Here is a 55,646-nt window from a genome sequence, read left to right on the forward strand (position 1 = left end):
TGGCAACGCTGGCGCTCGACATGTGCCTGGACCAGGAAGGCTTCCATCGCCTGGCGCCGAACCTGATGCTTGCCCCAGGTCAGGGGTAGAGTGTCTACACTGTAAGACCGAGTCGCCTGCATCGTCGGCAAGCCGGCCCCCACAGGGGTACAGAAAACGCCTGTGGGGCCGGCTTGCCGGCGACAAAGGCCAGTACCGCAAACGGACCAGCCCAGGGTAGTACCGCATGTCCCTCAGCTTAGCCAGCGACACCCCACGCCTGCCTTCAATCGATACACTGCTGCGTCACCCCGCCTGCCACCCGCTGATCGACCGCCACGGCCGCGACGCCGTCCTGGCCACCTTGCGTCAACTGCTCGACGACCTGCGCGAGCCGGCCCGCGCTGGCGAACTCAGCGCCCCCGAGCTGGCTGGCGAAGTGCTGCTGGGCCGTGCCGGCGAGCGGCTGGCCATCCAGCAACGCAGCCAGGTTCGCCGGGTGTTCAACCTCACCGGCACTGTGCTGCACACCAACCTCGGCCGGGCGTTGCTGCCTGAAGAGGCCATCGAGGCCATGCACACCGCGGCGCGCTACCCGCTGAACCTGGAGTTCGACCTGGCCACTGGCAAGCGCGGCGACCGTGATGACCTGATCGAGGGGCTGGTGCGCGAGCTGACCGGTGCCGAAGCCGTCACCGTGGTCAACAACAACGCGGCGGCGGTCATGCTGGCCCTGAACAGCCTGGGCGCGCGCAAGGAAGGCATTATCTCCCGGGGTGAACTGATCGAGATTGGTGGCGCCTTCCGCATCCCCGACATCATGGCCCGTGCCGGGGTCAAGCTGCACGAAATCGGTACCACCAACCGTACCCACGCCCGCGACTACGAGGCCGCTATCGGCCCGCGTACCGGTTTGCTCATGCGCGTGCATTGCAGCAACTACAGTATCCAGGGCTTCACCCACCAGGTGCCCACCGCAGAGCTGGCGCGCATCGCCCGTCAGCACCAGTTGCCACTGCTCGAAGACCTGGGCAGCGGTAGCCTGCTGGACCTCACGCGCTGGGGCTTGCCAGCCGAGCCCACCGTTCGCCAGGCCCTGGCTGACGGCGCTGATATCGTTACCTTCAGTGGTGACAAACTGCTGGGTGGGCCACAAGCCGGCATTATCGTTGGCCGCAAGGACCTGATCGCTCGCATCAAGAAAAACCCGCTCAAGCGTGCTCTGCGCGTCGACAAGATCACCCTTGCCGCGCTCGAAGCAGTGCTGGCGCTGTACCGCAACCCCGACCGGTTGGCCGAACGCCTGCCCAGCCTGCAGTTGCTTACCCGTAGCCAGACGGATATCCAGGCGCAGGCCGAACGCCTGGCACCCGAGCTCAAGGCCCGCCTGGGTGAACAGTGGGCCGTGAGCGTGCAACCTGCCCTGGGCATGATCGGCAGTGGCAGCCAGCCTGTGGCACGGCTGCCCAGCGCCGCGTTGTGCGTGCGCCCGCTGGTGCCCAAGCGGTTGCGCGGGCGCAGCCTGCATGCGTTGGAGCGTGCACTGCGCGAGCTGCCAGTGCCGGTCATTGGCCGCATTGACGATGACGCCTTGTGGCTCGACCTGCGCCAACTGGACGACGAGCCCCAGTGGCTGGCGCAGTTGCCCGGCCTGCACGTGGGGCCGGTGCAGTGATCGTTGGCACAGCCGGCCACATCGACCATGGTAAGACTGCCTTGCTGCAGGCGCTCACCGGCCAGGCCGGCGACCATCGCCAGGAAGAACGGGCACGGGGCATGACCATCGACCTTGGCTACCGCTATGCGGCGCTGGTCGAGGGCGCGCCGCTGACGGGCTTTATCGACGTGCCGGGTCACGAGCGTTTCATCCACAACATGCTGGCCGGTGCCCACGGCATCGACCTGGTGCTGTTGGTGGTGGCGGCAGACGACGGGGTCATGCCGCAGACCCGCGAGCACCTGGCGATCATCCAGCTGCTGGGCATCCCCCAGGCCCTGGTGGTGATCAGCAAAAGTGACCGTGTTGAACCTGAGCGCCTGGCGCAGGTGCAGGTGCAGGTCAGCGAGCTGCTGGCGCCAGGGCCCTATGCCGGCGCGCAGCAGTTTGCAGTGTCGAGTATCACCGGGGCAGGGGTGGAGGCGCTGCGTCAGGCCTTGGTGATGGCGGGGCGTGATGTACAACGCCGCAGTGTGGCCGGCGGTTTTCGCCTGGCGGTAGACCGCGCCTTCGCCGTCACCGGTGCCGGTGTGGTGGTAACCGGTACCGCATTGGCCGGGCAGGTAAGGGCTGGCGATACGCTGTTGCTGGGCAAGGCCGGCAAACCGGTACGCGTGCGCGGGTTACACGCGCAGAACCAGCCAGCGCTGGTGGCAGAAGCGGGGCAGCGGGTGGCGCTGAATATCGCTGCCGAGCGCCTGGCGGTGGAGCACGTGCGCCGGGGCGACTGGCTGGTGCCCCAGTGGCTGCATGCGCCCAGCGTAAGGGTAGACATCGAGCTGCACTTGCTACCGGGCGAGGGGCGGGTATTCGAACATTTCAATGCTGTGCACGTGCACCTGGGCACTCAGGATGTAACTGCCAGGGTTGCCCTGCTGGAAGGGCCAAGCCTTGCCCCAGGCCAGCGCATGTTCGCCCAGTTGCTGCTGAACGCCCCCCTGCAGGCCGTGCACGGCGACCGCCTGGTGCTACGTGACCAGCGCGCCCAGCACACCCTGGGCGGGGGCAGGGTGCTCGACCCGTTCGCGCCCAGCCGGCAGCGCCGCAGTGAACAGCGCCTGCAACAGTTGCAAGTGCTGCGTGATGCGCCAGGGCTCGAGCAGGCGCTGCCAGGGCTGCTGGCCAGTGCCGCCGGTGGCATCGACCCCCAGCGCCTGGAGCGGCAATTCAATCGCCTGCGCAATACCTGGGCACTACCCGAGGATGTCCAGGTGATCGCCACACGGCAGGGGCAGTTGTTGTTCGCCAACGCCCAATGGCAGGCACTGCGGCAAGAACTGCTCAGTCAGCTGGCGCTGTTTCACGTACAGGAGCCCGACCAGCTTGGCCCCGACCGCGACCGGTTAAGGCGCTTTGCAGCCATGCCCCTTGAGCGCCCGGCCTTCGTCAGCCTGGTAGATGAGCTGTTGGCGCAGGGCGCCTTGGCCAGCAGCGGGGCCTGGCTGCACCTGCCGGATCACAAGGTTCAGCTGAGCGATGCAGACACGGCGTTATGGGCGCGCTTGCAGCCCCGGCTGCTGGCAGGGCTGTACGACCCGCCCTGGGTCAGGACACTGGCGAGTGAAGAAAACTGCGCCGAAGCTGACGTCCGCCTGCTGCTGCGCAAGCTGGCCCGGTTAGGGCTGGTGCACCAGGTAGTGCGTGACCTGTTCTACCCGCAAGCCACGCTGGAGCGCATGGCAGAGCTGTTGCAGAGCCACCTCGATGCCACGCCGGTAGTGCAGGTTGCGGCGTTTCGCGATATGTTGGGCATCGGTCGCAAGCGCAGTGTGCAGATTCTGGAGTATTTCGACCGTATCGGCCTGACCCGCAGGGTGGCCGACCAGCGCCACATTCGCGCTGACAGCGCCCTGGCCCAGCAGCAGGCCAGGCACTGACTCAAAGGAAGGCAATCGCGCCCGGTGGCGCGGCCGGGCTTCAAACCCGGTTGGGGACGGCATCCGTTCCCGGGCAGGTTCGACTCCCGCTGCCTTCCGCCACTTCTACCGCTCCCCGCACAGCTCCAGGGCAAACCACTGCTCGGCCTCGTCGACGTTCAGACCAGCGCCCAGCAGGGCGAACATCTTGGCCAGCGCAGCTTCGCGGGTCATGCCGCCGCCACTTACCAGCCCCGCACTACGCAGGCGATTGCCTGCGGCGTAGGTGTCGAACACTACATCGCCTTCCGGGCACTGGCTGATGGCTGCCAGCAGCACGCCGCGCTGGCGCGCTTCACGCAGGGTGTCCAGCAGTGCCTGGTCATCCGATGGCCCGGTGCCGCTGCCGTAGCATTCCAGCAGAACGCCTTGCACGCCGCTGGCCAGCAACCCCTGCACGTGAGCGGCCTGCAGGCCTGGGAACACCGGTACCACCGCCAGGTTGACCGGCTGGCGAGGGTGGCGATAGGTCAATGCAGCGGGCAGTTCTGCTGCGCGCTCGCTGTGGCGATGACGGGGCAGCGCGGCGAACGCATCGAAGGCCTCGCTGCGCAGCTTCGAGGCGTGGCAACCGTGCAGCAGGCGGCCATGGAAGTAGAGCTGTACGCCGGCTTCAAGGCCCTGTTCGAACTGTCGCAACGCACCGCACAGGTTACCCCAGGCATCACTGCCGGGTGCGCCTGCTGGCAGCATCGAGCCGGTCAGCAGCACCGGCACCGGCAGGCCCAGCAGCAGGAACGACAGCGCCGCAGCACTGTAGGCCAGGGTATCGGTGCCATGCAGCACCAGCACACCATCATGGCCGGCTACTTCCACCGCCTGCACGATGGCATCGCGCATGGCCAGCCAGTTATGTTGCTGCATGTTGGCGCTGTCGAGCAGCGGGTTCAGTTCCTGCAAGGTCCACTGGACCTTGGGCGCGTCGGCCATCAGGGCGAAGTGGTCACGCATGCGGGCATCGAAACCGCCAGCGGGGGCCAGGCCCTCGGGGGTTTCAAGCATGCCGATGGTGCCACCGGTGTAGAGCACGAGGAGGTTCTTGACTGCACGCATGGAGAGCATCCGTAGCGGTGAGCGGAGAAAGAAAAGCCGCCCGCGAACGGGGCGGCTTGGCACGGCAGGGTATCAGCGCTGCAGTTCGGCCTGGCCGACTGCTTTGTCAGAAGCTGTGTCCACCTGCGGGTTGGCAGGCCATGCGTTGCGGTCCAGGTCCAGGTCGGCGAACTTGGCCGAGTCGAACACTGGCTGCTTGATACCCGCCTTGCGCTGGGTATCGTAGTCGCGCATGACGCGCAGGCCGACCTTGAACAGCAGGGCCAGGGCCATCAGGTTGACGAAGGCCAGGCAGGTCATGGTGATGTCGGCGAAGGCAAACACGGTCGACAGGTCCTGCATCGAACCCCATACCACCAGGGCCAGTACCAGTACCCGGAACATCATCAGCACTGCGCGGTTGCGGCTCAGGAACTGCAGGCTGTTTTCGCCCAGGTAGTAGTTGTAGAGGATGCAGGTAAACACGAACAGCGACAGCGCCACGCTGACGAAGATGCGGCCCCAGTCACCGACCACGGCGGCCAGCGAGTTCTGGGTCAGCACGATACCGTCACCTTCGAAGCCCGGGGTGTAGAAGCCCGACAGCAGAATCAGCAGGGCGGTGCAGGTGCAGATCACGAAGGTATCGAGGAACACGCTGAACGCCTGTACCACGCCTTGCGCACCTGGGTGCTTAACGGCAGCCACAGCGGCCACGTTAGGCGCACTGCCCAGGCCCGCCTCGTTGGCGAACACGCCGCGCTTCACGCCCATGACGATGGCACTGCCCAGCAGGCCGCCAAAGGCAGGGTCGAGGCCGAAGGCGCTCTTGAAGATGGTTTCGAGCATGGCGGGCACGTGTTCGATCTGGGTGCCGATCACGTACAGGGTCACGCCGATGTAGGCCAGGGTCTTGATCGGTACCAGCAGGTCGGACACCGCCGCGATGCGCTTGATGCCACCGATGAAGGTGATGGCCAGCAGCACCGCCAGCACGATACCGGTGTGGCGCGGATCGAAGTTGAAGGCGTTCTGCAGCGAGTGGGTCACGGTGTACGACTGCAGCCCGATGAAGGCGAAGCCGTAGGTGACCAGCAGCAGGATCGAGAACACGATCGCCATGCCCTTGTATTTCAGGCCATGCTGGATGTAGTAGGCCGGGCCACCGCGGTACAGGCCATCGCCATCGGCGCGCTTGTACACCTGGGCCAGGGTACATTCGAAGAAGCTGCTGGACATGCCCACCAGCGCGGTCACCCACATCCAGAACACGGCACCAGGGCCGCCCAGGGTTACAGCGATACCAACACCTGCGATGTTACCGGCGCCAACGCGGCCGGCGAGGCTCAGCATCAGGGCCTGGAAGGAGCTCAGTTGGCCTGCCTGGCCACGCAGCGATTCCTTGAACACACCGAACATGTGTGCAAAGTGGCGGAACTGGACGAATCGGGAACGGATGGTGAAGTAGCTACCCAGCCCCACGATCAGCACGATGAGAAGTTTCCCCGAGAGGAAATCGTTGATTACTTCGAGCATTGGAAAATGACCTCGATTCTTATTCTTCGTGTGGAAAGACCAGCGGACGGCAGGCGCACCGCTATTCGTTGGGGCGCATGGTTGGCCATGACAAGAGTGGTTACAATTTCGCGGGTTGCTCACACTTGATGCGACTTGATGCTACAATTGCGCCATTCGCGTCATCCGGGTTTTGCACATGAGCGATCATTTCGCTACCAATTTGAAGCTGGCTTGCAGCCACTACCGCTCTATTTCCGAAGTTTGCCGGCAGCTGTCGATCAACCGGGCCCAGTTCAACAAATACCTGAGCGGGCAGAGCCGTCCGACGGCTTACAACCTCAAGCGCATCGGTGACTTCTTCGGGGTCGAGGATTACGAGCTCAACCTGCCTGCCGAGCAGTTCTCACGCCTGATCGGTGCGCGCGTCTCAACCCTCGCCGAGCAACCTGACGACCCGATCAGCGAGTTGTTCCGGCCGCTGCATGAACACGCTGGCAACCTGTCGCGCTATTGCGGTTACTACTTCGAGTATTCCAACTGCATGTCGGTGCCGGGCACCATCCTGGTGTCGTTGGTGCACCTGTGGGAGGAGCGCGGGCGCTTTCTGTTCGAACGCCAGGAACGCCAGGAGCGCTCCACCGCCACCGACCAGCACGCCGAAGTGCGCTGCCGCTACCTGGGCGCCGCGTTCCAGTTGCAGGACCGGGTGTTTCTCATCGACTACGAGTCGTTGACCTACAACGAGATGAGCCAGACTATCCTGATTCCCAGTTTCAAGAGCCGCATCACGCGCCTCAATGGGCTGAAGTCGGGCGTGTCCAGCGGAGACCGCCGCAACCCTGCGTGTACGCGGGTGGTGTGGGAGTACCTGGGGCAGGAGATCAATCGCATCAACGCCTATCGCCAGGTCAAACTGTACCGCCCGGACGACCCGCGCATAGATGACGATGTTCGGGAACGGCTGAGTGTCGGCCCTCTGCGTAACAGTCTGTTTGAAATCGAGTAAACGGCCATCTGTACTGAGCGCTTGGTAGTGGCGCGTACAGCGGCCTAATGCTTGACCGAGCCTGTGGTTGGACTTCCCAGCCCGGAAACCGCAAAATGGCCGCTTTCCTTTACTAACCTCTCCGGATCTGCTGACTCTATGCGTATGCGCCTGATGCTGTTGGGTGGTGGCAATGCCCTTGGGCAAGCGCTGATTCGTCTTGGGGCCGAGGAGGACATCGCTTTCCTGGCCCCACGCCCCCCCGAGGATGGCTGGGCGCCGGCCAGCCTCACTCAGCTGCTTGACGATCATCGCCCCGATGCGGTGATCAACCTGGCCTATTACTTCGACTGGTTCCAGGCCGAATCGGTCAGCGAATCGCGCCTGGCTCAGCAGGAGCGTGCCGTGGAGCGGCTGGCCGAATTGTGCCAGCACCATCAGATCACCCTGGTGCAGCCTTCGAGCTACCGGGTTTTCGATGGCTCAAGGGCTACCGCCTATAGCGAAAAGGACGAACCGCTGCCGCTGGGCCTGCGTGGCCAGGCACTCTGGCGCATCGAGCAAAGCGTGCGGGCGGCGTGCCCCCAGCACGTATTGCTGCGCTTCGGCTGGCTGCTCGATGAAACCCTCGAGGGCTCCCTGGGGCGTTTCCTGACCCGTGCCGAGCAGCCGCACGAGCTGCTGTTGGCTGACGACCGGCGCGGCAACCCAACGCCAGTAGACGATGCGGCCAGGGTCATACTGTCTGTGCTCAAGCAGCTGGACTGCAGTTCACCCCTGTGGGGCACCTATCACTACGCCGGCAACGAGGCGACCACGCCGCTGGCGTTGGGCCAGGCCATTCTTGCCGAGGCGGGCAAACACCGCCAGCTGGCCGTGCAGGCGCCTACCGCCCAGGCCCATGCCGCACGCCCGGATGCCAGCGAAGAGCCACAGAACGCGGTGCTGGCCTGCAAGAAAATCCTTCACACCTTCGGCATCAAGCCGCGGGCCTGGCGTGCCGGCCTGCCGGCCCTACTGGACCGGTTCTACCGTCATGTCTGATTCCCCAATCCTGATCACCGGCGGTGCCGGCTTCATTGGCTCGCACCTGTGCGATGCATTGCTGGATAAAGGCTATGCGGTACGCATTGTCGATGACCTGTCCACGGGCAAGCGCAACAACTTGCAACTGCAGCACCCCCGGCTCGAACTGATCGAGGGTGATATTGCTGATGCCGCACTTGTTCAGCGGGCGGTTGAAGGTTGCCAGGCGGTTGTGCACCTGGCTGCTGTGGCCTCGGTCCAGGCCTCGGTGGACGACCCGGTGCGCACGCACCAAAGCAACTTCATCGGCACCCTCAATGTGTGCGAGGCCATGCGAGTGCACGGCGTGCGCCGCGTGCTGTTCGCTTCCAGTGCTGCGGTGTACGGCAACAACGGCGAAGGCCAGGCAATTGCCGAGGATACCCCGAAGGCACCGCTGACACCCTATGCGGTCGACAAGCTGGCCAGCGAGCAGTACCTGGACTTCTACCGTCGCCAGCACGGCCTGGAGCCGGTGGTGTTCCGTTTCTTCAATATTTTCGGCCCGCGGCAAGACCCGTCCTCGCCCTATTCCGGCGTTATCAGCATTTTCAGCGAACGTGCGTTGCAGGGGTTGCCGATCACGGTGTTCGGCGATGGCGAGCAGACCCGTGACTTCCTCTATGTCGGCGACCTGGTGCGGGTGATGGTGCAGGCGCTTGAGCAAGCGCAGGTAGGGGAGGGCGCAGTGAACATCGGCCTGAACCAGGCGACTTCACTGAACCAGCTGCTGGCTGCGTTGCAGCAGGTGATAGGCAGCTTGCCGGCCATCAGCCATGCCGCGCCGCGTGCGGGTGACATTCGCCATTCCCGGGCGGATAACCAGCGCTTGCTGGCACGCTTCGAATTCCCCCAGGCCACTTCACTGACCGAAGGGTTGGCACAGCTGTTGAGCAATCCCGCTACATCTCGGTAGAAATAGGGGCTGCAATGAAACGGGGCCGCGATGCGGCCCCGGTAACGGGTTCGATCAGAACTTGTAGCCTAGGCCCACCATGTACACCCATGGGTCCACGTCCACATTGACCTTGGTCTTGCTGTAGCCCAATGCGCTTGGGCCGTTGACGCTCGCCTTGGTGTCGATGTCCACGTACCACACGGCGGCGTTGACCAGCAGGTTGTCGGTGAGCATGTAGTCCATGCCCAGCTGGCCGGCGAAGCCAATGGAGTCTTGCAGTTTCAGGTTGCTGAAGCCCTGTTGTTTACGGTTGCTGCTCAGGTCTTCGTCGAAGAACAGGGTGTAGTTGATACCCACGCCAGCGTAGGGCTGGAACTTCGACGCGGCATCCATCGGGTAGTACTGCAGCGACAGGGTCGGTGGCAGTTGCTTGATGTCTGCCAGTTTGCCGTCCAGGCCGCCACCCAGGCCTTTAACGCCCACGGTGTGCTGGAACGGGGTTGCAGCCAGCAACTCCAGGCCGACGTGGTCGGTGAGCATGTAGGCAAATGCCAGGCCCAGTTGAGTGTCGCTGTCCAGGGTCGCCTTGGTACCCGAAACCTTGTTGCCATCAAACTTCAGGTCGCTGCTGCTTTCATTGGGTGCGGTGGTGATGGCACCGGCACGGATGATGAAATCACCCGGTTGATAGGCGTGGGCGGCAGGGGCGGCGAGTGCCAGGGCCACGAGTGAGGCACCGAGCAAGGACTTGTTCATGGAAGCTCCCAGAGGACGTTAATAATCATGTAGTCCAATGGTACGGATGCAACTAAACAGAAAGTTTGACCCAGCTCAACGAAGCGTCTTCACCCCCTGCAAACGGCGTTTACTTGAGGTCATAGGCGTAAATTTTTTCGGCTTCCATCTGGTAACCCGCATCGGCAAGTTCACTGCTGGTGGCTTTTACCTGCATTCGGCCCTCGATCCAGTAGGGCTGATAAAGGTCCTCCACCCGCACGCCCATCTCGCTGAAGATATGCACGATCTGGTTCGAAGGCGGCGGCGGCACATGGATGCACGCGCCGTAATACGGAACCAGCAGAAACTCGGTGGTGCGGCCTTCCTCGCTCACTTCCAGCGGCACAATGTACCCGGGCAATTTGACCTGCTGCCCGTCCAGGCTCTGCACCACAGGGGCATCCGGCGCTTGCTGGCGGGCAGCGGGGGCCGACTCGGCAGAAAGCGCATTGCTGAGCTGCGACATGTCGTGCAGCGGGGCGAGCTGCGGCGGGATGACCGGGGCGCCCTCGGGAATCAGGGCAGGCCAGTCGAGCTCCTTGGGCTCGGCGGCCCATGCTGGCACCGCGGCGAGCATCAGCAGGGCCAGTAACCAGCGCAGTGCCGGCTTTTTCGCGGGCAAGCCCACACTGCTGTCAAGTAGCTGTCTGATCATTGAACACGCACTCAAAGGTGGATCGACAAACCATCGGCCAACGACTGCCGATACGCTCGCCACGCCGGTACGCTACCCATCAGCAACGCCGCGCCAAGGATGATAGCCAGCAACGTCCACTCGTGGGGGCTCGGCAGCGCCAACGGCAGGAACAAGCCGTAGTTGGCCTGCACATACCCTTGCGCCAGCGCTATGCCCGCATACAGCAAGCCCAGCCCGGCGACGATGCCGACACCTGCCAGCGCCAGCGCCTCCAGTATCAGCAGCCCTGCAATATGCCACGGCCTGGCGCCTACCGAACGCAAGATCGCCATCTCCCGTCGCCGCTCATTGAGGCTGGTCAGAATCGCCGTGAGCATGCCGATCAAACCGGTCAGCACCACGAACAGCGACACAACAAACAGGGCCTGCTCAGCGGTGCCCATCAGGCTCCACAGTTCCTGCAGGGCCACCCCAGGCAAGATCGCCAGCAGCGGCTCGCTGCGGTACTCGTTGATTTCACGCTGCAGGCTGAAGGTGGCGATCTTGCTGTTGAGCCCCAGCATGAAGGCGGTAATGGCGGTTGGCTGCAGGTCCATGGTGCGCGCCTGCTCAGCACTGATGCGCCCCGCCCCCCGGGCTGGCACCCCGTTGTGCCAGTCAATGTGGATGGCTTCCATGCCGCCCAGGCTGATATGCAGGGTGCGGTCTACCGGGGTGCCAGTGCGTTTGAGCACACCGACCACGGTAAACGGCTTGTCGTCGTGTTTCACCAGGCTGATGGCTGCCACCCCGTGGGCCAACACCAGCTTGTCGCCCAACGTGTAGTGCAGGGCTTCGGCCACTTCTGCCCCAAGCACCACCTCGAACGGGTCGGTGGCAAAGGCGCGGCCCTGGCTCAGCTCCAGGTGCTGACGCCGGCCATACTGGTAACGCTCGAAGTACTCGCCGGTGGTCCCCATCACCCGATAACCGCGGTGCGAGTCGCCCAGCGAGATGGGGATGGCCCATTTCACCCGCGGGTCCTTGGCGTAGTGTTCGTAGCTGTCCCACCGAATGTTGTTGGTGGCGTTGCCGATGCGAAACACGGAATACAGCAGCAGGTTGACCGAGCCGGAACGTGCGCCGACGATCAGGTCGGTGCCGCTGATGGTACTGGCGAAGCTGGCGCGGGCTTCGGTGCGCACGCGTTCCACGGCCAACAGCAGGCAGACCGACAGGGCAATGGCAAACGCGGTGAGAAAGGCGGTAAAGCGCCGGTTGGCCAGGCTGGCCAGAGCAAGGCGAAACAGGTACATCAGACCTCCCGGGGCTTGGCGGCGCGGTTGAGTTCGGCCAGGGAAAGGTGGCGGTCGAACAGGGGCGCCAGGCTCTGGTCGTGGCTCACGAACAGCAGGCTGGCACCCGCCGCGCGGCACTCGGCGAACAGCAGGCTGATGAACGCCTCGCGGGTATCGGCATCCAGGGCCGATGTCGGCTCGTCGGCGATCACCAGTTCGGGCTGGCCGATCAGCGCACGCGCAGCGGCAACCCGCTGCTGCTGGCCAATCGAAAGGCTGTCTGCGCGCCGGGCCTGCAATGCACTGTCATCCAGGCCCAGGTGGGCCAGCAAGGTTTGCGCCGCTTGGGCGACACTGCCGTGGCGCTGCTCGGCCCGCGTCTTGCGGCTGGCCGAGAAGCGGCACGGCAGTTCGACGTTTTCCCGTACCGACAGAAACGGCAGCAGGTTGAACTGCTGGAAGATATAGCCGGTGTGGTCCACCCGGAAGCGATCCCGGGCGCCTTGCCCCAGGCCGGCCAGGTCCTGACCCAGCAACCGAATGTGGCCCCGCTCGGGCACGGTCACGCCGCCAAGCAACCCCAGCAACGTGGTTTTGCCACTGCCGCTGGGGCCTTTGAGAAACACGGCCTCACCGGCATCCAGCTGGAATGCCGGCACATCCAGCAGCGGCGCCTGGCCAGGCCAGGCGAACACCAGGTCTTGCAGTTGTATCAGCGGCTGGCCCATTCAGAACGTAACCACGGCCTTGGCCGGTGTGGTTTCCAGCCCTTTCTGGCCGTTGGGGCCGATCAGTTGCACGTTGATTTTCTGGGTGGCCGGGAACGCCTTGAACAGCGGTGCCAGGTCTACTTGTGCGAGCTTGCCCGGGTTGCTGCAGGTGAGCTGGTAATGGGCGCCGATATCACTGTGCTGGTGGCTATGTTCATGGGCGTCACCGTCGTTGTCAGCCTTGGCGGCATCGCCGAACAAAGGGCTTTCCAGCGCTTGCTGGTCTTCCTTGCAGCCGGCGGCGGCAGCAAGGCCGAACAGCGTGAGGGGTTGTTCGAGCTGTTTGCGCACCGCCGCCACCTTGGCCTTGTCGGCATCGGTGCTGGCGGCGTGCTCGAAGCCCACCAGGTTCATCGCCGGGCTGTCCAGTTCCAGCTCCAGGCTGTTGCCATCGAGTACGGCGTTGAGCTTGGCCACCCCGTGTTCATGGGCGCCGAGTGTGCCATGGGCATGGTCGTGATCATGGTCATCGTCATCATGGGCGTGGGCCACGGCCAGTGGCAGCAAGGCGAAGGGCAGGGCGAGCAGCAGACGACGCATGGAATGCTCCAGAACAGGTTATGGATGTTGCGGTTATGTTATAACAAATTATCCGGCGGCTGCCAGCCTGTGTGGCGCAGGTTTCATGTTGCGGTAGCATGCAACGCATCAACCCGCTTCAAGGAATGCACTGTGAGAATACGTGGACAGATTGGCCAATGGCCTGTGGACCTGACAATCGAACTGGCCCCCGAAGAGTGGGCCCAGCTCGGCCGGCAGGCTGAGCCGCCGGTTGCCCCGCAGCTTGTCCAGCCCCCAGTCGCAGCGGCGCCCCGCCAGGACGACGGCCAGTGGGCTGCGGCCCGCGACGTGTTGCGCGTGGCGGGGCACATGAGCGGGCCGGAATTGCTCGACCGCCTGGAGGGCCTGGCCGGGAGCACTGCCGCAGGCAAGCGCCTGTTGGTGCGCTTGCGGCACTGCAGCGAGGTGAAGGTGGCAAGTGGCGAGGATGCGCCGGTGTATCACTGGGTAGGCTGAGAGGCCTCGAAGACAGGGGCCGGCTGGCGGCCCCGGAAAGGCTAGAACATGGCCGCCGACAGCTTGCGCCGGTAAACCCCCACCAGCGGGTGATCACTGCCCAGCAGCTCGAACACTTGCAGCAGGGCTTTTTGTGGCAGGCCGTTTTCGTAAGCGCGGTTACGCTGGAACAGCTTCAACAGGCCTTCCAGTGCAGCCTCGTACTGCTGGCGCGCCAGCTGCTGGATACTCAGCTGGTAGGCTGCCTCATCGTCTTCGGCGTTCTGCGCCAGCCGGCTTTTCAGGTCAGCCACTTCCGGCAGGCTCTCGGCCTGGCGCAGGAAGGTCAGTTGCGCCTTGGCACCGGCCAGTGCAGCCTTGTGTTCGTCACTTTTGACCGCATCCAGCACCACCTGGGCTTCACCCAGCTCCCCACGTTCGGCCAGGCAACGGGCGTAGAAGATCAGCGCTTCAGCGTTGCTGTTGTCCTCAGCCAGCAGTGCCTGCAACAGCGCCTCGGCTTCAGCGAAGCGGCTTTCGGCAAACAGCGCCTTGGCTTGTTCCAGCGGCGACGCAGCGGCCGGGGCGGGCATTTGCACATGGGGCTCAAGCAGGGCGCGGATTGCCGATTCAGGCTGGGCACCGGCAAAACCGTCCACCGGCTGGCCGTCCTTGAACAGCACCACCGTGGGCAGGCTGCGGATACCGAACTGGGCCACGACCTGCTGTTCAACGTCGCAGTTGACCTTGGCCAGCAACAGCTCGCCCTGATAGCCCTCGGCGATTTTTGCCAGCAGCGGCATCAGGGCCTTGCAGGGCGCGCACCACTCGGCCCAGAAATCTACCAGCACGGGCTTATGGAAGGAGTTCTCGATCACCAGCTGCTGGAAGTTGGCATCGGTGACGTCGAAAATGTAGGGCGTGTCTTGGGTCATCGCGACTCTCACAAACGGGTGTATGGCACCACTATAAGGGGTCGCGGCTGGCGTGGTACAGGCTGACCCGGCGGAATTCGTGCGGTTCGGCCAGGTCTGGCAGGGTCAGGGCGTCCAGTACCCCCAGTTGCCGGTACAGCGGGTGGCTGAAGTCGCGCACCCTGGAGTCTGCCACCAGCGCCTGGCGGCCGCGGCCGAGAAAGGCATCCAGCAGCGGCAGGTTGGCGCGGTCGTACAGCACGTCGGCTACCAGAATGAGGTCGAAGCGGTCGTCTTCGGCAAAAAAATCGCTGCTGTAACCCAGCGTCACGCCATTGAGCGCCGCATTCGCCTGGCATGCCTGCAAGGCCAGCGGGTCGAGGTCGCAGGCCACAACCTCCAGCGCCCCCGCCCGCGCGGCCGCAATACCGGCAATGCCGGAGCCTGCGCCAAAATCCAGCACTCGCTTGCCCGCTACCCATTGCGGGTGCTCTGCCAGAAAGTGCGCCATGGCCAGGCCGCTGGCCCAGCAGAAGCTCCAGTACGGCGGCTCTTCCAGGATGCGCCGGGTTTCATCACTGCTGAAGGCCCGGTCCATGTTCTGCTCGTCGATCAGCCACAGCCGCAGGTCGCAGCCGGGCAGGTCGCTGACGACCAGGCGGGCTTCACCGATCAGCGCGCCAAGCGCCTGCGTCAGGGCCAGCGGCGCCACTCAAGGCGCCTTTTCGAAGCGCAGCGGGCCAGTGGCCTGGGTTTGCGCCTGGGCGATGGCCACTGGCGGCAGGTGCAGGATCAACTGGCCGGAGCGGCTGGCGCGACCGCGCAACTCTACACGTGCGCCGGCCGGGAAGGCTTCGGGGTTGAAACGCAAGTGGTAGGGCAGCGCCTGGCCAGTACCGGTCAGGTTGCTGCTGGCCAGCAGCCGTTGCGGGCGGTTGCGCTCGTCGATCACCAGCAGGGCGAGTTCAACCTCGGCCCCGGCCGGCACCTCCAGCAAGGTACCGCTCAACTCGCGCTGGTAGGCGGGCAGCGGGCCCAGCACTTCGGTAGGCTTGGCTTTGGCAACCGGCGCAGGCGCAGGCGGGGTGTCGGTCTTCGGCCTGTCGCTGCCACACGCGGCGAGCAGGGCGGCGCAGCACAGCACAACGAGTGCTCGGTGGTGCATGGAGGAGTCCTTAGCGGGCAGATTTCCCTTGGATGTTAACCCCTTTGGCTTGTCTTGCCAGTGCAATGCGCTACCATGGCCCTCCCTTTTTTTGTTGCCTGCCACCATGCACTGTCCCTTTTGCGGTGCCAACGACACCAAGGTCATCGATTCTCGCCTCGTTGCCGAGGGCGAGCAGGTGCGCCGCCGCCGCGAGTGCGTGGCCTGCGGCGAGCGCTTCACCACCTTCGAAACCGCCGAACTGGTGCTGCCCCGGCTGATCAAGCAGGACGGTACACGCCAGCCCTTCGACGAAGACAAGCTGCGCGCCGGCATGCAGCGGGCCCTGGAAAAGCGCCCGGTGAGCGTCGAGCGCCTGGAAGCTGCGCTGGCGCACATCAAGAGCCGGCTGCGCGCCACCGGTGAGCGTGAAGTGAAATCCCTGGTGGTGGGTGAACTGGTCATGGGCGAGCTGCGCAAACTCGATGAAGTGGCCTACATCCGCTTTGCCTCGGTTTACCGCCGCTTCCAGGACCTGGACGAGTTCCGTGAAGAAATCGACCGCCTGGCCCGTGAGCCAGCCAAAGAGTGAACATGCAAAGCCCCTCTGCCGCCCTTGATGCCCACTACATGGCTCGCGCGCTCGAACTGGCGCGCAAGGGCCTGTACAGCACCCACCCCAACCCCCGCGTGGGTTGCGTCATCGTGCGCGATGGCCAGGTGGTGGGCGAGGGCTGGCACGTGCGCGCCGGCGAGCCCCATGCCGAGGTGCACGCGCTGCGCCAGGCCGGGGAGCAGGCCCGGGGCGCCTGTGCCTACGTGACCCTCGAACCCTGTAGCCACCATGGGCGCACACCACCGTGCGCCGAAGCCCTGGTCAAGGCCGGCGTGGCGCGGGTAGTCGCAGCCATGCAGGACCCGAACCCGCAAGTGGCAGGGCGTGGCTTGCGGCGCCTGGCCGACGCCGGCATTGAAGTGGCCAGCGGTGTGCTTGAAGCCGAAGCGCGGGCGCTCAACCCGGGCTTTCTCAAGCGCATGGAGCACGGCATGCCGTTCGTTCGCGCCAAGCTGGCCATGAGCCTGGACGGGCGCACCGCCATGGCCAGCGGCGAGAGCCAGTGGATCACCGGCCCAGCTGCCCGCTCGGCCGTGCAGCGCCTGCGCGCCCGCTCCAGCGCGGTGCTGACCAGCGCGGCCAGCGTGCTGGCCGACAATGCGCGCATGACCGTGCGCGGTGACGAACTGGGCCTGGATGCCGACACCACTCAACTTGCCCTCAGCCGCCCCCCTCTGCGCGTGCTGGTCGATGGCCGCCTGCGCCTGCCGCTGGACGCGCCTTTTTTCCAGGCCGGCCCGGCCCTGGTGGTGACCGCTGTCGCAGATGACCCGCGCTATGCCGCTGCAGGCCATGAACTGCTCAGCCTGCCCGGCGACAATGCCCAGGTCGACCTGCCGGCGCTGCTGCACGCCCTGGCGGCCCGGGGCGTCAACGAAATCCTGCTGGAAGCCGGCGCCGGGCTGGTGGGGGCGTTTGCCCGGCACGGCCTGGTGGATGAGTACCAGCTGTTCGTCGCTGGCACCTTCCTCGGCTCCCTCGCCAGGCCGCTGCTGGAGTGGCCACTGAGCAGGATGAGCGAGGCGCCGCGGCTGAAAATCACCGACATGCGTGCAGTAGGCGATGACTGGCGCGTCACAGCCGTCCCGCTGCCGCCGCCCGGCGTATAATGCCCGGCTTGCCCCGCGCAAAGCGTTTTTGAGGAAGACCCATGTTCACCGGCATCATCGAATCCATCGGCACCCTACGCAGCCTCACCCCCAAGGGGGGCGACGTGCGTGTATACGTCGAAACCGGCAAGCTCGACCTGGCAGACGTCAAGCTGGGGGACAGCATTGCCGTCAATGGTGTGTGCCTGACGGCGGTCGAGCTGCCCGGCAACGGCTTCTGGGCCGACGTCAGCGTCGAAACCCTCAAGCGCACGGCCTTCATCGACCTGAAGAGTGGCAGCAAGGTCAACCTTGAAAAGGCCCTCACCCCTACCACCCGCCTGGGTGGGCACCTGGTCAGTGGCCACGTCGACGGGGTGGGCGAAATCATCTCGCGCAGCGATAACGCCCGCGCCATCCAGTTCCGTGTGCGCGCACCCAGGGAGCTGGCCAAGTACATCGCCCACAAGGGTTCGATCACCGTCGATGGCACCAGCCTCACGGTCAATGAGGTCGATGGCGCCGAATTCGAGCTGACCATCGTCCCGCACACCCTGTCCGAAACCATCATGGCCGACTACCGCGCAGGGCGTCGGGTAAACCTTGAGGTCGACCTGCTGGCCCGTTACCTGGAGCGTCTGCTGCTGGGCGACAAGGCTGCCGAACCGAGCAAGGGCAGTGGCATAACCGAAAGCTTCCTGGCCGCCAACGGCTTCTTGAAATCCTGATTGAGAAGGGGGTGCCAGTGGCGCTCAACAGCATCGAAGAACTGGTCGAAGACATCCGCCAGGGCAAAATGGTCATCCTCATGGACGACGAAGACCGCGAGAACGAAGGCGACATCATCATGGCAGCCGAGTGCTGCCTGCCCGAGCACATCAACTTCATGGCCAAGCATGCCCGCGGCCTGATCTGCATGCCGATGACCCGCGAGCGCTGCGAAACCCTGAAGCTGCCCCTGATGGCCCCGCGCAACGGCTCGGGCTTCGGCACCAAGTTCACAGTGTCCATCGAAGCGGCCGAGGGTGTCACCACCGGTATCTCCGCGGCCGACCGTGCACGTACCGTGCAAGCGGCAGCTGCCAAGGACGCCAAGGCCGAAGACATCGTCAGCCCCGGGCACATCTTCCCGCTGATGGCCCAGCCGGGCGGCACCTTGGCCCGCGCCGGCCACACCGAAGCGGCTTGCGACCTGGCGCGCATGGCCGGTTTCGAGCCCAGCGGCGTGATCTGCGAAGTGATGAACGACGACGGCACCATGTCGCGCCGCGCCGAGCTGGAAGTGTTCGCTGCCGAGCACGGCCTGAAAATCGGTACCATCGCCGACCTGATCCACTACCGCATGATCCACGAGCGCACCGTGCAGCGGGTGTCCGAACAGCCCGTGGAAAGCGAGCTGGGTGAATTCAACCTGGTCACCTACCGCGACGCGGTGGAAGGCGACGTGCACATGGCCCTCACCCTGGGCAGCATCTGCGCCGAAGAGCCGACCCTGGTGCGCGTGCACAACATGGACCCGCTGCGCGACCTGCTGCTGGTCAAGCAGCCGGGCCGCTGGAGCCTGCGCGCTGCCATGGCCGCCGTGGCCGAGGCCGGCAGCGGCGTGGTGTTGCTGCTGGGCCACCCGCTGGACGGCGATGTACTGCTGGCGCATATCCGCGAAAGCGCGGGCGATGCCCCGGCCAAGGCGCCCACTACCTACAGCACCGTCGGCGCCGGCTCGCAGATCCTGCGGGACCTTGGCGTACGCAAGATGCGCCTGATGAGTTCGCCGATGAAGTTCAACGCGATATCCGGATTCGACCTGGAAGTTGTAGAATACGTGCCCTCCGAGTGACTTGAGGCGGCATTGACGCCCTGCAGCTCGAGTCCATACCCCTGTCGAGGCCGCCAGCAAGCGGCCTCGCGTTTGAAGATGAGAATATCGGAATGAACCTGAAGACCATCGAAGGTACCTTCATCGCCCCCAAAGGTCGCTATGCTTTGGTGGTTGGCCGCTTCAACAGCCTCGTCGTCGAAAGCCTGGTGAGCGGTGCCGTTGACGCCCTGGTACGCCACGGTGTCAGCGAAAGCGACATCACCATCATCCGTGCCCCGGGTGCTTTCGAGATCCCGCTGGTGGCACAGAAGGTCGCCCAGCAAGGTGCCTATGACGCGATCATCGCCCTGGGTGCAGTGATCCGTGGTGGTACCCCGCACTTCGAATACGTAGCGGGCGAATGCACCAAGGGCCTGGCCCAGGTGTCCATGGAGTTCGGCGTACCGGTGGCATTCGGCGTACTGACCGTCGATTCCATCGAACAGGCCATCGAGCGCTCCGGCACCAAGGCCGGCAACAAGGGTGCCGAAGCCGCCCTGTCCGCTCTGGAAATGGTCAGCCTGCTGGCGCAGTTGGAGGCCAAGTGATTAGCGACGAAAGCGATCGTTTCAACCCGCGCGATCCTAAACCTGCGGATGCCGGCAAGCCGTCGAAGAGTGCCAAGCGTCGTGAAGCGCGCAAGCTTGCGACCCAGGCGCTGTACCAGTGGCACATGGCAAAGCATTCGCTGAACGAGATCGAGGCGCAGTTCCGGGTCGATAACGATTTCACCGATGTCGACGGCGCCTATTTCCGCGAGATCCTGCATGGGGTGCCGGCAAGCAAGGACGAGATCGACAACGCGCTGGTGCCGTGCATGGCCATTGCACTGGATGAACTGGACCCGGTTGAACTGGCCGTGTTGCGCCTGTCCACCTGGGAGCTGATCAAGCGCGTCGACGTACCGTATCGCGTGGTGATCAACGAAGGTGTGGAACTGGCGAAAGTGTTCGGGGCCACCGACGGCCACAAGTTCGTCAACGGCGTGCTGGACAAGCTGGCACCTGTGCTGCGTGAAGCTGAAGTCAAGGCTAACAAGCGCTGACCCCGGCGCTGGCTGCCATGGGTGAGTTCGAGCTGATCAACCACTACTTTGCCTCTGCGGCGTGTGCGCAAGGGGGTGAGGGGGTGGTGCTGGGGATCGGCGACGACTGCGCCCTGCTCAGCCTGCCACCCGGCGAGCAGCTGGCCGTGTCCACCGACACGCTGGTGGCTGGGGTGCATTTTCCCGACGCCTGCGACCCTGGCCTGCTTGGCCAGCGCTCGCTGGCCGTGGCAGCCAGTGACCTGGCCGCCATGGGCGCCACCGCCATCGGCTTCACCCTGGCGCTGACACTGCCCGAGGTCGGCCCGGCCTGGCTGCAGGCTTACGCCAATGGCCTCAGCCGCATGGCCCACCGCTGCCGCATGAGCCTGGTGGGCGGCGACACCACCCGTGGCCCGTTGAGCATCACTATCACCGTTTTTGGCCGTGTGCCCGCCGGGCAGGCACTGCGCCGCAGTGGTGCGCGCCCTGGCGACGTGCTGTGTGTCGGCGGCCCGCTGGGCAACGCGGCTGGCGCACTGCCGCTGGTACTGGGCCAGCGCCAGGCGCCTGCCGAGCAGGCCGAGCCGCTGCTCAATCACTACTGGGCCCCGATGCCACAGCTCACCCTGGGGCAATGGCTGCGTGGCTCTGCCACGGCGGCGCTGGACATCTCCGACGGGCTGCTCGCCGATTGCGGGCACATCGCCAAGGCCTCGGGCGTGGCGCTGCAGGTGAACCTGGCCCAGGTGCCAGTGTCTCCTGCTTTGCAGGCATTTCTCGGGCATGACGCTGCGTTGCAGGCGGCGCTCACCGGGGGTGACGACTACGTGCTGGCCTTCACACTGCCGCCCGAGGCCCTGGCGCCGCTGGCCAGCCTGGGCTTTATCGAAGTGCATGTGATTGGCCGCGTACTGGAAGGGCAGGGCGTTACCTTGCTCGACCGCGACGGCCAGGACATCACCCCCGTGCAGCGGGGCTACCAACATTTTAGGGAGACACCGTGACCGACCACCCCAATCAGGTGCCTGCGGAGTTCGTTCCGCCTTCGGTCTGGCGCAACCCGTGGCACTTCATCGCCTTTGGTTTTGGTTCGGGCACTTTGCCCAAGGCCCCGGGTACCTGGGGCTCGCTGGTAGCAATACCGTTCATCCCGCTGTGGCAGATGCTGCCAGACTGGGGTTACTGGTTGCTGCTGGGCGTGAGCATGTTGTTCGGCATCTGGCTGTGCGGCAAAGTGGCCACCGACTTGCGTGTGCACGATCACGAAGGCATTGTCTGGGACGAGATCGTCGGCATGTGGATCACCCTCTGGCTGGTGCCGGACGGGTGGCAATGGTTGCTGGCGGGCTTCCTGATGTTCCGTTTCTTCGACATCCTCAAGCCCTGGCCCATTCGCTGGATCGATCGCCACGTGCACGGCGGTGTGGGCATCATGCTGGACGATATCCTGGCAGGCGTATTCGCCTGGCTGGGCATGCAGGTGCTGGTTTGGGCGGTTGCCTGACACAGGGAGCGTAGGGATGGCCGTGAGGGCTGTGTTGCTGGCAGTGCTGCTGAGTATTTGCCCTTGGGTGGCGGCTGGTGAACGCCTGCCCCAGCAAGTGCGCCTGGCCAGCGAAGAATGGCTGGACTACACCAATGCTGATGGCAGCGGGCTCGCCTGGGACATGATGCGCAAGGTATTCGAACCGGCCGGCGTCAAGGTGGTGGTGCAGAGTGCCCCCTATAGCCGGGCCATCGGCCTGGTCAAACGCGGCGAGGCCGATGCCTGGGTGGGGTCATACAAGGAAGAGGGCGAAGACAACCTCTACCCGCGCTGGCACTACGACATGGACCATATCTACGCCTTGGGGCTGGCCAGCAAGCCAGCCCCCACCTTGGCAAACATCGGTGACTATCGCCTGGCATGGGTACGCGGCTACGACTTTGGCAAGTACTTGCCGCGGGTTGGTGATTTCCGTGAAATCCAGCGCCGCGAAGGTATCTTGCCGATGCTTGAGCACGACCGGGTGGACTTCTACATAGACGCGCGTACCGAAGTCGACTATGTGTTGGGGCAAAGTTCGCGGCCCGAACATTTTCGCCGTACCCACGTGGCCGAATTGCCGCTGTACCTGGCCTTTGCCCGTAACGACCAGGGCAGGGCCTTGCGCGACCTGTTCGACAAACGCATGGGCGAACTGGTACGCAGCGGTGAGCTGAAGGCCATTTTCGAGCACTGGAAGCAGCCGTACCCGTTCGGGGCAGGCAGCGCCCCTCAGTGATCGCCTGCGGGCAGCGGTATATCGAGTTTTTCGATATCAACCGCCCGTATTCAGCCAGCGCACAGTCGCCGACCTGCTGATACAATCGGCCCACGAGAAATCACCTACTTATGCCAGGAGCACAACGTGCCCGTCGTCTTTGTTGCCGCCTCTAAACTCCCGACCCCCTTTGCGACCTTCACCATGCATGGCTTTCTCGATGAAGCCACGGGCCGTGAGCACGTGGTGCTCAGCCTGGGTGACATCGCGGACGGGCAGCCGGTGTTGGGGCGTCTGCACTCCGAATGCCTGACCGGGGATGCCCTGTTCAGCCAGCGTTGTGACTGTGGGTCGCAGCTTGAAGCTGCCTTGCAGGCCATCGCCCGCGAGGGGCGCGGCGTGCTGCTGTACCTGCGTCAGGAAGGCCGTGGCATCGGCCTGCTGAACAAGATCCGCGCCTATGAACTGCAGGACGGCGGTGCCGATACCGTCGAAGCCAACGAGCGCCTGGGCTTTGCCGCCGACCAGCGCGATTACGGCATCTGCCTGCCGATGCTCGAGCACCTCGGGGTGAAGTCGCTGCGCCTGATGACCAACAACCCGCGCAAGGTCAAAGCCCTCACCGACATGAACATCATGGTTGCAGAGCGCGTGCCGCTGCACACTGGCCACAACCCGCACAACCGCTACTACCTGGCAACCAAGGCCGGCAAGCTGGGCCATATGCTGGGCAATGAGCACCAGGGCGAGGTGCCCCAGGCGTGACCCGCGCCCAGGTCAAACGGCGCCTGGCGCTGGCCTGGTGGCAATACCTGGCGGTCGGCCTGGTGCCGTTGCCTGTCATGGCCTGGGCCTTCGGCGGGGGCGATGCGCTGATTCCGGTGCTGGCCATGCCGCTGTTCATCGCTGGCGCGGCCACCATGTTCCTCAGCCTGCCGCGCTTCGGTGCCTACAAGCTGGCCCTTGTCGCCACTTCCAAGGCATTGGGCACCAGCGCAGAGCCTGCTGCCTGGATCGAGCTGGCACGGGCCCGGCGCATGGCCATGTTGTACGCGTGCTTCCCGGCCTGGGTCGGGGCGCTGTCGGTACTGGTAGGCCTTGAGACGGTACCGCGCCTGCTGCTGGCGTTGTCGACGCTGGTGCTGTTGTACCTCTATCGCATCCCACGCCAGCTCGGCTGATGCGCCTGCTGCTCGGGTTGCTGGCGCTGCTGGCATCCACCGCCATGGCGGCGGCGCCGCTGCGGGTCGTCAGCCTGGCGCCTTCCATGACCGAAATCATGCTCGAACTGCACGCTGGTGACCTGTTGGTGGGTGTGCTCGACGGTGGCGAGCGGCCTGGCGCGCTGGCGGCGCTGCCCTCGGTTGGGCGCCAGGGCCAGTTGAATATAGAGCGCCTGGTCGGCTTGCAGCCAGACTTGCTGCTGCTGTGGCCGGGCAGTATTGGCCCCGCCCAGCGCGATCAGCTAAAGCGCCTGGGCATTGCGACCTTCAGTGCCGAACCTCGTACTGTCGACCAACTGATCGGGCAGATCGAGGCCATTGGCCAACAGGTGGGGCGTGGCGAGGAGGGCCGCCGGTACGCACAGGCACTGCGTCAACGGCTGCAGCAGCTGCGTCAGCAATACCAGCGGCGTGAGCCGTTGCAGGTGTTCTACCAGGTATGGGACCGACCGCTGTATACCCTCGGTGGCCGCCAGGTGGTCAGCGACGCCCTGGCCGTGTGCGGGGCACGCAATGTGTTCGCCGACCTGAGCTTGCCGGCACCGCAGGTCAGCGTTGAGGCGGTGCTGGCGCGCAACCCCCAGGTGATTGTGGCCGGGGACCAGGCCCAGTTGGCCGGCTGGAAGCGCTGGCCGCAGCTGCGTGCGGTAGCCGATCAGCGCCTGCTGGTCGTGCCCGACAAAGGGCTGGAGCGGCCCAGCGGGCAAATGATCGAGGCCACAGCCCGCCTATGTGCGCTGCTGGCGGCTAAAGCGCCGGCGTCCAGGTAACGCTGAACAGCAGGGTGCGGCCTTCCTCGCGGTAAGTCGGGTTGGTACCTTCATAACTGTAGCGTGCCCGGCCGTACGAGCGGCCCAGCAGGTTGTCCACCTTGGTCTCCAGCTTCAGCGCATCCGTGGCCGCCCAGCTGCCGCGTAACCCCAGCAGCCCATAGCCGCCGATGCGGTTACGGTTGCCCTCGTCGTCATAACTGCTGCTCACGGCCTGCCAGCTCGCGCCAACGTTGAAACGCCCCAGTTCCCTGTCCACATCCAGGCTCAACGTACGGCGAGCACGGCGGGCGAGGGTGTGGCCACTGTCGCGGTCACGTGGGTCGATCAGCGCCAAACCCAGCTGGCTATGCCAGGCGCCCCACTGCTGGGCCAGGGCCATTTCCAGGCCATTGATGCGTGCCGAGGCGACGTTGCGCGGTATCGAGCCCTCACCGAACACGATCGCATCGCGCAGGTCGGTGCGGTACAGCGAGGTTTCCAGCCGGCTGTCGTTCGTCAGCTGGCTGCGCCACTGCAGCTCGTAGCTGCGTGAGTGCTCAGGCTTCAGGCCAGGGTTGCTGTACTGCGGGTAGTACAGGTCGTTGAAGGTTGGGGCGCGGAAGCCCTCGCTGTACGACAGCAGCACATCGTTGCGCTGATCAAGCGGCAGGGTCAGGCTGCCGCTCCAGGTGGTCTGCCCGCCAAACTGCTGGTTGCGGTCGTGGCGGACGCCCAGCTCCGTGGCAAAACCTTCCCCCGCATACCTGTGCTGGATGAACACGGCGCGGTTCCAGCGGCTGTCCTGGGTGAAGTCGGTGCTGGCATGTACCCGGTCTTCGTACCAGTCTGCACCGGCCAGCAGGCTGTTGCGCTCGTCCAGCACCAGGTCATTCTGCCAGGTAACCTGGTCCCGGTAGGTATTGAACACGGAGCGTTCGCTGCTGAGCTTGTCGCGCTTGTCGTCGCGGTTTTCGCTGTGGGCCAGCTCCAGCCTGGAATGCCAGGCGTCGCTGAACTGGGCGTCCACATAGCTACCCAGGCTGCTCACGCTGAAGTCGGTGTAGGGTTGCTGGCCGCTGACCTCGAAGGTGTCCATGTCGAAGCGGCCATAGGGGTTGTCGTATTCGCTGCGGCCCCGGCTGTTCAGCAGGTTCAAGCCGGCTTCGAAGCGTTCGCCAAAGGTGTGGCTCAGGCTGAAGTTGAGCGCTTTGTTGCGGTAGGCATCGTGGTCGCTGTCGCTGGCAAACGATGGGCCGGTCGCATCGATACCGGCGGTTTCATCCAGGCTGGCGCCAAGGTTGAAGCGTGTGGCTCCGTCGCCACCAGCCAGGCCAAGGCTGCGCTGGAACGTCTGGTGGCTGCCGGCTGCCAGGCGCAGGCGTGGCTGCAAACCGGCACCATTGCTGCGCCGGGTGAAGATCTGGATAACCCCGCCAATGGCATCGCTGCCGTAAATCGCCGAACGAGAACCGCGCAGTACCTCGACCCGCTCGATCTGGTCCACATTCAAAAACTGCAGGCCGCTGTCACCGGAGGTAGCGTTGGCGATACGCACGCCATCGACCAGCACCAGGCTTTGTGCTGTCTTGGTGCCGCGGATAAAAATACCAGGCAGGCTGCCACGACCACCGGTGGGTGCCACTTGCACGCCAGGTACGCGGGTGAGCAGGTCGGTGATGCTGGTGGGTTGCAGGCGGTCGATGTCGGTGCGGGTGAACACGGTATTGGCCGCGCTGGTGGCAGTGCGCGATTCCACCTGGCGGCTGGCGCTGATCAGCACATCGGGCAGCTTGAGGGCATCATCACGCTCAGCCGCCAGTAGTGGCACCGGCAGGCACAGCAGGGTCGCGATGAGGGTTGGGAGTTTCATTGGCTTTACCCTGGCAACCGCCGGCTTGCCGGCGATCGGGCCGCAAAGCGGCCCTGGAAATCAAAGGCCGAGCTTGCCCATGCGGGCTCTCACCGAAGCCTCTATCCCCGCCGCATCAAGCCCGCACTCGGCCAGCATCTGCGCAGGCTTGGCGTGCTCCACATACAGGTCTGGCAAGCCCAGGTGCAGCAACGGCCTGGTCACCGCCTGGCTGGCGAGGAACTCACCCACCGCAGCCCCTGCGCCGCCCATGATGGCGTTTTCTTCGAGGGTCACCAGCAGTTCATGGCTATCGGCCAACTGCAGCACCAGCGCTTCATCCAGCGGCTTCACGAAACGCATGTCGACCACGGTGGCGTCGAGCTGTTCAGCCACCTGCAGCGCTGGCGCCAGTTGCACGCCGAACACCAGCAGGGCCACCTTGCTACCTTGGCGGCGCACCACGCCCTTGCCGATTTCCAACGGTTCCAGGTCGTCGCTGATCGGCGCGTTCGGGCCGGTACCGCGCGGGTAGCGCACAGCGGCCGGGCCGTTGAACAGGTGGCCGGTGCTGAGCATCTTGCGCAACTCGTTTTCGTCGCTGGGGGTCATCACCAGCATGCCCGGGATACAGCGCAGGTACGACAAATCGTAGCTGCCGGCGTGGGTCGGCCCGTCTTCGCCCACCAGGCCAGCACGGTCGATGGCGAACAGCACGTCCAGGTTCTGCACGGCCACATCATGGATCAACTGGTCGTAGGCACGCTGCAGGAAGGTGGAGTAGATCGCCACCACCGGCTTGCTGCCCTCGCAGGCCATGCCGGCCGCCAGGGTAACCGCGTGCTGTTCGGCGATGGCCACATCGAAATAGCGCTCGGGGTAGCGTTCGCTGAAGGCCACCAGGTCGGAGCCTTCCTTCATGGCCGGGGTGATACCCACAAGGCGGTTGTCGGCAGCCGCCATGTCGCACAGCCACTGGCCAAACACGGCAGAATACTTGGGGCCGCTGGCCTGCTTGGGCGCAGCGGGTTTGTCCGCTGGCTCAAGCTTGGTAATGGCGTGGTAGCCGATGGGGTCGATTTCAGCCGGGGCGAAACCCTTGCCCTTCTTTGTCACCACATGCAGGAACTGCGGGCCCTTCAGGTCCCGCATGTTGCGCAAGGTGGCGATCATGGTGGGTAGGTCGTGGCCGTCGATGGGGCCGATGTAGTTCCAGCCGAGCTCCTCGAAGAGGGTGCCGGGCACCAGCATGCCTTTGGCATATTCTTCGGTGCGGCGGGCGATTTCCCAGGCACCGGGCAGGCGCGACAGCACTTTCTTGCTGCCCTCGCGCATGCTCGCGTAGGTACGGCTGGAGAGGATCTTGGCCAGGTAATTGGACAGCCCGCCGACGTTGCGCGAGATCGACATGTCGTTGTCGTTGAGGATCACCAGCATGTCGGCGTTGACTTCCTGGGCGTGGTTCAACGCTTCGAAGGCCATGCCTGCGGTGAGCGCACCATCGCCGATTACGGCAATCGACTTGCGCCCACTGTTTTGCAGGCGGGCAGCAATGGCCATGCCCAGCGCGGCACTGATGGACGTGCTGGAATGGCCGACGCCAAAGGTGTCGTACTCGCTTTCGCTGCGGCGCGGGAAGGCGGCCACGCCGTCCTTCTGGCGCAGGCTGAGCATGCGCTTGCGGCGCCCGGTGAGGATCTTGTGCGGGTACGCCTGGTGGCCCACGTCCCACACCAGCCGGTCGTCCGGGGTATCGAAAACGTAGTGCAGGGCGATGGTCAGCTCGATCACGCCCAGGCCGGCACCGAAGTGCCCACCGGTCTGGCCCACGGTATACAGCAGCTCCTGGCGCAGCTCGTCGGCCAGGCTCTCCAGGTCGGCTTCGGCCAGGCGGCGCAGGCCGTCAGGCGTGTCAGCGCGGTCGAGCAGCGGCGTGACCGGGCGTTCGCGGGGGATCTCTTGAAACGTCGTGGGCATCAGGCGAGTCGTTATAGGTGTTAAGACGCGGCAGTTTACCCCATTGGAGGAAAAGCTGCCCATTCACACGGGTGTCGCAGGGGCCGCAGGGTCAGTTGCGGCGTTCGACGATATAGCGCGCCAGCTCACGCAGCGGCTGGGCTTTTTCATCGAACCCTTCCAGTGCGACCAGCGCCTGGTCGCGCAGTTCGATCGCATAGGCCTTGGCGGCCTCCAGGCCCAGCAGCGAGGGGTAGGTGGGCTTGTCACGGGCAATGTCTGCGCCCTGGCGTTTGCCCAGGGTGGCGGTATCGCTCTCGACATCGAGAATATCGTCCTGCACCTGGAACGCCAGGCCCACGGCCTGTGCGTACGCCTGCAACGCATCCAGTTGAGGTTGCTCGGCGCGGCCGCTGGCCAGGCCGCCCAGGCGCACACTGGCTTCGATCAGCGCACCGGTCTTGTGGCGGTGCATGAATTCCAGCGCCTGCTGGTCCAGCCTGATGCCCACCGAACCGAGGTCGATGGCTTGCCCGCCCACCATGCCGGCAGGGCCCGCCGCCTTGGCCAGGGCTTGAACCATGGCCAGGCGAATGCTGTCGGCCTGAGGGCTCAGGCGTGGGTCCAGCAGGGCATTGAATGCCAGGCTCTGCAGGCCGTCACCGGCAAGAATGGCACACGCTTCGTCGAAGGCTTTGTGGGTGGTCGGCTGGCCGCGGCGCAGGTCGTCGTCGTCCATGGCCGGCAGGTCGTCATGCACCAGTGAGTAGGCATGGATCAGCTCGACCGCACAGGCGGCGCCGTTGGCTTGCTCTGCCGGTGCACCCAGCGCCTCGCAGGCGGCGTAGGCCAGCAGCGGGCGCACCCGCTTGCCGCCGTTCATCACGCTGTAGCGCATGGCGGCATAGAGCCGTTGCAGCGGTTCGCTGGGGGCGACGAACAGCGGTTCGAGGGCGCTGTCGACGCGCGCCTGGCAGGTGGCCTGGTAGGCGCCGATCATGCCTCGGGCTCCACATCGAAGGGCTGGGCGGCCAGCTCGCCGTCGCGCTCCAGCAGAATCTGCACCTTTTGCTCGGCCTGGGCCAGGGCGCCCTGGCAATCACGGGTCAGGGCGATGCCCTGCTCGAAGGCGGCCAGTGAGTCTTCCAGCGACAACTCGCCGTTCTCCAGGCGCTCGACCAGTGCTTGCAGCTCGGCAAGGGATTGCTCGAAATCGAGGGAAGCTTTTTTACGGGCCATGGCGGCTGTCTCGGTGGCATTCTGAACGCCGCGACACTAGCAGAGCGGGCCGGGGGGAGCAAACTTGAGCGGCGAGGCCCCGCCTGCCCGTGCAGCTTGCAGGCAGGAGAAGCCGGCCAGGGTATGGCGGGTCAGGCGGTTTCGGCCACCCGCTGCAGCTGTGCTTCGCGGTAGCGCGCCAGCTCGTCGATGGTCAGCATCGGCAGCCCGTGCTGGCGCGCATACACGGCCACGTCTTCACCCCGTGCCATGCTGCCATCGGGGTTCATCAGCTCGCACAGCACGGCAGCGGGGCGCAGGCCTGCCAGGCGCGCCAGGTCCACCGAGCCTTCGGTATGGCCACGACGCACCAGCACCCCACCATTGCGTGCGCGCAGCGGGAACACATGCCCCGGGCTGACGATATGGCGCTGCGCGGCGGTGGAGGCCAGTGCAGCGGCAATGGTGGCGATGCGGTCCTGGGCGCTCACGCCAGTGGTGATGCCTTCTGCGGCTTCAATGGTTACCGTGAACCCGGTGCCGTGCCGGGCCTGGTTGTTCTGCACCATGGGCGGCAATTGCAGGTCATCGACGGTGGTTTCGTCCAGGCACAGGCAGACGATGCCGCTGCAATCGCGAATCATCATGGCCATGGTCTGCAACGAAATGTTCTCGGCGGCGGCGATGATGTCCGCTTCGTCCTCGCGGTCGTCATCATCGAGCAACAGCACAGGGCGGCCAGCCTGGAAGGCGGCGATGGCAGCACTGACGTTGGGGAAGTGCAAAGGGTGCAACGTAGACATGAAACGCTCCTCGTGAAGGGTCGATGAACGTCTCGGGGCGAACACAATGCGCGCGCAGGGGCGCCCGTTGATGGCCCCTGCCTGACGCCTTCTTTCATCCGGACTATGACCGTCGGCCCTGGGTTCTCACCAGGTCTGCTGACCCCCGGCATGGCCGGGGCGCTCGCGGGCTCATCTTTCGATTTACCGCCGGTGGGGACTTTCACCCCGCCCTGAAGACCGGCCCAGCATACCGTACCGGCCTACGGCTTTGGCAAGCCTGAATGGCGAGGGCCTGGGCTACCGGGGCAGTGGGCGGTTGCCGTGCATGCCGCCCATGCCCTGGATCACCCAGCCCAGCGAGGCGGGGAGCATGGGCCCATGCCCGAGCCCCTGGAAGCGCTCGAACTGCACCTGCAGGCCTGCAACGTTGCCAAGGTACTGCAGCAGTTCGCGGCTGCGTTGCTCCGCGTCATCACCCACGGGGCCTTGCGGGCTGCCAGGCTCGTCCGTACCGCGCATCAGCGCCAACTGTGGCCGGGCAGTGCCCAGGCGCTGTTGCACACCTTGGGCTTCATCGATGATGGCCCCGTCGTGCCACCACAATGAGGGGCTGGCGGCCGCGTAGACGCTGAACTCATGTGGCCGGGTGAACAGCGCGTGGAGCACGGCAAGGCCTCCGTAGGAGTGCCCCCACAGCGTCTGGCGCTGTGTGTCGATGGGCGCAACCTGCGCCACCATCGGCCGCATGCGGGTGCGCAGCAGGTCGAAAAACGCCTCAACGCCGCCGCTGGGTTGCCCGGTGAGCGGGTCTAGCTGGTCAGCCTGCCCAGCCAGCGCCGGGGTGTAGTCGTAGGTGCGGCTTGCCCGGTCGATGCGCTGGTCAGTCTGGTACCCCACCGCCACCAGCAGCGGTGCCTGGCCCTCGGCGAGCGTGGCCAGCTGGGCTTCGTCCAGTGCGCTGAGGGCGGCGTTGCCATCGAGCATCCACAGTACCGGGTAACCGGCAGCCGGCGCAGGGCGGTTAGGCGTGCCGACCCACAAGCGGTAGTGGCGCTTACCGTCGGCCGAGTCCAGGTCGAGCTGGCTGAAGCGGTAAGCCAGCCCGGGGCGGTGCAACAACGTGGTGTCCATCACTTGGTCGTGTTGGGGCTGGGCCGTGGCGCCGCAGGCGACGAAGGCCAGTGCGAGCGTCAGTGCCAGGATCAACTTGCTCATCGGGCGTCTCGTCAGGGGGCAGGGGTTAAAACGCCAGATGATAGACAGCCCCGCCAGCGCGTAAAGCGCCTTAACTTTCTAAACCGTCAGGTGCCATGGGCAGGGTCAGGTGCAGGTGCAGCCCGGGGTTGCCATTGCTGGCCCACAGCCGGCCACCCTGCAATTCGATGGCGCGGCGGGCGATGGCGAGGCCCAGGCCGAACCCTGTGCCACTGCCCGGCAGGCGTTGGTAAGGCGTGAAGATGCGCTCCAGCTCATGCTCGGGCACGCCCGTGCCCTGGTCACGCAGGCACAGGTGCCAGCTACCCCCTTCGCGCCAGCCGTCCAGGCTCACCCGGCCTGCGGGCGGGGAGTGGCGAATGGCATTGCGCATCAGGTTTTCCAGGGCCTGAGCCAGGCTGTCCAGATGGGCCTGGACAACGCAGTCGCTACCGAGCGAGCAGGGCAGGCGCTCCCGGCCCCAGCCACTTTCGAAGCAGATATCCTGGCACAGCGCCTCCCACACCGAAGCCATCAGCACAGGCTCGGTGGCCAGGCTGGGCTGTTCGGTATCCATCCAGGCCAGGTCGAGGGTGTTTTCCAGCAGCTTCTGCATATCGGCGACTTCGTAATCCAGGCGCTCGCGCAGCTGCGCTGCTGGCAGGCCGCTGTCATGGGCGATACGCAGGCGTGCCAGGGGCGTGCGCAGCTCGTGGGACAGGGTGCGCAGCAGCAGGCGCTGTTGCTCCAGGCTGTGGCGCAGGCGGGTGGCCATGTGGTCGAACGCCTGCGCCAGTTCGCCCAGTTCGTCGTGGCGGCCGTGCAAATGCAAACCGGGGCTCTCCAGGTCGTTGGCGCGCAGGGCATCGGCGCGGTCACGCAGGCGGTTCAATGGCGCCACAAGGTGCCTGTACAGCGCCAGGCCCAGCAGCAGCGCCAGCAGTGCCGGGGCAATACCGTGTGTGACCACGTGGGTCCAGGGGGTCAGCCCGGTGGGTAGCAGGCGCTCGGGCAGCTGCATCACCACCCGACCTTGCTCGGGGTGTTGCACGAAGGCGATGCTCACGTACGGCAGTTCATCCTGCAGGCGTCGGCTCATGGGCCAGGCCAGCTTGCGCATGAAGGTGAGGTGGCCGGCCTCGTCGGCGGTCAGCGGCGTGGTGCCCAGGCTTTGCAGGTGCGGGCCTACCACTGCAACCCAGGTGCCCTCGGTTGCCTGCACGTGCTGGCGCCAGGCTTCGACTGCAGGCGCTCCACCTGCCGCCAGGGCCTGTTCGGCCTGTTGGCCATAGCGCGCCAGGTACAGCTGGTCGGCCTCAGGCAGAAAGTAGCTGCCACGTTCAACACTCAGGCCCCACGTCCATATCAGCCAGGTCAGCAGCAGGCAGAAACTCACCTGCAGCAATGCCAGCTTCCATAGCAGCGGGTGACGGCGCATCACGCCTGCCCCTCTTCGACCAGCACGTAACCCTGGCCACGCACCGCCTGGATCTGCACATGCTGCACGTCGATGTCGGCGAGTTTGCGCCGCAGGTTGCACACGTGCACGTCAAGGCCCCGGTCCAGACGGGTATAGGCCCGGTGCAGCACGGTCTGGTACAAAAACGGTTTGCTCAGCGGCTCGCCGGCGTGGGCCTGAAGGGTCACCAGCAAGCGGAATTCGGACGGCGTCAGGCCGGCCGGTTTGCCGCCGTTCAGGACATCCTGGCGGTCCTGGTCCAGCTGCAAGTCGCCAAGGGTTGCAAGGCGCGCGGGTTCGCGGGCAAACGCCGCCCGGCGTAGCAGCGCGTCCACCCGCGCATCCAGCTCTGCCAGGCTGAAAGGCTTGGGCAGGTAATCATCGGCGCCCCGGGTAAACCCGGTGATGCGGTCCTGCTCTGCGCCCAGCGCCGACATCAGCATCACCGGGACGGCCTGGCGATGGCGCAGGGCGTCGAGCAGGGTCAGGCCATCGATGCCTGGCAGCATGATGTCCAGCAACACCAGGTCGAACGGTGCCTGGGCGATGGCGCCAAGGGCCTGCTCGGCACAGGCGCAGGCCTGCACGCGAAACCCGCGGTCGAGGAAGTGGCGGTCCAGGTCGTGGCGCAGGCAAGGGTCGTCTTCGACGAGCAGCAGGGAGGTGGGCACGGGCAGCCTTGAATGAGAATATCTATCAGTTGTGGATCATCCCACTGTCACCCCGGCAGGGGCAATGCCTGCGTGTGTTAAGAAGGTTAATCCTGCTGCACCCCTGATTTTGCTCCGGTATCGTTCGCAAAAAGCAACGTGTTTCGTTTGCGAATTATTTTTATTTGGGCGAAGGGTAGGTCATGAAGGGTTCAAACGGGGTGGGGCGTGTGCGTTGGGTAATGCTGGGGTTGATGGCGCCGTTTTCGTTGTCGGCACTGGCCGAAACGGTGGCGGTGCAGGCTTCGGCCGCAGACAGCACGCTTGATCTGCCGGCGCTGACCATCGAGGGCAACCGGCTCTACGACATGCTGCCATCGGAGCAGACTGGCGGTTACAGCGTGGACGCCGCCACGGTGGGGACCAAAACGCCGGCTGCGCTGAAAGACATCCCGCAATCGATCACCGTCTATACCCAGGATTACGTCAAGGATCGCCAGTTCGTGCACCTGGATGACCTGGCCAAGTACACCGCCGGCCTGCGCACGCTGACCAACGACAGCGGCCGCTCTTCCATCTATGCCCGTGGCTACGAATACAGCGAGTTCAACATCGACGGCCTGCCGGCGCCCATGGCCAGCATCTTCGGTACCGTACCGTCGCTGGTGGCCTTCGACCGTGTGGAAATCATGCGTGGCCCGGCGGGGCTGTTCAGCAGCACCAGCGAACTGGGCGGCATCGTCAACATGGTGCGCAAGCGCCCTACGGCCGAGTTCCAGGGCCATGTGGAAGGCCGCTACGGCAGCTGGGACACCAACCATGAAGAAATCGACCTGAGCGGGCCGCTGGACGATGCTGGCCGCGTGCGTGGCCGCCTGATTGCCTCACGCGACGACACCAATGGCGAGGTCGACTACAACGCCAACACCAGCAACAGTTACTACGGTGCGTTGGATGTGGACCTGGACGATGCCACCACCCTGTCGTTCGGGCTGATCCATGAGGTGAAGAACATCACCCCGCACAACGGCTACCCGGCGACACTGGCCGGCCAGGTGCCAGACTTCAGCCACTCCCGCTTCCTGGGGGCGGACTGGAACAGCTTCGACGGCAAGACCACCGACCTGGTCGCAGAACTGACCCACCGTTTCGACAATGGTGGTTATGGCCGTATCGCCGCCCGCGGCTCGCACCGCGATACCGATTACCTGTATGCCTTCACCGCCACCAATGCGGCCAATGGTGCCAACTCCGAACGCGCCAGCGCCCGGGATTTCACCCAGGACACCTACGCGCTGGACGCCAGCTACAGCCAGCCGTTCGAAACCTTCGGCCAGGTCAGTGAGTTCGTGGTGGGCAGCGACTACAAGAACTACGACACCGAGTACCTCAACGGCACCACCACCCTGGGGGCCATCAACGTCAATACCTACACGCCCAAGCGCTTCGCCAAGCCGTCGCCCAACTACAGCACCGAGACCGGGATGCAGGAAGAAGAATACGGCCTGTACTCGAAGGTGACCTTCCGCCCGGTCGAGCGCCTGGCGCTGATCGCCGGTGGCCGCTTCAGCTGGTACCGCGGCGACTTCTACACCACCACGCTCAAGACCGGCGCCACCACCAACGACAGCAAGCAGGTCGATGGCCATTTCACGCCTTACGGCGGGCTGGTCTACGACCTCACCGAGAACCACGCCCTGTACGCGAGCTACTCGCAGGTGTTCAAACCGCAGTCTGCCACTGATGGCAATGGCCGTGTATTGAAGCCGCGCGAGGGCGAACAGTATGAGTTCGGCTTGAAAAGCAGCTACTTCGGTGGCGACCTGAATACACGGTTCTCGGTATTCCGGCTGACGGATGAGAACCGCGCTACCACGGTGTACGACGCCGACGGCGTGGCTACCAATGACTCGGCGGCATCAGGCAAGACCCGGGTGAAGGGCGCCGAGGTGGAAGTAAGCGGCAAACTGACGCCGAACTGGGAATTGCTGGCCGGTTACACCTGGATGGAAACCGAAACGGTCAAGGGTGATGCCGAAACCACCTTCTTCATCATGCCGCGCAACCAGGCTTCGTTGTGGAGCAAATACACCCTCAGCGAGGGCCCGCTGACATGGCTGGCCATCGGCGGAGGCGTTTCGGCGATGAGCAACTTCCACTCGGAGAATGGCGGGGTTCGTATCAATGCACCGGGGTACGCTACCGTGGATGCCATGCTGTCGTACCCGGTGACCTCGAAGCTCACGGCCACGTTGAACGTGAACAACCTGTTCGACCGGGACTACCTGTCGCGGGTGGGGTCTACCTCGACGTTCAACTTCTACGGGCCGTCGCGCAGCATGATGGTGGGGGCGCGTTACGACTTCTGAGGGGGTGATGCGTTTTTGAATCGACCTCACGCAGCCGAAAAAAACACAATAAAAAGCCGGCTTGTGGCCGGCTTCTCGGGGACGCTTCCGGCTAATTTATGGTAAGCCGCAATCGCCTTAACAGGGTGGCCAGCAAAGGCCTGAAAAAGAAGGCAGATGCCCGTGTGGGGTATCGCCGAGCCCTCTGGGCCGCGGTTTGCACCGGGCGGGGCTGATGTGCGGCGTAGCATACAAGGCCCCAGCCATGATGCACAGCAAAAAATGGCACAGGGTGTGTCACCGCGGGCGTTGCTGGCGGAAGAACGCCCAGTGGAATACCCAGCCTAGAATCTCCAGCCCCTGGGCATGGCGTTGGGCGGGCGTGTAGCGCTCAACCGCGTAGTTGTTCCGGTCGTGGCTGTGCAGGTACAGGGTACCGTTCTGGCCAAGGCTGAGGTTGTGCACGCGCAAAGCCCCATTGAGCATCAAGGCATAGGTTTCGCCCTCGACAATCTGCGTCATGCCCATGTCGATTGCCAACGTCGCCTGCAGTGGAATCAGCGGCGCCATGTTGCCCGTGGGCATGGCCACGCACAGGGTGTTGTCGGGGTGTACCCCCAGCCCCTTCAAGGCATTGGCGGGCAGGCGCAAATGGCGGCCGGCTACCGGGCACAGCAGGCCACTGCGCAACTCATGGAAGGGCACATTCACCACCCGGCCGCGCTGCACCGACAACGGGATGGGCACCTGCGCAGGCGCAGGCCGCGGCGCGCAACTGCGCAAAATCGCATTGGGGTGCTTGATGCCCTCGCCGCTGCGCAGCCAGCGGCGGTGCACGCAGAACAGATCGGCAAGTTCGTCCAGGCGCGCCAGTGGCACGCCGCGGTTGAACCAGTTGTTGACATGCTGTGGGGTCACGCCGCACTGGGCAGCGAAATCGGAGGCTGTAAGCCCGCATTCATGAAGCAGGGCCCTGAGGCGGTCACCGGATGTGTTCATGGCGCGAGTGTAGCGGCGAGGTGCCAGCAAGGATATGAACAGCAGGTTGACAGGGCTTGTAAGAAATAAGCTCGTTTGTAGGGCCAGGACGTAAGACGTTGTAGGACCTGTTACCGGCTTCATTACACAGCGCGTGACGCGTTCAGCCGCCATAAAAAAACCCCGCCAAAGCGGGGTTTCTCATGCAAACGGTATCAGCCCTTGTAGGCAGCGACCGATTTGGTGATCGCAGCGCGGGCGGCGTCTGCGCCATCCCAGCCTTCGATCTTGACCCACTTGCCTTTCTCGAGATCTTTGTAGTTGGCAAAGAAGTGCTCGATCTGCTGGATCAGCAGGGCTGGCAGGTCGGTGTATTCCTTCACGTCCACGTACAGCTGCGACAGCTTGTCGTGTGGAACAGCAATAACCTTGGCGTCGCCGCCGCCATCGTCGGTCATGTTCAGCACGCCTACCGGGCGGGCACGGATGACCGAGCCTGGGGCTACCGGGTAAGGGGTGACCACCAGCACGTCCAGCGGGTCGCCGTCGTCAGCCAGGGTGTTGGGGATGAAACCGTAGTTGGCCGGGTAGAACATCGGGGTAGCCATGAAACGGTCGACGAACAGGGTATCGCTGTCCTTGTCGATTTCGTATTTGATCGGCGCGTGGTTGGCCGGGATCTCGATGGCGACGTAGATGTCGTTCGGCAGGTCTTTGCCCGCCGGAATCTTGCTGTAGCTCATTGGGCAGTGCCCCCGTGTTTGACCAAAAAAGTGGCGGCGATTATAGGCATATTATGCCTGCGCATGCCACGCCTGGCCTGATGCAGCGGGGCGTCAGGCGGGGTGCTCACGGTACGCGGGGTGCTCCGTCTGCAATTGGTTGAGCCGGGCCAGCGGGTTCTGGCGGTAGAACAGCGACAGCTGGTGGTAGACCTGTGGGTAGGCCTGGTACAGCAGGTCGGGCCCACTGAAGAAGTACTCGCTGGCCACTGCAAAGAATTCCGCGGGGTTTTCTGCCGCATAGGGGTCGATGGCGGTTTCGGCGTCGGGGTTGGCGTCCAGCTGCCGGTTGAGGTCGTCGTAGGCGTGTTGCATGGCGCTGGCCCAGTGCTCGATCGACATGTCGCTGTGCAGGGGCGGCAGGCCATTGGCGTCGCCGTTGAGCATGTCCAGCTTGTGCGCCAGCTCGTGGATGACCAGGTTGTAGGCTTCCCAGCCACCGCTGGCCAGTACCCCGCTCCAGGCCAGGATGATCGGGCCCTGCTGCCAGGCCTCGCCGCTGTGCTCGCCGTCCCAGGCATGCTCGATGCCACTGGCATCACGGTGGCGCTGGGGGCTCTTGAAGTCGTCGGGGTAGAGGATGATTTCGTGAAAGCCCTGGTACCAGTGCAGCTCGCCCAGGTGCAGCAACGGCAACTGGGCCTGGGCTGCCAGTACCAGGCGCTGCTGGTCGTCCAGCTCCACCCCCGGCAGGCATGTCAGGTGCTTGTCCAGCAGGAACAGAATGCAGGCTTCGCGCAGCCAGCGGTCTTCTTCGTCGCTGATACCGTCGAGCATTGGCAGGCGCTCGCGCACGGCCTGCCATTGCTGGGGCGTGATGGGGTAGCGCGCCAGGGTGCGCTTGCGCCGCCAGGCGCTGAATGACCACATGAACGTAACGCCTTGGCGGTCAGTGTGCCTTGGCCGTGCGGCCCAGGCGGGTGCGCAGCAGGCCCAGGATCATGGGCACCAGTGACAACACGATGATGCCCACCACCATCAGCGATAGGTGTTGCTTGATGAACGGCACGTTACCGAAGAAGTAACCCAGGGTGACCAGCCCACCCACCCACAGCAAGGTCCCGGCAATGCTGAACCCCAGGAAGCGGGGGTAGTGCATGTGAGCGATGCCGGCAACAAACGGGGCAAAAGTACGCAGGATGGGCAGGAAACGCGCCATGGTCACGGTCTTGCCGCCATGGCGTTCGTAGAAATCGTGGGTGCGCTGCAGGTAGTCGCGGCGGAAGATCTTGGAGTTGGGGTTGCTGAACAGACGCTCCCCGGCCGTTCGCCCGATGACGTAGTTGGTACTGTCGCCCAGGATAGCGGCGATCATCAGCAACCCGGCAAGCAGTACCGGGTCCATGCCGCCCCCCGCGGCGACGGCGCCGGCGATGAACAGCAGTGAGTCACCCGGCAGGAACGGCATGACCACCAGGCCGGTTTCGCAGAAAATCACGGCGAACAGAATGGCGTAGATCCAGGGGCCGTAATTGGTGACCAACAGGTCGAGGTACGCATCGAGATGCAGGATAAGGTCCAGCGGGTTGAAATCCATGTACAGCACCTGTGTTCTTGGTCGAAGGCTCGGTTACCTGGGAGAGGGGAAACATTTCTCACATGACAAGTAGGCCATTATACGGCGAAGTCAGGATCATGCCCGGGGAGTTTGTAGCGGCGGGTTACGACGGAAGTCGTCCTCGGCTGGCCTTGTCGCGAGCATACCCGCGCTAAGGCAACCGCAGGTCATTCCTGGCTGATGGGCAGGATGTAGTTGCGGAACTCGGTGTCCTCGCGAAACCCGATGGACTCGTAGGTCTTGTGCGCCACCTGGTTGTCGCTGCTGGTGGAAACCCGCATGCGCACGGCGTTGGTCTGGCGCGCCATCTTCTTCGCTTCGCGCATCAGGTGGTCAGCCACCAGCATGCGCCGGGAGTCTTCGGCCACATAGATGTCGTTGAGAATCCACACCCGCTTCAACGACAGTGACGAGAAGCTAGGATACAGCTGGCAGAAGCCCAGCAGCTTGGTGTCATCGTCATCGGGCAATGCAAGGTAGATCACCGACTCTTCGCGCGCCAGGCGCTTGCGCAGAAAGCTGCGCGAGCTGTCGGGGTGGGGCAGTTGGCCGTAGAACTCCCGGTATTTGACGAACATCGGGGTAAGCAGGTCGAGGTGATCCAGGGTTGCCTTGATGATGCGCATGTGCGGCCCTCAGCGTCCATGTGGAAAACAGTGCAACGCCAGCAGCGTCCAAGGCCATGCTGCCCAATGCCCGGGGCAAGTGCAATGTGCCCCGCATGACAGCTTGGTTAACCTTTGCCCAGCAGGAAGTTGCCCTTCTGGCTGGCCAGGTCGTCGCTTTCCAAGCTATGCACCTCGGCTTCGTCCTTCAGGTTCACGCCCGACAACTGGCGCCGGCAGGCTTCGCGCATCAGGTACAGCAGGCGGTGCGCTGCCATGCCGTAACTCAGCCCCTCCAGGCGTACGTTGGAGATGCAGTTGCGGTAGGCGTCGGTCAGGCCTACCCGGGGGGCGTAGGTAAAGTACAGCCCCAGGCTGTCGGGTGAGCTGAGCCCCGGGCGCTCACCGATCAGCATGACCGTCATGCGCGCGCCCAGCAATTCGCCCACTTCGTCGGCCACCGCTACCCGGCCTTGTTGCACCAGCACGACCGGCGCGCAGGCCCAGCCGTCGGCGCTGGCCTGCTCTTCGAAGCGGGCCAGAAACGGCAGGGTATGGCGATGCACGGCCAAGGCCGACAAACCGTCGGCCACCACGATCGCCAGGTCGACCCCGCCGGGGTTTTGCTGGGCGTGCTGGCGCAGGGTTGCCGCCGACTCGTCGTTCAGTCGCCGCCCCAGGTCGGGCCGCTGCAGGTACTGGTGGCGGTCGCTTGCCGCGCTGTGCAGCAGCAGGCTGTGGCGGCCACGCTCGCTCAGCTGGGCCGCCAGGCCGTCAGCATCGAATGGCAGGTGCACCGCATCGCGGGCCTGGGCATGGGCATACTGGAAATCCAGCTGCGCGCCGGTGGGCAGGCTGGTGCCAGCACGGCCCAGGGCAATGCGCGCCGGGGTGAGGTTGCGCAGGGCCAGCCAGGGGTTGTCGGCAGTAGGTGTGTGTTTGTTCATGGTCATCCCTATGCGAGCTGCGCCAATGCCTGGCGGAACGCCGGCGGCAGGTTGTCACCGAAACGCACCCGGCCGTCGGCCTGGGTGAAGATGCCGGTGCGGGCCAGCCACGCTTCGAACTCCGGCCCGGGTTTCAGGCCCAGGGTCTGGCGCGCGTACAGGGCATCATGGAACGAGGTGGTCTGGTAGTTGAGCATGATGTCGTCGGAGCCGGGGATGCCCATGATGAAGTTGATCCCGGCCACCCCCAGCAGCGTCAGCAGGGTGTCCATGTCGTCCTGGTCGGCTTCGGCATGGTTGGTGTAGCAGATGTCACAACCCATGGGCACGCCCAGCAACTTGCCGCAGAAGTGGTCTTCAAGGCCGGCACGGATGATCTGCTTGCCGTTGTACAGGTACTCCGGGCCGATGAAGCCGACCACGGTATTGACCAGGAACGGCTTGAAGTGGCGGGCGACGGCGTAGGCGCGGGTTTCACAGGTTTGCTGGTCCACACCATGGTGGGCGTTGGCCGACAGGGCGCTGCCCTGGCCAGTTTCGAAGTACATCAGGTTCTGGCCGAGGGTGCCGCGCTGCAGCGACAGGCCGGCTTCGTAGCCTTCCTGCAACACGTTGAGGTTGATGCCGAACCCGGCATTGGCTGCCTCGGTACCGGCGATGGACTGAAACACCAGGTCCAGCGGTACGCCACGGTTGACCGCCTCGATCGAAGTGGTGACGTGGGTGAGTACGCAGGCCTGGGTAGGGATGTCGTAGCGCTGGATGATGGCGTCGAGCATCTCCAGCAGTGCGCAGATGGAGGCGATGCTGTCGGTGGCCGGGTTGATGCCGATCATGGCATCGCCATTGCCGTACAGCAGGCCGTCGAGAATGCTCGCGGCAATGCCTGCCGGCTCGTCGGTGGGGTGGTTGGGCTGCAGCCGCGTCGACAGCCGCCCACGCAGGCCCATGGTGCCGCGAAAGCGCGTGACCACGCGAATTTTCTGGGCTACCAGCACCAGGTCCTGCACGCGCATGATCTTCGACACGGCTGCGGCCATTTCCGGCGTCAGCCCAGGTGCCAGTGCCCGCAGGCTCGTCTCGTCGGCCTGCTCGCTGAGCAGCCAGTCCCGCAGGCCACCTACCGTCAGGTGGCTGACCGCAGCAAATGCCTGGGCATCATGGGTGTCGATGATCAGGCGGGTGACTTCGTCATCCTCGTAGGGGACCAATGCCTCGCTCAAAAAGTGTGTCAGCGGGATGTTCGCCAGGGCCATCTGCGCAGCCACCCGCTCGCCATCGTTGCTGGCGGCGACGCCGGCCAAGTAGTCACCGGAACGCGCCGGGCTGGCCTTGGCCATCACCTCCTTGAGGCTGTCGAAGCGGTAGACCATCTGGCCGACCGTGTGCACGAAAGTTGCCATACAGGTTCTCCAGAGCCGCAGGCTGCCCCGCGGCAGGTGGCGATGATCAGTGCAGGGCCTGTTCGGCCTGCTGGATCGCGGCGAATTCCTCTTCCGGTGTGCCGGCTACCAGGTGGTGGCGGCTGTAGAAGGCAAAGTACGCGATCAGCACCGCATAGATCACGGCGGCGCCAATCACCACCCGCGGGTCTACCAGGAAGCCTGCGACCACCGCGATGCAGGCCAGCACCAGGGCCAGCCCCGAGGTGAAGATGCCCCCCGGCGTGCGGTAGGGACGCTCCATCTTCGGCCGGCGGATCCGCAAGGTGATGTGCGCCGCCATCATCAGTACATAAGACAAGGTAGCGCCAAAAACCGCCACCAGGATCAGCAGATCACCCTGGCCGGTCAGCGACAGGGCAAAACCGATAATGCCAGGGATGACCAGGGCCATCACCGGCGCCTTGCTCTTGTTGGTTTCCGACAGCTTGCGCGGCAGGTAGCCGGCCCGGGACAGGGCGAAGATCTGCCGGGAATAGGCGTAGATGATCGAGAAGAAGCTGGCGATCAGGCCGGCCAGGCCCACCAGGTTGACAAAGCTGCCCATCCAGGTGGAACCACCATAGGCCTTGGCCAGGGCTTCGACCAGCGGGTTGCCGGAGGCTTTCAGGGCTTCGGAGCCCGCGCCACCTGGGCCTACCACCAGAATCAGCAAGGCAAAGGCAACCAGCACCAGCATGGCGCCGATCAGCCCGCGCGGCAGGTCGCGCTTGGGGTTCTTGGTTTCTTCAGCGGCCAGCGGCACCCCCTCCACTGCAAGGAAGAACCAGATGGCATAGGGGATGGCCGCCCACACGCCCACGTAGCCGAACGGCAGGAAGCTGCTGGCGCCTGCGGCGTCGGTAACGGCGATGTCGAACAGGTTGGCTGCATCAAAATGGGGCACCATGGCCACCAGGAACACGGCCAGTGCAATGGCCGCGACGGCGGTGATGGCAAACATCAGCTTCAACGCCTCGCCCACGCCGAAGATGTGGATGGCGATGAACACCACGTAGAACACCAGGTAGATCAGCCAACCGCCGATGCCGAACAGCGACTGGCAATAGGCGCCGATGAACGTGGCGATGGCGGCGGGGGCAATGGCGTACTCGATCAGGATCGCCGTACCGGTCAGAAACCCGCCCCAGGGGCCGAATGCGCTGCGGGCAAAGCCGTAGCCGCCGCCGGCTGTAGGGATCATGGACGATAGTTCAGCCAGGGAGAAACACATGCACAGATACATGGTGGCCATCAGCAAGGTGGCCAGAAACATGCCGCCCCAGCCACCCTGGGCCAGGCCAAAGTTCCAGCCGGCATAGTCGCCGGAAATCACGTACGCCACCCCCAGGCCGACCAGCAAAACCCAGCCTGCGGCGCCCTTTTTCAGTTCACGTTGCTGGAAATAGTCGGAGCCGACCTTTTCGAAATCGACGGAAGAGCCTGCTGGCGAGCCGGCGGAATGATCGCTTGGCATAATTTCACCTTTCAAAAAAAAGCGGCAAGCGGCAAGCCATGAGCTGCAAGACAAAGCGAACTGCGCCTGGCTCGCCATCTTTTTCAGCTTGGAGCTCGCTGATTGAATTTATGTGGTTGTTATCAGTGGCGAGCGTTGAGCCACGAAGATCACTAGCAAACTTCTAGCCACAAGCGAGCAACAGGGGCAGCCTTGATGCGGTCCGCCCCTCTTGCCGCTTGTAACTTGCAGCTTGCAGCTGCCCTTTTAGAAGAAGCCCAGCGGGTTGATGTCGTAGCTCACCAGCAGGTTTTTGGTTTGCTGGTAGTGGTCGAGCATCATCTTGTGCGTTTCACGGCCAACACCCGACTTCTTGTAGCCGCCGAACGCCGCGTGCGCCGGGTACAGGTGGTAGCAGTTGGTCCAGACACGGCCAGCCTTGATCCCGCGGCCCATGCGGTAGGCGCGGTTGATGTCGCGGGTCCACACCCCGGCACCCAGGCCAAACTCGGTATCGTTGGCAATCGCCAGGGCCTCGGCCTCATCCTTGAACGTGGTCACGCTGACCACCGGCCCGAAGATTTCCTCCTGGAACACGCGCATCTTGTTGTTGCCTTTGAGCAGCGTCGGCTGGATGTAGTAACCGGTGGCCAGCGAGCCCTCCAGTTTTTCCACCTTGCCGCCGGTCAACAGCTCGGCGCCTTCCTTCTGGGCGATGTCGAGGTACGACAGGATCTTCTCGAACTGCTGCTGGGAGGCCTGTGCGCCGACCATGGTGTCGGTGTCCAGTGGGTCGCCGCGCTTGATCTGCAGCACCTTCTTCATCACCACTTCCATGAACTGCGGGTAGATCGACTCCTGCACCAGTGCCCGCGACGGGCAGGTGCACACCTCGCCCTGGTTGAAGAACGCCAGCACCATGCCTTCGGCGGCCTTGTCGATGAAGCTCGGCTCGGCCTGCATGATGTCTTCGAAATAGACGTTCGGCGACTTGCCGCCCAGTTCGACGGTGGAGGGGATGATGTTTTCGGCTGCGCATTTCATGATGTGCGAGCCCACCGGGGTAGAGCCGGTGAAGGCAATCTTGGCGATGCGCTTGCTGGTGGCCAGCGCCTCGCCGGCCTCGCGGCCAAAGCCTTGCACCACGTTGAGCACGCCCTTGGGCAGCAGGTCGCCGATCAGCTCGACCAGTACTGTGATGCCCAGCGGCGTTTGTTCAGCAGGCTTGAGCACTACGCAGTTGCCGGCCGCCAATGCCGGGGCCAGCTTCCACGCGGCCATCAGGATCGGGAAGTTCCAGGGAATGATCTGACCGACCACGCCCAGTGGCTCGTGAATGTGGTAGGCAACGGTGTTTTCGTTGATCTCGGCAGCGCCGCCTTCCTGGGCGCGTATGCAGCCGGCGAAGTAGCGGAAGTGGTCCACTGCCAACGGGATGTCGGCGTTCAGGGTTTCGCGGATTGGCTTGCCGTTGTCCCAGGTTTCGGTAATGGCCAGCACTTCGAGGTTCTGCTCGATGCGGTCGGCGATTTTCAGCAGCACGTTGGAGCGGTCCTGCACCGAAGTGCGGCCCCAGGCATCGGCAGCCGCGTGTGCAGCGTCCAGGGCTTTGTCGATGTCTTCGGCAGTGGAGCGCGGGAAGTCGGCAATCGGCTGGCCGTCCACCGGGGACGTGGTGGTGAAGTACTCACCCTTTACCGGAGGAACGAACTCACCACCGATGTAGTTGCCGTAGCGGCTCTTGAAGGAAACCTTCGCGCCTTCGGTACCGGGATGTGCGTAACGCATGGTGTGTCTCCTGGCTATTGTGTTTGTGTGGAGTTACCAAGCGTAGAGCAAAGCGCGGGCCACTGTGCCTTGGCTCAATAAAATCAATGGCTTGCGCCAGTACTTGGATGTTGCAGCCTGGCCCTTGTACCACGGGCGGTACGGTTGGGCATGACACTGTGTACCGTTTACGGCACAACGTTGGGCCGCTGCATTGCAAACCCCTGCACGGTGGAGGATGCTGGGGCGATGCACTCATCTGCGGAGCACAACAACAATGCAGAGCAACCCGTTCACCCGCCACGCCCGGCAAGTGCACACGGTGGCCCACGGCGGCGCCAGCGAGGGTGGCGGCGACCCGTCCATCGCTCGCTCCTGGCTGCGTTGCCTGGAGGACTATCACCTCGACCCGGCACTGATCGAGGCCCCGGTGGTGCTGGAGCATGGCCGCCTGCAGGAGAGCCGCGAGCGCCTGCGCCAGGTACTGCAAATTGCCGAGCACGAGATGAACAGCCTGCACCAGCAGCTCTCGGGTGCCGGCCACGCGGTGCTGCTCACCGACGCACGCGGGGTGATCCTCAACTGCGTCACCGCGCCTGCCGAGCGGCGCAGTTTCGAGCGCGCCGGGCTGTGGCTGGGCGCCGACTGGAGCGAAGCCCGGGAGGGCACCAACGGCATTGGCACCTGCCTGGTCGAGCGCCAGGCGCTGACCATTCACCAGCATGAACATTTCCGTGGGCGGCACACCGGGCTGACCTGCTCGGCAAGCCCCGTGTTCGACCCCCACGGCCAGTTGCTGGCGGTGCTCGACGTCTCGTCAGCGCGGCCCGATGTTTCGCGCCAAAGCGAATTCCACACCATGGCCATGGTCACCCTGTCGGCCAAGATGATCGAGAGTTGCTATTTCCTGCGCCAGTTCGAGCAGTACTGGCTGCTGCGTTTTCATGTACAGGCCGAATCGGTCGGGCTGTTCAGCGAAGGGCTGCTGGCGGTGGAGGGTGATGGGCGCATCTGCGCTGCCAACCAGAGCGCGCTCAACCTGCTGGGGCGCGTGCGCGGGGGCGTAGTCGGCCAGTCACTGGAAGACTTTTTCACCTGCCGCCACGACGACGTATTCAGCCGAGCCACCCCGGGCGGCAGTGCGGTGTGGCCGCTGCACACCGTCGATGGCCGGTTGGTGTTTGCCAGCCTGCGTGGTCAGGCGCCCGCGCCGGTGTGGTCGGTGCCTGCGGCTCAGCCGCTGCCGGTGCCCGAGGTGCAGCCGCAGGTGTGCCTGCTGGACCCTGCGTTGCAGAACCACTTCCGCCGTAGCGTGCGGGTGTTCGAGCGCAATGTGCCGTTGCTGCTGCGCGGGGAGACCGGTTGCGGCAAAGAGGCCTTTGCCCTCGCCGTGCACCAGGCCAGCGGGCGGTGCGACAAACCGTTCGTGGCCATCAACTGCGCGTCCATCCCCGAAAGCTTGATCGAAAGCGAGCTGTTCGGTTACCGGGGCGGCAGTTTCACCGGCGCACGCAAGGAAGGCATGCGCGGCAAGCTGCTGCAGGCCGATGGCGGCACCTTGTTGCTGGACGAGATTGGCGACATGCCGCTGGACCTGCAGACTCGCCTGCTGCGGGTGCTGGAGGAACGCCAGGTGGTGCCGATTGGCGGCGAGCCCCAGGCGGTGGACGTGCGGATCATCAGCGCCACTCACCGTGACTTGCTGCAACGGGTGGAGCAGGGCACCTTCCGCGAAGACCTCTACTACCGCCTCAATGGCCTGGAGGTAGCACTGCCTGCGGTACGCGAGCGCAGCGACAAGGCCCAGTTGCTGGACTTCTTGTTCCGCGAGGAGGCCAAAGGCCAGTTGATCGACATCGCACCCTGCGCGCGCCAGGCGCTGCTGGCTTTCGCCTGGCCCGGCAACGTGCGGCAGATGCGTAACGTGCTGCGCACCCTGGTAGCGCTGTGCGAGCACACCCACATCGCTTTTGCCGATCTCCCCGGCATCATCCGCGAGGGCTCGCCCCTGCGTGCAGGTGTCGGCTTGCCCGCGTCAGGGCCCGACGCCCTGAAAGATGCCGAATGCCAAACACTCCTGGCTGCCCTGCAAGCAAAACACTGGCACCTCACCCGGGTAGCCGAGTACCTGGGCATCAGCCGCAATACCCTGTACCGGAAACTGCGCAAGCACAACCTCAACCGGCCAGCCTGAGCGAAACAGCGGGTGCGATTTATCGCGCCCTGGGCTACCCTGCCTCGATGTTTTGCGAGGTCGACCATGCATATTCACATTCTCGGTATTTGCGGCACCTTCATGGGCTCGCTGGCGGTGCTGGCCAAGGAACTTGGCCACCGCGTCACGGGCTCCGACGCCAATGTCTATCCGCCCATGAGCACCCAGCTCGAAGCCCAGGGCATCGAGCTGACCCAGGGCTACGACCCTGCGCAACTCGACCCGGCGCCAGACCTTGTGGTCATCGGCAACGCCATGTCCCGCGGCAACCCGGCAGTGGAGTACGTGCTGAACAAGGGCCTGCCCTATGTGTCTGGCCCGCAGTGGCTGGCCGACCATGTGCTGCAGGGGCGCTGGGTACTGGCGGTAGCGGGTACCCACGGCAAGACCACCACCAGCAGCATGCTGGCCTGGGTGCTGGAACACGCTGGCATGAGCCCGGGTTTCCTGATTGGCGGCGTGCCGCAGAATTTCTCGGTGTCGGCCCGCTTGGGCGCGACGCCCTTCTTCGTGGTAGAGGCTGACGAATACGACAGCGCGTTCTTCGACAAACGCTCCAAGTTCGTGCATTACCACCCACGCACCGCCATCCTCAACAACCTGGAATTCGACCACGCAGATATCTTCCCGGACCTGGCGGCCATCGAGCGGCAGTTCCATCACCTGGTGCGCACCATCCCCAGCGAAGGCCTGGTGATTCACCCCACCTCCGAACAGGCGCTGGAGCGGGTGATCGGCATGGGTTGCTGGACGCCGGTACAGACCACGGGCGATGGCGGGCAGTGGCAGGCGCGCCTGCTCAGCCCGGACGGCTCGCGCTTCGAGGTGCTGTTCGAAGGCCAGGTGCAGGGCGTGGTGGACTGGGCCCTGACTGGCCAGCACAACGTGGCCAATGCCCTGGCTACCCTGGCGGCAGCGCGCCATGTGGGCGTGGTGGCCGCCATGGGTATCGAAGGCCTCAGCGCATTCAAAAGCGTTAAACGGCGCATGGAAAAGGTCGCTGAAGTCCAGGGTGTAACCCTCTACGACGACTTCGCCCATCACCCTACTGCCATCGCCACCACCCTGGACGGCCTGCGCAAGCGGGTAGGCGAGGCGCCGGTCATTGCGGTGATCGAGCCACGCTCCAATTCCATGAAGCTGGGTGCTCACCGCGACGGCCTGCCCGAAAGCGTCAATGATGCCGACCAGGTCATCTGGTACGCGCCTGCCAACCTGGGCTGGGACCTGGCGGGCACCGCTGCGCAGTGCACGGTACCGAGCATGGTGGCGGGTAGCATCGAGGCAATCATCGAGCAGATCAAGGGCCAGGCCCGCCCAGGCACCCACGTGGTGATCATGAGCAACGGCGGCTTTGGCGGCCTGCACGGCAAGCTGGCAGAGGCCCTGAAGTGAGCGGGCCGCAGCGCATCACCCTGGCCATGACGGGGGCCTCGGGCGCCCAGTATGGCCTGCGCCTGCTCGACTGCCTGGTGCGCGAGGACCGCGAGGTGCATTTTCTGATCTCCAAGGCCGCACAACTGGTGATGGCCACCGAGACCGACGTGCTGCTGCCGGCCAAGCCTCAGGCCATGCAGGCGTTCCTTACCGAGTACACTGGCGCCGCCGCCGGGCAGGTGCGGGTGTACGGCAAGGAAGACTGGATGTCGCCGGTTGCGTCGGGCTCCGGCGCGCCCGCTGCCATGGTGGTAGTGCCCTGTTCGACGGGCACGTTGTCTGCCATTGCAACTGGCGCCTGCAACAACCTGATCGAGCGGGCTGCCGATGTGACCCTCAAGGAGCGTCGCCAGCTGATCCTGGTGCCGCGCGAAGCGCCGTTCTCCACCATTCACTTGGAGAACATGCTCAAGCTCTCGCAGATGGGCGCGGTGATTTTGCCTGCCGCGCCCGGGTTCTATCACCAGCCGCAGACCATCGATGACCTGGTGGACTTTGTGGTGGCGCGCATTCTCAACCTGCTGGACATCCCGCAGGACATGCTGCCGCGCTGGGGTGAGCATCACCTTGGGGTGGATGATTGAAACGAGCGTTGGCCTGCATGATGGCAGTGGCTGCGCTGGGCGGCTGCGCCACGGTGCGTACACTGGATGCGAATGTACCTGGGGCCCCGGTGGTGTACGCCGGGGCCCGGCTGGACTGGTACGTGATCAATGGCGGCTGCTGCCCGCGGGAACGCTTTGGTGCTGACGCACCCCATTTCGCAAAGGCCGACCTTGTGCCCAGCATGCTCCTCGATACCCTGCTGCTGCCACTGTCCCTGCTGACCGCAGCGGGTGTCGAGTACAGGGCCTCGGGCGGCCTTTGACGGCTACGGCCTGCCCAGCTTTCGCAGTTCGTCCGATTCGACGATGCGTACCCCGTCCTGTTCTTCCAGCGCCAGGCGCCACAGCGCCCTGGCCAAGGTGCAGGCCTCGATACCCCGGTATTTGCCCGGTATCAGCTTGGAAAACGGCGCTGCGAGTTTTTCTGTAAGGCGCGGGTGGCTGCGCTCGCCCAGTAGCAAAGAGGGGCGCACGATGGTGAGCTGTGGCCAGTCCTGGGCCTTCAATGCTTCCTCCATCTCACCCTTGACCCGGTTGTAGAAAATCGAGGATTTCGGGTCTGCGCCCAGCGCGCTGATCACCAACAGGTGACGGGCGCCCATTTCCCGCGCCCGCTTGCTGAAGGCCACTACCATGTCCAGGTCCACTGCCCTGAACGCAGACTCGGAGCCCGCCTGTTTCAGCGTGGTACCCAGGCAGCAATAGGCGATGTCGACACGCCCACCCAGCTGTGGCAAGAACACCGCCGGGTCGCCGACGGGGTTCTCCAGGTGCGGATGTTCGGCCAGTGGCCGCCGGGTCGGTGCCAGCACCCGGGTGATGGTCGGCTCGTTGAGCAGGCGGTCGAGCAGGTGTTCACCGGTCAGGCCGGTCGCTCCGGCAAGCAGGACATGCTGAGGCGTCAAGTACATGATGTCTCTCCCTTGTTACACCCAAGCTTAGTGGTTGCGCGGCGTTTTTGCCTGCGCCCCCACCTTGGCATGGGTGGCATTGCGCAAGGCTTCTTCGGCTTGCTGACTGCGCAGCCGCTGCCAGTGTTCCAGCACCTTGGGCGGCGCCCACAGCTGCGGTTCAGACGCTTCGAAGCCTTCCCTTCGTTCCCGTTCGGCAACACTGTCACGCGCCAGTTCAAACGCCTGTTTCAGGTCGTCGGTCTGGTTCAGTGCCTGGGCGAACAGGGCATCGCCAAAGTAGGTGAAGTCGGCTTCTTCCGAGCAGCCGAACGACACCCGGTCAGCCCGTGCTGCGGTCATGATCACGGTGCGCTCGTCCTTCAGGCCGGCGATGTAACCACCGGAATAACAGGCAGAGATGACGATTACCTTGTCCCGGTCCTTGAGCGGTGCCAGGGCGCTGGCCAGCTCGCCGGCAGACAGGTCCGCCAGCTGCAGCCGTGGCTGGTCCAGCACCAGCTGGTGATCCTCGCTGCCGTGGCTGGTCAGGTAGATGAACAGCAGGTCTTGCGGGCCGCTGCGTTCTGCCAGTGCCTGGGCCGCGCGGGTAATGCTCTGGCGGGTGGCCATGGGGCGTGTGGCCATGAAGTCGCGGTGATTGACCAGGGTGACCTGGCCACGGGCACCGAAGCGTACCTTCAGCAGGTTGCTGACGTAGTCGGCCTCACGCAGGAACACGCTCTGCTGCCCGTCGCCGGCCACCACCAGGCTGTACAGCTGGATGGGCGCCAGCGAGCGCGGCACTGCCGCCAGCGCTTCGTCCAGCAGCCGGCCCTGGTTGAGCAGGGCGAGGTCGAGAGGGTCGGGCAGCAGCTTGCCGTGCTGGTCGCGCACGCGCACGCCGTTGGCCCAGACCCCGCTTTGCACCTGGCCGTTGGCCAAGGTCAGGCGCCCTTGGCCGTGGTAGGCATCGTTGAGCAGGTTACCCACGTACTGGCTGCCATCGGCCAGTTGCAGGCTGCCGTGGCCAGACATGCGCCAGTCGACGAAGGCGCCTTTGTAATGGCTGCCATCGCTGCCGAGCATTTCGCCTTCGCCCACCAGCGCGCCGTCCTTGAACTGGCCGATCCACACATCACCGTCGGCATTTTCGTAGCGGCCCCGGCCCTCCAGGCGGTTGTCCTTGAATTCACCGATGTACTGCTCGCCGTCGACGCTGTCGTAAGTACCGGTGCCTTGCAATTGGCCGTCCACGAAGCGCCCGCTGAACTGGTTGCCGCTGGCGTCGCTGCGTACCCCGGCGCCGTTGGGTTTGCCTTTGGCGAACAGGCCTTGGTAGCGGCTGCCGTCGGCCAGCTCCAGCTGGCCGGCGCCTTCGTACTGGTCGTCCTTGAACTGGCCACGGTAGGTCTGGTCGGCCTGCTTGAGGGTGCCTTCACCGTCACGGCGGCCGTGGCGGAAGGTGCCGGCGTAATGGCTACCGGGGGTGATCAGGTCGCCCAGGCCTTCGAACAGGCCATCCTTGAACTGGCCACGGTACACCTCACCGTTCTGGCCATGCCATTCACCCTGGCCGTGCCACTGGCCATTCTTGAAGGTACCGGCGTACCAGCTGCCGTTGGGGTAGTCGATGCGCCCTTCGCCCTGCAGAAGGCCATCGACCACCTGGCCTCGGTAGCGGCCGCCATCGGGCAGGCGCGCATCTGGCGGCAACAGGGATTCGCCATCGCCACAAGCGGTAAGCAGCAGAAGCAAGGTAAAGGGCAGCAGTGGACGCATGGCGATGACCGGGCAATAAGTTTGCCGAGTATGACGCAGATTGGGTGAGCGACGGTAGGAGAGAGGGAGGGCTTGGAGGTGCCCGCCCTGATGATTTTTTCGCTTTTGAACCCGAGCGCCCCCCGCTCCTACACTGAAATAATTGCCCACAAAAAATGTAGGAGCGAGCGCAGCTCGCGATAGGCTGCATAGCAGCCCCTGTCCTTCAGGTAATGCGCAAAAACGCCAGCATGCTGCGATTCACCGCTTCGGCAGCTTCCATCTGCACCATGTGGCCAGCCTCAGGCACCAGCAGCACTTCAACATCGAGGCCTTCGGCATGGCTGGCCGGGATGATCGCGTCCTTGCCGCCCCAGATCACCAGCGCCGGCTGCTGGGCAAGTACATGGCGTAGGTCGTGGCGCTGGGTATCGCCCTCGGCAAGGCCCGAAGCCAGCTGGCGCAAGGCACCGTCCACGCCCTCCAGCCGCTTGAACTTGAGCATGTCCTCCAGCATCTGCCGGGTTACCAGCGCCGGGTCGGCGAACAGCTGGACCATGTGCGGTTTCAGGGCATTGCGGTTGGCGGCAGCCACGAAGCCTTGCAGGTACTGCCCATTGATATGCTCGCCCAGGCCCACGCTGGCGATCAGGCTCAGGCTTGCCACCCGCTGCGGGGCCATGCGCGCAATGTTCAGGCACACTGCGCCGCCCATCGAGTGGCCAGCCAGGTGAGCCTTGGTGATGCCCAGGTGGTCAAGCAAGGCCAACACGGTTTCGGCCAGCTCACCCAGGTCGCCGCGTTGCAGAGCCTTGGCCGACTCGCCGTGGCCCGGCAGGTCGAGGGCGATCACCCGGCGCTCGGCGGCCAGGGCGGGGTGGTTGAACATCCAGTTGTTGAGGTCGCCGCCAAAGCCGTGCACCAGCACCAGCGGCGTACCCCCTTCGCCCAGCTCGAACCAGCGCAGCAGTTGCCCGGCCACCTCGGCCTTTTGCGGGGCGGGCCCCTGGGCCTGGTCGGCGTTGCCCTCTGCGACGAACTCGGCCTGGAACCGCTGTACCACGGCCTCGATTGCGGCCTCGTCAGCCTCGCCTTCGACCACCACCGCCAGCAGCGCCCCCACCGGCAGGATTTCATCGGGTTTGGCCACCACGCGGCGCAGCACCCCGCTGAAAGGCGCCTCGACGCTGCTGCTGATCTTGTCGGTCTCCACGTCCAGCACTTCATCGCCCTTGCTGATCGGGTCACCTTCCTGCTTGAGCCAGGTGTCCACCCGGCCTTCGGTCATCGACAGGCCCCACTTGGGCATGGTCAGGGTATGGATCTGGCTCATGCGGCGCTCCTTTTCGCGTCGATCACCTTGCGTACGGCGGCCTCGACCTTGGCTGCGTCAGGGATGTACAGGTCTTCCAGCGCATCGGAGAACGGCACGGGAGTATGCGGTGCGGTCACCATCTCGATCGGCCCCTTGAGTGCGGCAAACGCCTTTTGTGCAACGAGCGCGCTGATGTCGGTGGCCACGGAACAACGCGGGTTGGCTTCGTCGATGACGACCAGGCGCCCGGTTTTTTCCACGCTTTCCAGAATGCTGTCCTCGTCCAGCGGGCTGGTGGTGCGCAGGTCCAGTACCTCGCAGTCGATCCCCTGGCGGGCCAGGTTGTTGGCAGCTTCCAGTGCCACATGGACCATGCGGCCGTAGGTCACCAGGGTCACATCGTCACCGTCGCGCAGGTAGTTGGCCTCGCCGAACGGTACGCTGTACACCTCTTCCGGCACCTCGCCCTGCAGGCTGTACAGCAGCTTGTGCTCGCAGAAGATCACCGGGTCGTTGTCGCGAATGGCCTGGATCAACAGGCCCTTGGCGTCGTAGGGCGAAGACGGGCACACCACCTTCAGCCCGGGAATGTGCGTCCACAGCGAGGTGAGCATTTGCGAGTGCTGGGCAGCGGCACGCAGCCCGGCACCGTACATGGTGCGCATCACCAGCGGGGTGACCGCCTTGCCACCGAACATGTAGCGAAACTTCGCGGCCTGGTTGAGTATCTGGTCCAGGCAGCAGCCGGCGAAGTCGACGAACATCAGCTCGCAGACCGGGCGCAGGCCTTGGGTCGCGGCGCCCACCGCAGCCCCCACATAGCCAAGCTCGGACAAGGGCGCGTCCAGCACCCGCCCGGGGAACTGGTGGTACAGGCCTTTGGTAACCCCCAGTACGCCGCCCCAGGCGTCATCCTCGCCCGGCGCGCCGGCGCCGCCGGCGACGTCTTCGCCAATGATGAAAACGCTCTCGTCGCGGCGCATTTCCTGGGCCAGGGCTTCGTTGATGGCTTGCTGGTAGCTGATCTTTCTTGCCATGGTGATTCTCCTGTCGTTCTTGTTATGGGCAGCTCAGGGGTAGGCGACGTAGACGTCGGTCAGCAGGTCGGCAGGTTGCGGTTTGGGGTCGGCCTTGGCGCGCTGCACGGCATCCTCGATCAGGTCTTCGATGCGCGCATCGATAGCGTCAAGTTGTGCGGCGCTCAGCCAACCGGCCCGCGTGGTCTTGTCGCGAAATTGCATTAGGCAGTCGCGGGTCTCGCGCAGGTTCTTTACCTCGTCGGGCGCACGGTAGGTTTGTGCGTCGCCTTCGAAGTGGCCGTAGTAGCGGGTGAGCTTCACCTCGACCAGCGAGGGGCCCTGACCACTGCGGGCGCGTTCGACGGCGGCGCCGGCAGCTTCGTGCACGGCAAAGAAGTCGAAGCCATCAATGGTCACCCCTGGCATGCCGAAGCCTGCGGCGCGGTCGGCGATGTGCTTGCAGGCCACCGACCAGTTCGAGGCGGTGGCTTCGGCATAGCCGTTGTTCTCGGCCACGAAAATGCAGGGCAGCTTCATGATCGCCGCCATGTTCATGGCCTCGAACACTGCACCCTCGTTGGAGCCACCGTCGCCAAAGAACACCACCGCCACATCGTCACGGCCCTTGATCTTGGCCGCCAGCGCGGCGCCGGCCACAAGCGGTGCGCCTGCGCCGACAATGCCGTTGGCCCCGAGCATGCCTTTGCCCAGGTCGGCGATGTGCATCGAGCCGCCCTTGCCGCCGCACACACCGGTCTTCTTGCCGTAGATCTCGGCCATCATGCCGTACACATCCACGCCCTTGGCGATGCAGTGGCCATGGCCACGGTGGTTGGAGGCGATACAGTCGCTGTCGCGCAAGTGCGCCATGACGCCGGCGGCCGAGGCTTCCTCGCCGGCATAAAGGTGGACAAAGCCGGGTATCTCGCCGGTGGCGAATTCGACATGCAGGCGTTCTTCGAACGCGCGGATGGTGCGCATCACCTCGTAGGCATGCAG

General features: G+C 64.6%; 56 protein-coding genes, 1 tRNA gene and 1 riboswitch (2 of these 58 only partly in view). Of the genes, 25 read left to right on the top strand and 32 right to left on the bottom strand.

Annotated elements, in window-relative coordinates; translation table 11 throughout:
• The 4 genes from fdhE to IAE33_RS06165 all read left to right on the top strand — a co-directional run.
• A protein-coding gene (fdhE, locus tag IAE33_RS06150) for a formate dehydrogenase accessory protein FdhE (protein WP_201162798.1) crosses the window boundary here: on the top strand, nt 1-89 show its 3' end. It extends 838 nt beyond the left edge of the window; only the last 89 of its 927 coding nucleotides appear in the window; its start codon lies off the left edge, out of view; it ends in the stop codon at nt 87-89.
• Between the two features lie 137 nt (nt 90-226).
• Nucleotides 227-1,654 (top strand): L-seryl-tRNA(Sec) selenium transferase, encoded by a 1,428-nt coding sequence (gene selA / locus IAE33_RS06155; RefSeq protein ID WP_201162799.1) that lies wholly within the window; start codon nt 227-229, stop codon nt 1,652-1,654.
• A complete protein-coding gene (selB, locus tag IAE33_RS06160) occupies nt 1,651-3,573 on the top strand; it encodes a selenocysteine-specific translation elongation factor (RefSeq protein ID WP_201162844.1) in 1,923 nt (640 codons plus the stop codon). Before selA ends, selB begins: the two co-directional genes overlap by 4 nt.
• A 6-nt stretch (nt 3,574-3,579) precedes the next feature.
• Nucleotides 3,580-3,675: transfer RNA gene (locus IAE33_RS06165), tRNA-Sec, on the top strand.
• Between the two features lie 3 nt (nt 3,676-3,678).
• Here the strand turns inward: IAE33_RS06165 and IAE33_RS06170 are convergent.
• Both IAE33_RS06170 and IAE33_RS06175 read right to left on the bottom strand, forming a co-directional pair.
• The gene (locus IAE33_RS06170) at nt 3,679-4,665 is read right to left on the bottom strand and encodes an asparaginase (protein ID WP_201162800.1); all 987 of its coding nucleotides are present in this window, start codon (nt 4,663-4,665) and stop codon (nt 3,679-3,681) included.
• Between the two features lie 72 nt (nt 4,666-4,737).
• Nucleotides 4,738-6,180, bottom strand: a complete 1,443-nt coding sequence (locus IAE33_RS06175; RefSeq protein ID WP_201162801.1) for an alanine/glycine:cation symporter family protein — start codon at nt 6,178-6,180, stop codon at nt 4,738-4,740.
• 178 nt (nt 6,181-6,358) lie between these two features.
• Here IAE33_RS06175 and IAE33_RS06180 point away from each other — a divergent pair, with 178 nt between their 5' ends.
• From IAE33_RS06180 to IAE33_RS06190, 3 genes are all read left to right on the top strand, one after another.
• On the top strand, nt 6,359-7,168 hold the full coding sequence (locus IAE33_RS06180; protein WP_028633063.1) for a helix-turn-helix domain-containing protein: 810 nt from the start codon (nt 6,359-6,361) through the stop codon (nt 7,166-7,168).
• 138 nt (nt 7,169-7,306) lie between these two features.
• On the top strand, nt 7,307-8,191 hold the full coding sequence (locus tag IAE33_RS06185) for a sugar nucleotide-binding protein (protein WP_201162802.1): 885 nt from the start codon (nt 7,307-7,309) through the stop codon (nt 8,189-8,191).
• Nucleotides 8,184-9,128 carry an NAD-dependent epimerase/dehydratase family protein gene (locus IAE33_RS06190; protein ID WP_201162803.1) on the top strand — a complete coding sequence of 315 codons (945 nt, stop codon included), beginning with the start codon at nt 8,184-8,186 and terminating at the stop codon, nt 9,126-9,128. Before IAE33_RS06185 ends, IAE33_RS06190 begins: the two co-directional genes overlap by 8 nt.
• Before the next feature lie 54 nt (nt 9,129-9,182).
• On the opposite strand, the gene IAE33_RS06195 is transcribed toward IAE33_RS06190, so the two are convergent.
• The 5 genes from IAE33_RS06195 to IAE33_RS06215 all read right to left on the bottom strand — a co-directional run bounded on the left by IAE33_RS06195 (nt 9,183) and on the right by IAE33_RS06215 (nt 13,111).
• A complete protein-coding gene (locus IAE33_RS06195; protein ID WP_028633060.1) occupies nt 9,183-9,866 on the bottom strand; it encodes an OmpW/AlkL family protein in 684 nt (227 codons plus the stop codon).
• 109 nt (nt 9,867-9,975) lie between these two features.
• The gene (locus IAE33_RS06200) at nt 9,976-10,488 is read right to left on the bottom strand and encodes a DUF3299 domain-containing protein (RefSeq protein WP_201162845.1); all 513 of its coding nucleotides are present in this window, start codon (nt 10,486-10,488) and stop codon (nt 9,976-9,978) included.
• Between the two features lie 65 nt (nt 10,489-10,553).
• On the bottom strand, nt 10,554-11,819 hold the full coding sequence (locus IAE33_RS06205) for an ABC transporter permease (RefSeq protein WP_201162804.1): 1,266 nt from the start codon (nt 11,817-11,819) through the stop codon (nt 10,554-10,556).
• Nucleotides 11,819-12,529, bottom strand: a complete 711-nt coding sequence (locus IAE33_RS06210) for an ABC transporter ATP-binding protein (RefSeq protein ID WP_201162805.1) — start codon at nt 12,527-12,529, stop codon at nt 11,819-11,821. Before IAE33_RS06210 ends, IAE33_RS06205 begins: the two co-directional genes overlap by 1 nt.
• A complete protein-coding gene (locus IAE33_RS06215; protein ID WP_201162806.1) occupies nt 12,530-13,111 on the bottom strand; it encodes a DUF2796 domain-containing protein in 582 nt (193 codons plus the stop codon).
• Between the two features lie 132 nt (nt 13,112-13,243).
• Between IAE33_RS06215 and IAE33_RS06220 the strand changes: the two genes are divergently transcribed.
• Nucleotides 13,244-13,588: a hypothetical protein gene (locus tag IAE33_RS06220; protein WP_201162807.1), complete on the top strand. Its 345-nt coding sequence runs from the start codon at nt 13,244-13,246 to the stop codon at nt 13,586-13,588.
• A 41-nt stretch (nt 13,589-13,629) separates the two neighbouring features.
• On the opposite strand, the gene trxA is transcribed toward IAE33_RS06220, so the two are convergent.
• From trxA to IAE33_RS06235, 3 genes are read right to left on the bottom strand one after another with little or no spacing between them, the layout of a single operon-like run.
• Complete coding sequence (gene trxA, locus IAE33_RS06225) at nt 13,630-14,502, bottom strand: thioredoxin (RefSeq protein ID WP_201162808.1); 873 nt, start codon at nt 14,500-14,502, stop codon at nt 13,630-13,632.
• 31 nt (nt 14,503-14,533) lie between these two features.
• Nucleotides 14,534-15,193 carry a class I SAM-dependent methyltransferase gene (locus IAE33_RS06230; protein ID WP_028633053.1) on the bottom strand — a complete coding sequence of 220 codons (660 nt, stop codon included), beginning with the start codon at nt 15,191-15,193 and terminating at the stop codon, nt 14,534-14,536.
• Nucleotides 15,194-15,646, bottom strand: a complete 453-nt coding sequence (locus IAE33_RS06235) for a YbaY family lipoprotein (RefSeq protein WP_201162809.1) — start codon at nt 15,644-15,646, stop codon at nt 15,194-15,196.
• Between the two features lie 106 nt (nt 15,647-15,752).
• Here IAE33_RS06235 and nrdR point away from each other — a divergent pair, with 106 nt between their 5' ends.
• From nrdR to IAE33_RS06295, 12 genes are all read left to right on the top strand, one after another.
• Nucleotides 15,753-16,217, top strand: coding sequence for a transcriptional regulator NrdR (gene nrdR / locus IAE33_RS06240; protein WP_027915127.1), 465 nt, complete (start codon nt 15,753-15,755; stop codon nt 16,215-16,217).
• Nucleotides 16,218-16,219: 2 nt separating this feature from the next.
• The gene (gene ribD, locus IAE33_RS06245; RefSeq protein ID WP_201162810.1) at nt 16,220-17,350 is read left to right on the top strand and encodes a bifunctional diaminohydroxyphosphoribosylaminopyrimidine deaminase/5-amino-6-(5-phosphoribosylamino)uracil reductase RibD; all 1,131 of its coding nucleotides are present in this window, start codon (nt 16,220-16,222) and stop codon (nt 17,348-17,350) included.
• Between the two features lie 41 nt (nt 17,351-17,391).
• The gene (locus IAE33_RS06250) at nt 17,392-18,057 is read left to right on the top strand and encodes a riboflavin synthase (protein ID WP_201162811.1); all 666 of its coding nucleotides are present in this window, start codon (nt 17,392-17,394) and stop codon (nt 18,055-18,057) included.
• Between the two features lie 17 nt (nt 18,058-18,074).
• Nucleotides 18,075-19,166: a bifunctional 3,4-dihydroxy-2-butanone-4-phosphate synthase/GTP cyclohydrolase II gene (ribBA, locus tag IAE33_RS06255; RefSeq protein ID WP_201162812.1), complete on the top strand. Its 1,092-nt coding sequence runs from the start codon at nt 18,075-18,077 to the stop codon at nt 19,164-19,166.
• 92 nt (nt 19,167-19,258) lie between these two features.
• Nucleotides 19,259-19,735 (top strand): 6,7-dimethyl-8-ribityllumazine synthase, encoded by a 477-nt coding sequence (gene ribH / locus IAE33_RS06260; protein WP_201162813.1) that lies wholly within the window; start codon nt 19,259-19,261, stop codon nt 19,733-19,735.
• Complete coding sequence (gene nusB / locus IAE33_RS06265; protein WP_201162814.1) at nt 19,732-20,232, top strand: transcription antitermination factor NusB; 501 nt, start codon at nt 19,732-19,734, stop codon at nt 20,230-20,232. Before ribH ends, nusB begins: the two co-directional genes overlap by 4 nt.
• Nucleotides 20,233-20,249: 17 nt before the next feature.
• The gene (thiL, locus tag IAE33_RS06270; protein ID WP_201162815.1) at nt 20,250-21,218 is read left to right on the top strand and encodes a thiamine-phosphate kinase; all 969 of its coding nucleotides are present in this window, start codon (nt 20,250-20,252) and stop codon (nt 21,216-21,218) included.
• Complete coding sequence (locus IAE33_RS06275; RefSeq protein ID WP_028633045.1) at nt 21,215-21,718, top strand: phosphatidylglycerophosphatase A family protein; 504 nt, start codon at nt 21,215-21,217, stop codon at nt 21,716-21,718. The genes thiL and IAE33_RS06275 overlap by 4 nt, the downstream gene beginning before the upstream one ends.
• Nucleotides 21,719-21,734: 16 nt before the next feature.
• Nucleotides 21,735-22,478 (top strand): substrate-binding periplasmic protein, encoded by a 744-nt coding sequence (locus IAE33_RS06280; protein ID WP_201162816.1) that lies wholly within the window; start codon nt 21,735-21,737, stop codon nt 22,476-22,478.
• 126 nt (nt 22,479-22,604) lie between these two features.
• A complete protein-coding gene (gene ribA, locus IAE33_RS06285) occupies nt 22,605-23,222 on the top strand; it encodes a GTP cyclohydrolase II (RefSeq protein WP_028633043.1) in 618 nt (205 codons plus the stop codon).
• Complete coding sequence (locus IAE33_RS06290) at nt 23,219-23,638, top strand: MFS transporter (RefSeq protein ID WP_201162817.1); 420 nt, start codon at nt 23,219-23,221, stop codon at nt 23,636-23,638. The genes ribA and IAE33_RS06290 overlap by 4 nt, the downstream gene beginning before the upstream one ends.
• Nucleotides 23,638-24,450 carry a cobalamin-binding protein gene (locus IAE33_RS06295; RefSeq protein WP_201162818.1) on the top strand — a complete coding sequence of 271 codons (813 nt, stop codon included), beginning with the start codon at nt 23,638-23,640 and terminating at the stop codon, nt 24,448-24,450. The genes IAE33_RS06290 and IAE33_RS06295 overlap by 1 nt, the downstream gene beginning before the upstream one ends.
• Here IAE33_RS06295 and IAE33_RS06300 read toward each other — a convergent pair.
• The 8 genes from IAE33_RS06300 to IAE33_RS06335 all read right to left on the bottom strand — a co-directional run bounded on the left by IAE33_RS06300 (nt 24,428) and on the right by IAE33_RS06335 (nt 33,564).
• Nucleotides 24,428-26,302, bottom strand: a complete 1,875-nt coding sequence (locus IAE33_RS06300; RefSeq protein WP_201162819.1) for a TonB-dependent receptor domain-containing protein — start codon at nt 26,300-26,302, stop codon at nt 24,428-24,430. The genes IAE33_RS06295 and IAE33_RS06300 overlap by 23 nt on opposite strands.
• Before the next feature lie 60 nt (nt 26,303-26,362).
• On the bottom strand, nt 26,363-28,258 hold the full coding sequence (gene dxs, locus IAE33_RS06305; RefSeq protein ID WP_201162820.1) for a 1-deoxy-D-xylulose-5-phosphate synthase: 1,896 nt from the start codon (nt 28,256-28,258) through the stop codon (nt 26,363-26,365).
• A 91-nt stretch (nt 28,259-28,349) separates the two neighbouring features.
• The gene (gene ispA, locus IAE33_RS06310; RefSeq protein WP_201162821.1) at nt 28,350-29,237 is read right to left on the bottom strand and encodes a (2E,6E)-farnesyl diphosphate synthase; all 888 of its coding nucleotides are present in this window, start codon (nt 29,235-29,237) and stop codon (nt 28,350-28,352) included.
• Nucleotides 29,234-29,476: an exodeoxyribonuclease VII small subunit gene (locus tag IAE33_RS06315; protein ID WP_028633037.1), complete on the bottom strand. Its 243-nt coding sequence runs from the start codon at nt 29,474-29,476 to the stop codon at nt 29,234-29,236. The genes ispA and IAE33_RS06315 overlap by 4 nt, the downstream gene beginning before the upstream one ends.
• Before the next feature lie 131 nt (nt 29,477-29,607).
• Nucleotides 29,608-30,258 carry a 3,4-dihydroxy-2-butanone-4-phosphate synthase gene (gene ribB / locus IAE33_RS06320; protein ID WP_201162822.1) on the bottom strand — a complete coding sequence of 217 codons (651 nt, stop codon included), beginning with the start codon at nt 30,256-30,258 and terminating at the stop codon, nt 29,608-29,610.
• 82 nt (nt 30,259-30,340) lie between these two features.
• Nucleotides 30,341-30,482: riboswitch (FMN riboswitch) on the bottom strand.
• 55 nt (nt 30,483-30,537) lie between these two features.
• Complete coding sequence (locus IAE33_RS06325) at nt 30,538-31,455, bottom strand: alpha/beta hydrolase (protein WP_201162823.1); 918 nt, start codon at nt 31,453-31,455, stop codon at nt 30,538-30,540.
• 70 nt (nt 31,456-31,525) lie between these two features.
• Nucleotides 31,526-32,872 carry a HAMP domain-containing sensor histidine kinase gene (locus tag IAE33_RS06330; protein WP_201162824.1) on the bottom strand — a complete coding sequence of 449 codons (1,347 nt, stop codon included), beginning with the start codon at nt 32,870-32,872 and terminating at the stop codon, nt 31,526-31,528.
• Entirely contained in the window at nt 32,872-33,564 is a 693-nt protein-coding gene (locus IAE33_RS06335) for a response regulator transcription factor (RefSeq protein ID WP_201162825.1), read from the bottom strand. Before IAE33_RS06335 ends, IAE33_RS06330 begins: the two co-directional genes overlap by 1 nt.
• 182 nt (nt 33,565-33,746) lie before the next feature.
• On the opposite strand from IAE33_RS06335, the gene IAE33_RS06340 reads away from it, so the two are divergent.
• A complete protein-coding gene (locus tag IAE33_RS06340) occupies nt 33,747-35,912 on the top strand; it encodes a TonB-dependent siderophore receptor (protein ID WP_201162826.1) in 2,166 nt (721 codons plus the stop codon).
• Nucleotides 35,913-36,188: 276 nt separating this feature from the next.
• Here IAE33_RS06340 and IAE33_RS06345 read toward each other — a convergent pair whose 3' ends face one another.
• The 9 genes from IAE33_RS06345 to exaC form a co-directional block, all read right to left on the bottom strand.
• Nucleotides 36,189-36,890 (bottom strand): LexA family transcriptional regulator, encoded by a 702-nt coding sequence (locus IAE33_RS06345; RefSeq protein ID WP_201162827.1) that lies wholly within the window; start codon nt 36,888-36,890, stop codon nt 36,189-36,191.
• A gap of 194 nt (nt 36,891-37,084) precedes the next feature.
• Nucleotides 37,085-37,612: an inorganic diphosphatase gene (gene ppa, locus IAE33_RS06350; protein ID WP_016484715.1), complete on the bottom strand. Its 528-nt coding sequence runs from the start codon at nt 37,610-37,612 to the stop codon at nt 37,085-37,087.
• Between the two features lie 93 nt (nt 37,613-37,705).
• A complete protein-coding gene (locus IAE33_RS06355) occupies nt 37,706-38,521 on the bottom strand; it encodes a zinc-dependent peptidase (protein ID WP_201162828.1) in 816 nt (271 codons plus the stop codon).
• A 19-nt stretch (nt 38,522-38,540) separates the two neighbouring features.
• A complete protein-coding gene (locus IAE33_RS06360; RefSeq protein ID WP_028633029.1) occupies nt 38,541-39,188 on the bottom strand; it encodes a DedA family protein in 648 nt (215 codons plus the stop codon).
• A gap of 188 nt (nt 39,189-39,376) precedes the next feature.
• The gene (locus IAE33_RS06365; RefSeq protein ID WP_201162829.1) at nt 39,377-39,835 is read right to left on the bottom strand and encodes a GNAT family N-acetyltransferase; all 459 of its coding nucleotides are present in this window, start codon (nt 39,833-39,835) and stop codon (nt 39,377-39,379) included.
• 107 nt (nt 39,836-39,942) lie between these two features.
• Nucleotides 39,943-40,761 carry an ethanolamine ammonia-lyase subunit EutC gene (gene eutC / locus IAE33_RS06370; protein WP_201162830.1) on the bottom strand — a complete coding sequence of 273 codons (819 nt, stop codon included), beginning with the start codon at nt 40,759-40,761 and terminating at the stop codon, nt 39,943-39,945.
• A gap of 8 nt (nt 40,762-40,769) precedes the next feature.
• Nucleotides 40,770-42,164, bottom strand: coding sequence for an ethanolamine ammonia-lyase subunit EutB (locus IAE33_RS06375; protein ID WP_028633026.1), 1,395 nt, complete (start codon nt 42,162-42,164; stop codon nt 40,770-40,772).
• 46 nt (nt 42,165-42,210) lie between these two features.
• Nucleotides 42,211-43,659 carry an ethanolamine permease gene (eat, locus tag IAE33_RS06380; protein ID WP_028633025.1) on the bottom strand — a complete coding sequence of 483 codons (1,449 nt, stop codon included), beginning with the start codon at nt 43,657-43,659 and terminating at the stop codon, nt 42,211-42,213.
• A 246-nt stretch (nt 43,660-43,905) separates the two neighbouring features.
• A complete protein-coding gene (exaC, locus tag IAE33_RS06385) occupies nt 43,906-45,426 on the bottom strand; it encodes an acetaldehyde dehydrogenase ExaC (RefSeq protein WP_028633024.1) in 1,521 nt (506 codons plus the stop codon).
• Between the two features lie 256 nt (nt 45,427-45,682).
• Between exaC and IAE33_RS06390 the strand changes: the two genes are divergently transcribed.
• The 4 genes from IAE33_RS06390 to IAE33_RS06405 all read left to right on the top strand — a co-directional run bounded on the left by IAE33_RS06390 (nt 45,683) and on the right by IAE33_RS06405 (nt 49,925).
• Nucleotides 45,683-47,599 carry a sigma-54-dependent Fis family transcriptional regulator gene (locus IAE33_RS06390; protein WP_201162831.1) on the top strand — a complete coding sequence of 639 codons (1,917 nt, stop codon included), beginning with the start codon at nt 45,683-45,685 and terminating at the stop codon, nt 47,597-47,599.
• A 66-nt stretch (nt 47,600-47,665) separates the two neighbouring features.
• Nucleotides 47,666-49,015 carry a UDP-N-acetylmuramate:L-alanyl-gamma-D-glutamyl-meso-diaminopimelate ligase gene (mpl, locus tag IAE33_RS06395; RefSeq protein ID WP_201162832.1) on the top strand — a complete coding sequence of 450 codons (1,350 nt, stop codon included), beginning with the start codon at nt 47,666-47,668 and terminating at the stop codon, nt 49,013-49,015.
• On the top strand, nt 49,012-49,641 hold the full coding sequence (ubiX, locus tag IAE33_RS06400; RefSeq protein WP_028633021.1) for a flavin prenyltransferase UbiX: 630 nt from the start codon (nt 49,012-49,014) through the stop codon (nt 49,639-49,641). Before mpl ends, ubiX begins: the two co-directional genes overlap by 4 nt.
• Nucleotides 49,638-49,925, top strand: coding sequence for a YceK/YidQ family lipoprotein (locus tag IAE33_RS06405; protein WP_201162833.1), 288 nt, complete (start codon nt 49,638-49,640; stop codon nt 49,923-49,925). The genes ubiX and IAE33_RS06405 overlap by 4 nt, the downstream gene beginning before the upstream one ends.
• A 3-nt stretch (nt 49,926-49,928) precedes the next feature.
• Here the strand turns inward: IAE33_RS06405 and IAE33_RS06410 are convergent, their stop codons facing one another.
• The 5 genes from IAE33_RS06410 to IAE33_RS06430 form a co-directional block, all read right to left on the bottom strand.
• Nucleotides 49,929-50,573: an oxidoreductase gene (locus IAE33_RS06410; protein WP_201162834.1), complete on the bottom strand. Its 645-nt coding sequence runs from the start codon at nt 50,571-50,573 to the stop codon at nt 49,929-49,931.
• 27 nt (nt 50,574-50,600) lie between these two features.
• Nucleotides 50,601-52,334 carry a C13 family peptidase gene (locus IAE33_RS06415; protein ID WP_201162835.1) on the bottom strand — a complete coding sequence of 578 codons (1,734 nt, stop codon included), beginning with the start codon at nt 52,332-52,334 and terminating at the stop codon, nt 50,601-50,603.
• A 205-nt stretch (nt 52,335-52,539) separates the two neighbouring features.
• The gene (locus IAE33_RS06420) at nt 52,540-53,646 is read right to left on the bottom strand and encodes an acetoin dehydrogenase dihydrolipoyllysine-residue acetyltransferase subunit (RefSeq protein WP_201162836.1); all 1,107 of its coding nucleotides are present in this window, start codon (nt 53,644-53,646) and stop codon (nt 52,540-52,542) included.
• The gene (locus IAE33_RS06425; protein WP_028633016.1) at nt 53,643-54,665 is read right to left on the bottom strand and encodes an alpha-ketoacid dehydrogenase subunit beta; all 1,023 of its coding nucleotides are present in this window, start codon (nt 54,663-54,665) and stop codon (nt 53,643-53,645) included. Before IAE33_RS06425 ends, IAE33_RS06420 begins: the two co-directional genes overlap by 4 nt.
• 33 nt (nt 54,666-54,698) lie before the next feature.
• Nucleotides 54,699-55,646 carry the 3' portion of a thiamine pyrophosphate-dependent dehydrogenase E1 component subunit alpha gene (locus IAE33_RS06430; protein WP_201162837.1) on the bottom strand. The gene runs 30 nt beyond the window's last position, so only the last 948 of its 978 coding nucleotides appear in the window; its start codon lies off the right edge, out of view — the gene reads right to left on this strand; the stop codon is at nt 54,699-54,701.

The organism is Pseudomonas sp. S60, from assembly GCF_016647865.1.
In the GTDB taxonomy this organism is placed as follows: domain Bacteria; phylum Pseudomonadota; class Gammaproteobacteria; order Pseudomonadales; family Pseudomonadaceae; genus Aquipseudomonas; species Aquipseudomonas parafulva.

Coding starts and splice junctions, on each gene's coding strand:
- exaC (WP_028633024.1), bottom strand. CDS start 45,426: ATGCGTTACGCACATCCCGGTACCGAAGGCGCGAAGGTTTCCTTCAAG.
- IAE33_RS06250 (WP_201162811.1), top strand. CDS start 17,392: ATGTTCACCGGCATCATCGAATCCATCGGCACCCTACGCAGCCTCACC.
- IAE33_RS06190 (WP_201162803.1), top strand. CDS start 8,184: ATGTCTGATTCCCCAATCCTGATCACCGGCGGTGCCGGCTTCATTGGC.
- IAE33_RS06415 (WP_201162835.1), bottom strand. CDS start 52,334: ATGCGTCCACTGCTGCCCTTTACCTTGCTTCTGCTGCTTACCGCTTGT.
- mpl (WP_201162832.1), top strand. CDS start 47,666: ATGCATATTCACATTCTCGGTATTTGCGGCACCTTCATGGGCTCGCTG.
- IAE33_RS06420 (WP_201162836.1), bottom strand. CDS start 53,646: ATGAGCCAGATCCATACCCTGACCATGCCCAAGTGGGGCCTGTCGATG.
- IAE33_RS06210 (WP_201162805.1), bottom strand. CDS start 12,529: ATGGGCCAGCCGCTGATACAACTGCAAGACCTGGTGTTCGCCTGGCCT.
- IAE33_RS06375 (WP_028633026.1), bottom strand. CDS start 42,164: ATGGCAACTTTCGTGCACACGGTCGGCCAGATGGTCTACCGCTTCGAC.
- ribB (WP_201162822.1), bottom strand. CDS start 30,258: ATGTCTACGTTGCACCCTTTGCACTTCCCCAACGTCAGTGCTGCCATC.
- IAE33_RS06195 (WP_028633060.1), bottom strand. CDS start 9,866: ATGAACAAGTCCTTGCTCGGTGCCTCACTCGTGGCCCTGGCACTCGCC.
- IAE33_RS06365 (WP_201162829.1), bottom strand. CDS start 39,835: ATGCGCATCATCAAGGCAACCCTGGATCACCTCGACCTGCTTACCCCG.
- IAE33_RS06325 (WP_201162823.1), bottom strand. CDS start 31,455: ATGAGCAAGTTGATCCTGGCACTGACGCTCGCACTGGCCTTCGTCGCC.
- IAE33_RS06315 (WP_028633037.1), bottom strand. CDS start 29,476: ATGGCCCGTAAAAAAGCTTCCCTCGATTTCGAGCAATCCCTTGCCGAG.
- IAE33_RS06360 (WP_028633029.1), bottom strand. CDS start 39,188: ATGGATTTCAACCCGCTGGACCTTATCCTGCATCTCGATGCGTACCTC.
- thiL (WP_201162815.1), top strand. CDS start 20,250: ATGGGTGAGTTCGAGCTGATCAACCACTACTTTGCCTCTGCGGCGTGT.
- ppa (WP_016484715.1), bottom strand. CDS start 37,612: ATGAGCTACAGCAAGATTCCGGCGGGCAAAGACCTGCCGAACGACATC.
- ribD (WP_201162810.1), top strand. CDS start 16,220: ATGCAAAGCCCCTCTGCCGCCCTTGATGCCCACTACATGGCTCGCGCG.
- IAE33_RS06280 (WP_201162816.1), top strand. CDS start 21,735: ATGGCCGTGAGGGCTGTGTTGCTGGCAGTGCTGCTGAGTATTTGCCCT.
- IAE33_RS06425 (WP_028633016.1), bottom strand. CDS start 54,665: ATGGCAAGAAAGATCAGCTACCAGCAAGCCATCAACGAAGCCCTGGCC.
- IAE33_RS06300 (WP_201162819.1), bottom strand. CDS start 26,302: ATGAAACTCCCAACCCTCATCGCGACCCTGCTGTGCCTGCCGGTGCCA.
- dxs (WP_201162820.1), bottom strand. CDS start 28,258: ATGCCCACGACGTTTCAAGAGATCCCCCGCGAACGCCCGGTCACGCCG.
- selA (WP_201162799.1), top strand. CDS start 227: ATGTCCCTCAGCTTAGCCAGCGACACCCCACGCCTGCCTTCAATCGAT.
- IAE33_RS06330 (WP_201162824.1), bottom strand. CDS start 32,872: ATGCGCCGTCACCCGCTGCTATGGAAGCTGGCATTGCTGCAGGTGAGT.
- IAE33_RS06175 (WP_201162801.1), bottom strand. CDS start 6,180: ATGCTCGAAGTAATCAACGATTTCCTCTCGGGGAAACTTCTCATCGTG.
- IAE33_RS06410 (WP_201162834.1), bottom strand. CDS start 50,573: ATGTACTTGACGCCTCAGCATGTCCTGCTTGCCGGAGCGACCGGCCTG.
- IAE33_RS06295 (WP_201162818.1), top strand. CDS start 23,638: ATGCGCCTGCTGCTCGGGTTGCTGGCGCTGCTGGCATCCACCGCCATG.
- IAE33_RS06235 (WP_201162809.1), bottom strand. CDS start 15,646: ATGCACCACCGAGCACTCGTTGTGCTGTGCTGCGCCGCCCTGCTCGCC.
- IAE33_RS06185 (WP_201162802.1), top strand. CDS start 7,307: ATGCGTATGCGCCTGATGCTGTTGGGTGGTGGCAATGCCCTTGGGCAA.
- IAE33_RS06205 (WP_201162804.1), bottom strand. CDS start 11,819: ATGTACCTGTTTCGCCTTGCTCTGGCCAGCCTGGCCAACCGGCGCTTT.
- eat (WP_028633025.1), bottom strand. CDS start 43,659: ATGCCAAGCGATCATTCCGCCGGCTCGCCAGCAGGCTCTTCCGTCGAT.
- IAE33_RS06180 (WP_028633063.1), top strand. CDS start 6,359: ATGAGCGATCATTTCGCTACCAATTTGAAGCTGGCTTGCAGCCACTAC.
- IAE33_RS06355 (WP_201162828.1), bottom strand. CDS start 38,521: ATGTGGTCATTCAGCGCCTGGCGGCGCAAGCGCACCCTGGCGCGCTAC.
- IAE33_RS06345 (WP_201162827.1), bottom strand. CDS start 36,890: ATGAACACATCCGGTGACCGCCTCAGGGCCCTGCTTCATGAATGCGGG.
- ribH (WP_201162813.1), top strand. CDS start 19,259: ATGAACCTGAAGACCATCGAAGGTACCTTCATCGCCCCCAAAGGTCGC.
- ispA (WP_201162821.1), bottom strand. CDS start 29,237: ATGATCGGCGCCTACCAGGCCACCTGCCAGGCGCGCGTCGACAGCGCC.
- trxA (WP_201162808.1), bottom strand. CDS start 14,502: ATGACCCAAGACACGCCCTACATTTTCGACGTCACCGATGCCAACTTC.
- IAE33_RS06340 (WP_201162826.1), top strand. CDS start 33,747: ATGAAGGGTTCAAACGGGGTGGGGCGTGTGCGTTGGGTAATGCTGGGG.
- IAE33_RS06215 (WP_201162806.1), bottom strand. CDS start 13,111: ATGCGTCGTCTGCTGCTCGCCCTGCCCTTCGCCTTGCTGCCACTGGCC.
- IAE33_RS06170 (WP_201162800.1), bottom strand. CDS start 4,665: ATGCGTGCAGTCAAGAACCTCCTCGTGCTCTACACCGGTGGCACCATC.
- eutC (WP_201162830.1), bottom strand. CDS start 40,761: ATGAACAAACACACACCTACTGCCGACAACCCCTGGCTGGCCCTGCGC.
- nrdR (WP_027915127.1), top strand. CDS start 15,753: ATGCACTGTCCCTTTTGCGGTGCCAACGACACCAAGGTCATCGATTCT.
- IAE33_RS06390 (WP_201162831.1), top strand. CDS start 45,683: ATGCAGAGCAACCCGTTCACCCGCCACGCCCGGCAAGTGCACACGGTG.